The organism is Paenibacillus sp. Y951, from assembly GCF_056786395.1.
On sequence record NZ_JBXCIY010000006.1, the window covers coordinates 65032 to 122702 of the forward strand.

61 protein-coding genes, 1 pseudogene and 1 riboswitch (1 of these 63 running past the window's edge) are annotated in these 57671 nt (G+C 39.9%); of the genes and pseudogenes, 15 read left to right on the forward strand and 47 right to left on the reverse strand.

Annotated features, from left to right (window positions below):
* Positions 1-567 precede the first annotated feature (567 nt).
* Entirely contained in the window at positions 568-762 is a 195-nt protein-coding gene (locus AC1TPB_RS10430) for a hypothetical protein (RefSeq protein ID WP_482076421.1), read from the forward strand.
* On the opposite strand, the gene AC1TPB_RS10435 is transcribed toward AC1TPB_RS10430, so the two are convergent.
* Together AC1TPB_RS10435 and AC1TPB_RS10440 are read right to left on the reverse strand one after the other, a co-directional pair.
* On the reverse strand, positions 736-3702 hold the full coding sequence (locus AC1TPB_RS10435) for an MFS transporter (RefSeq protein ID WP_482076422.1): 2967 nt from the start codon (positions 3700-3702) through the stop codon (positions 736-738). The two genes, AC1TPB_RS10430 and AC1TPB_RS10435, sit on opposite strands and share 27 nt — an antisense overlap.
* A 28-nt stretch (positions 3703-3730) precedes the next feature.
* Positions 3731-5056, reverse strand: a complete 1326-nt coding sequence (locus AC1TPB_RS10440) for a hypothetical protein (RefSeq protein ID WP_482076423.1) — start codon at positions 5054-5056, stop codon at positions 3731-3733.
* Positions 5057-5268: 212 nt separating this feature from the next.
* On the opposite strand from AC1TPB_RS10440, the gene AC1TPB_RS10445 reads away from it, so the two are divergent.
* Positions 5269-7350: a hypothetical protein gene (locus tag AC1TPB_RS10445; protein ID WP_482076424.1), complete on the forward strand. Its 2082-nt coding sequence runs from the start codon at positions 5269-5271 to the stop codon at positions 7348-7350.
* Between the two features lie 25 nt (positions 7351-7375).
* Complete coding sequence (locus tag AC1TPB_RS10450; protein WP_482076425.1) at positions 7376-8338, forward strand: YbjN domain-containing protein; 963 nt, start codon at positions 7376-7378, stop codon at positions 8336-8338.
* A 116-nt stretch (positions 8339-8454) separates the two neighbouring features.
* On the opposite strand, the gene AC1TPB_RS10455 is transcribed toward AC1TPB_RS10450, so the two are convergent.
* The gene (locus AC1TPB_RS10455) at positions 8455-9285 is read right to left on the reverse strand and encodes a DegV family protein (RefSeq protein WP_482076426.1); all 831 of its coding nucleotides are present in this window, start codon (positions 9283-9285) and stop codon (positions 8455-8457) included.
* Positions 9286-9425: 140 nt separating this feature from the next.
* Entirely contained in the window at positions 9426-10019 is a 594-nt protein-coding gene (locus AC1TPB_RS10460; protein WP_482076427.1) for a hypothetical protein, read from the reverse strand.
* Between the two features lie 175 nt (positions 10020-10194).
* On the opposite strand from AC1TPB_RS10460, the gene AC1TPB_RS10465 reads away from it, so the two are divergent.
* Entirely contained in the window at positions 10195-10530 is a 336-nt protein-coding gene (locus AC1TPB_RS10465) for a helix-turn-helix domain-containing protein (RefSeq protein WP_482076428.1), read from the forward strand.
* Positions 10531-10689: 159 nt separating this feature from the next.
* Here the strand turns inward: AC1TPB_RS10465 and AC1TPB_RS10470 are convergent, their stop codons facing one another.
* A complete protein-coding gene (locus AC1TPB_RS10470; RefSeq protein ID WP_482076429.1) occupies positions 10690-11319 on the reverse strand; it encodes a nitroreductase family protein in 630 nt (209 codons plus the stop codon).
* Positions 11320-11489: 170 nt separating this feature from the next.
* Here AC1TPB_RS10470 and AC1TPB_RS10475 point away from each other — a divergent pair, with 170 nt between their 5' ends.
* The gene (locus AC1TPB_RS10475) at positions 11490-11837 is read left to right on the forward strand and encodes a winged helix-turn-helix transcriptional regulator (protein ID WP_482062956.1); all 348 of its coding nucleotides are present in this window, start codon (positions 11490-11492) and stop codon (positions 11835-11837) included.
* Positions 11838-12046: 209 nt separating this feature from the next.
* On the opposite strand, the gene AC1TPB_RS10480 is transcribed toward AC1TPB_RS10475, so the two are convergent.
* Positions 12047-12595 (reverse strand): chromate transporter, encoded by a 549-nt coding sequence (locus AC1TPB_RS10480; RefSeq protein WP_482062957.1) that lies wholly within the window; start codon positions 12593-12595, stop codon positions 12047-12049.
* A 10-nt stretch (positions 12596-12605) separates the two neighbouring features.
* Positions 12606-13262 (reverse strand): chromate transporter, encoded by a 657-nt coding sequence (locus tag AC1TPB_RS10485; protein WP_482076430.1) that lies wholly within the window; start codon positions 13260-13262, stop codon positions 12606-12608.
* A gap of 175 nt (positions 13263-13437) precedes the next feature.
* Here AC1TPB_RS10485 and AC1TPB_RS10490 point away from each other — a divergent pair, with 175 nt between their 5' ends.
* Positions 13438-14646 (forward strand): ROK family protein, encoded by a 1209-nt coding sequence (locus AC1TPB_RS10490; RefSeq protein WP_482076431.1) that lies wholly within the window; start codon positions 13438-13440, stop codon positions 14644-14646.
* A 68-nt stretch (positions 14647-14714) separates the two neighbouring features.
* Here AC1TPB_RS10490 and fsa read toward each other — a convergent pair whose 3' ends face one another.
* The 3 genes from fsa to zwf are packed head-to-tail and all read right to left on the reverse strand — an operon-like array spanning position 14715 to position 18924.
* On the reverse strand, positions 14715-15380 hold the full coding sequence (gene fsa / locus AC1TPB_RS10495; RefSeq protein ID WP_482076432.1) for a fructose-6-phosphate aldolase: 666 nt from the start codon (positions 15378-15380) through the stop codon (positions 14715-14717).
* 27 nt (positions 15381-15407) lie between these two features.
* Positions 15408-17402: a transketolase gene (gene tkt, locus AC1TPB_RS10500; protein ID WP_482076433.1), complete on the reverse strand. Its 1995-nt coding sequence runs from the start codon at positions 17400-17402 to the stop codon at positions 15408-15410.
* On the reverse strand, positions 17383-18924 hold the full coding sequence (gene zwf / locus AC1TPB_RS10505; protein ID WP_482062962.1) for a glucose-6-phosphate dehydrogenase: 1542 nt from the start codon (positions 18922-18924) through the stop codon (positions 17383-17385). Before zwf ends, tkt begins: the two co-directional genes overlap by 20 nt.
* Positions 18925-19049: 125 nt before the next feature.
* On the opposite strand from zwf, the gene AC1TPB_RS10510 reads away from it, so the two are divergent.
* Positions 19050-19931 (forward strand): LysR family transcriptional regulator, encoded by an 882-nt coding sequence (locus tag AC1TPB_RS10510; RefSeq protein ID WP_482076434.1) that lies wholly within the window; start codon positions 19050-19052, stop codon positions 19929-19931.
* Positions 19932-20218: 287 nt separating this feature from the next.
* Here AC1TPB_RS10510 and AC1TPB_RS10515 read toward each other — a convergent pair whose 3' ends face one another.
* A complete protein-coding gene (locus AC1TPB_RS10515; RefSeq protein ID WP_482076435.1) occupies positions 20219-21253 on the reverse strand; it encodes a hypothetical protein in 1035 nt (344 codons plus the stop codon).
* A gap of 226 nt (positions 21254-21479) precedes the next feature.
* Between AC1TPB_RS10515 and AC1TPB_RS10520 the strand changes: the two genes are divergently transcribed.
* The 3 genes from AC1TPB_RS10520 (at position 21480) to AC1TPB_RS10530 (ending at position 24914) form a co-directional block, all read left to right on the forward strand.
* The gene (locus AC1TPB_RS10520) at positions 21480-22367 is read left to right on the forward strand and encodes an SMP-30/gluconolactonase/LRE family protein (protein ID WP_482076436.1); all 888 of its coding nucleotides are present in this window, start codon (positions 21480-21482) and stop codon (positions 22365-22367) included.
* Between the two features lie 120 nt (positions 22368-22487).
* Positions 22488-23222, forward strand: coding sequence for an SDR family oxidoreductase (locus AC1TPB_RS10525; protein ID WP_482062967.1), 735 nt, complete (start codon positions 22488-22490; stop codon positions 23220-23222).
* Between the two features lie 231 nt (positions 23223-23453).
* Positions 23454-24914 (forward strand): MFS transporter, encoded by a 1461-nt coding sequence (locus AC1TPB_RS10530; RefSeq protein WP_482076437.1) that lies wholly within the window; start codon positions 23454-23456, stop codon positions 24912-24914.
* A 63-nt stretch (positions 24915-24977) separates the two neighbouring features.
* Here AC1TPB_RS10530 and AC1TPB_RS10535 read toward each other — a convergent pair whose 3' ends face one another.
* Positions 24978-25853, reverse strand: coding sequence for a DMT family transporter (locus tag AC1TPB_RS10535; protein WP_482076438.1), 876 nt, complete (start codon positions 25851-25853; stop codon positions 24978-24980).
* 245 nt (positions 25854-26098) lie between these two features.
* A complete protein-coding gene (locus AC1TPB_RS10540; RefSeq protein WP_482076597.1) occupies positions 26099-26224 on the reverse strand; it encodes a GyrI-like domain-containing protein in 126 nt (41 codons plus the stop codon).
* Between the two features lie 89 nt (positions 26225-26313).
* On the opposite strand from AC1TPB_RS10540, the gene AC1TPB_RS10545 reads away from it, so the two are divergent.
* Entirely contained in the window at positions 26314-27123 is an 810-nt protein-coding gene (locus AC1TPB_RS10545) for a MerR family transcriptional regulator (protein WP_482076439.1), read from the forward strand.
* A 111-nt stretch (positions 27124-27234) separates the two neighbouring features.
* Positions 27235-28011, forward strand: coding sequence for a CPBP family intramembrane glutamic endopeptidase (locus AC1TPB_RS10550; protein WP_482076440.1), 777 nt, complete (start codon positions 27235-27237; stop codon positions 28009-28011).
* 19 nt (positions 28012-28030) lie between these two features.
* Here the strand turns inward: AC1TPB_RS10550 and AC1TPB_RS10555 are convergent, their stop codons facing one another.
* The 13 genes from AC1TPB_RS10555 to AC1TPB_RS10615 all read right to left on the reverse strand — a co-directional run bounded on the left by AC1TPB_RS10555 (position 28031) and on the right by AC1TPB_RS10615 (position 37098).
* Positions 28031-28339, reverse strand: coding sequence for a hypothetical protein (locus AC1TPB_RS10555; RefSeq protein WP_482076441.1), 309 nt, complete (start codon positions 28337-28339; stop codon positions 28031-28033).
* Between the two features lie 350 nt (positions 28340-28689).
* Positions 28690-28881, reverse strand: coding sequence for a cysteine-rich CWC family protein (locus AC1TPB_RS10560; protein ID WP_482062986.1), 192 nt, complete (start codon positions 28879-28881; stop codon positions 28690-28692).
* A 246-nt stretch (positions 28882-29127) separates the two neighbouring features.
* The gene (locus AC1TPB_RS10565; RefSeq protein WP_482062987.1) at positions 29128-30144 is read right to left on the reverse strand and encodes an NADP-dependent oxidoreductase; all 1017 of its coding nucleotides are present in this window, start codon (positions 30142-30144) and stop codon (positions 29128-29130) included.
* 117 nt (positions 30145-30261) lie between these two features.
* Entirely contained in the window at positions 30262-30555 is a 294-nt protein-coding gene (locus AC1TPB_RS10570) for an ArsR/SmtB family transcription factor (RefSeq protein WP_482076442.1), read from the reverse strand.
* A gap of 32 nt (positions 30556-30587) precedes the next feature.
* Complete coding sequence (locus AC1TPB_RS10575) at positions 30588-31211, reverse strand: type 1 glutamine amidotransferase family protein (protein ID WP_482076598.1); 624 nt, start codon at positions 31209-31211, stop codon at positions 30588-30590.
* Positions 31212-31324: 113 nt separating this feature from the next.
* Positions 31325-32287, reverse strand: coding sequence for a helix-turn-helix transcriptional regulator (locus tag AC1TPB_RS10580; RefSeq protein ID WP_482076443.1), 963 nt, complete (start codon positions 32285-32287; stop codon positions 31325-31327).
* Between the two features lie 110 nt (positions 32288-32397).
* The gene (locus AC1TPB_RS10585; protein WP_482076444.1) at positions 32398-33105 is read right to left on the reverse strand and encodes a DNA alkylation repair protein; all 708 of its coding nucleotides are present in this window, start codon (positions 33103-33105) and stop codon (positions 32398-32400) included.
* Between the two features lie 391 nt (positions 33106-33496).
* On the reverse strand, positions 33497-34351 hold the full coding sequence (locus tag AC1TPB_RS10590) for an alpha/beta fold hydrolase (protein WP_482076445.1): 855 nt from the start codon (positions 34349-34351) through the stop codon (positions 33497-33499).
* A gap of 158 nt (positions 34352-34509) precedes the next feature.
* Positions 34510-35319 (reverse strand): DUF4097 family beta strand repeat-containing protein, encoded by an 810-nt coding sequence (locus tag AC1TPB_RS10595; RefSeq protein ID WP_482076446.1) that lies wholly within the window; start codon positions 35317-35319, stop codon positions 34510-34512.
* Positions 35320-35621: 302 nt separating this feature from the next.
* Complete coding sequence (locus AC1TPB_RS10600; protein WP_482076447.1) at positions 35622-35822, reverse strand: hypothetical protein; 201 nt, start codon at positions 35820-35822, stop codon at positions 35622-35624.
* An 81-nt stretch (positions 35823-35903) separates the two neighbouring features.
* Positions 35904-36101, reverse strand: a complete 198-nt coding sequence (locus AC1TPB_RS10605; protein WP_482076448.1) for a hypothetical protein — start codon at positions 36099-36101, stop codon at positions 35904-35906.
* Positions 36102-36468: 367 nt separating this feature from the next.
* On the reverse strand, positions 36469-36897 hold the full coding sequence (locus AC1TPB_RS10610) for a hypothetical protein (protein ID WP_482076449.1): 429 nt from the start codon (positions 36895-36897) through the stop codon (positions 36469-36471).
* Between the two features lie 42 nt (positions 36898-36939).
* Positions 36940-37098 carry a hypothetical protein gene (locus AC1TPB_RS10615; RefSeq protein WP_482076450.1) on the reverse strand — a complete coding sequence of 53 codons (159 nt, stop codon included), beginning with the start codon at positions 37096-37098 and terminating at the stop codon, positions 36940-36942.
* A gap of 245 nt (positions 37099-37343) precedes the next feature.
* On the opposite strand from AC1TPB_RS10615, the pseudogene AC1TPB_RS10620 reads away from it, so the two are divergent.
* Positions 37344-37847, forward strand: a pseudogene (locus AC1TPB_RS10620) (DUF2179 domain-containing protein); the annotation flags it as partial.
* Between the two features lie 129 nt (positions 37848-37976).
* Here the strand turns inward: AC1TPB_RS10620 and AC1TPB_RS10625 are convergent.
* The 15 genes from AC1TPB_RS10625 to pepV all read right to left on the reverse strand — a co-directional run bounded on the left by AC1TPB_RS10625 (position 37977) and on the right by pepV (position 51130).
* Complete coding sequence (locus tag AC1TPB_RS10625) at positions 37977-38885, reverse strand: nicotianamine synthase family protein (protein WP_482076451.1); 909 nt, start codon at positions 38883-38885, stop codon at positions 37977-37979.
* A gap of 174 nt (positions 38886-39059) precedes the next feature.
* On the reverse strand, positions 39060-39893 hold the full coding sequence (gene thiD, locus AC1TPB_RS10630) for a bifunctional hydroxymethylpyrimidine kinase/phosphomethylpyrimidine kinase (protein WP_482076452.1): 834 nt from the start codon (positions 39891-39893) through the stop codon (positions 39060-39062).
* Between the two features lie 69 nt (positions 39894-39962).
* Positions 39963-41072 (reverse strand): glycine oxidase ThiO, encoded by a 1110-nt coding sequence (gene thiO, locus AC1TPB_RS10635; protein ID WP_482076453.1) that lies wholly within the window; start codon positions 41070-41072, stop codon positions 39963-39965.
* Between the two features lie 30 nt (positions 41073-41102).
* The gene (locus AC1TPB_RS10640; RefSeq protein ID WP_482076454.1) at positions 41103-41882 is read right to left on the reverse strand and encodes a thiazole synthase; all 780 of its coding nucleotides are present in this window, start codon (positions 41880-41882) and stop codon (positions 41103-41105) included.
* 2 nt (positions 41883-41884) lie between these two features.
* Positions 41885-42082, reverse strand: coding sequence for a sulfur carrier protein ThiS (gene thiS / locus AC1TPB_RS10645; RefSeq protein WP_482076455.1), 198 nt, complete (start codon positions 42080-42082; stop codon positions 41885-41887).
* Between the two features lie 4 nt (positions 42083-42086).
* Positions 42087-42710 carry a thiamine phosphate synthase gene (gene thiE, locus AC1TPB_RS10650; RefSeq protein WP_482076456.1) on the reverse strand — a complete coding sequence of 208 codons (624 nt, stop codon included), beginning with the start codon at positions 42708-42710 and terminating at the stop codon, positions 42087-42089.
* An 18-nt stretch (positions 42711-42728) separates the two neighbouring features.
* On the reverse strand, positions 42729-43742 hold the full coding sequence (locus tag AC1TPB_RS10655) for a ThiF family adenylyltransferase (RefSeq protein ID WP_482076457.1): 1014 nt from the start codon (positions 43740-43742) through the stop codon (positions 42729-42731).
* Positions 43743-43762: 20 nt separating this feature from the next.
* The gene (locus tag AC1TPB_RS10660; protein WP_482076458.1) at positions 43763-44773 is read right to left on the reverse strand and encodes an ABC transporter substrate-binding protein; all 1011 of its coding nucleotides are present in this window, start codon (positions 44771-44773) and stop codon (positions 43763-43765) included.
* Between the two features lie 18 nt (positions 44774-44791).
* Entirely contained in the window at positions 44792-45556 is a 765-nt protein-coding gene (locus AC1TPB_RS10665; protein ID WP_482076459.1) for an ABC transporter permease, read from the reverse strand.
* On the reverse strand, positions 45553-46368 hold the full coding sequence (locus tag AC1TPB_RS10670) for an ABC transporter ATP-binding protein (RefSeq protein ID WP_482076460.1): 816 nt from the start codon (positions 46366-46368) through the stop codon (positions 45553-45555). Before AC1TPB_RS10670 ends, AC1TPB_RS10665 begins: the two co-directional genes overlap by 4 nt.
* Positions 46365-47036 (reverse strand): thiaminase II, encoded by a 672-nt coding sequence (gene tenA / locus AC1TPB_RS10675; protein WP_482076461.1) that lies wholly within the window; start codon positions 47034-47036, stop codon positions 46365-46367. The genes AC1TPB_RS10670 and tenA overlap by 4 nt, the downstream gene beginning before the upstream one ends.
* A gap of 175 nt (positions 47037-47211) precedes the next feature.
* Positions 47212-47322, reverse strand: a riboswitch (TPP riboswitch).
* A gap of 282 nt (positions 47323-47604) precedes the next feature.
* Entirely contained in the window at positions 47605-48912 is a 1308-nt protein-coding gene (locus tag AC1TPB_RS10680; RefSeq protein ID WP_482076462.1) for an MFS transporter, read from the reverse strand.
* A 38-nt stretch (positions 48913-48950) separates the two neighbouring features.
* Entirely contained in the window at positions 48951-49406 is a 456-nt protein-coding gene (locus AC1TPB_RS10685) for a MarR family winged helix-turn-helix transcriptional regulator (RefSeq protein WP_482076463.1), read from the reverse strand.
* 20 nt (positions 49407-49426) lie between these two features.
* The gene (locus tag AC1TPB_RS10690) at positions 49427-49672 is read right to left on the reverse strand and encodes a hypothetical protein (RefSeq protein ID WP_482076464.1); all 246 of its coding nucleotides are present in this window, start codon (positions 49670-49672) and stop codon (positions 49427-49429) included.
* A 36-nt stretch (positions 49673-49708) separates the two neighbouring features.
* Entirely contained in the window at positions 49709-51130 is a 1422-nt protein-coding gene (pepV, locus tag AC1TPB_RS10695; protein WP_482076465.1) for a dipeptidase PepV, read from the reverse strand.
* Between the two features lie 130 nt (positions 51131-51260).
* On the opposite strand from pepV, the gene AC1TPB_RS10700 reads away from it, so the two are divergent.
* On the forward strand, positions 51261-51557 hold the full coding sequence (locus AC1TPB_RS10700) for a hypothetical protein (RefSeq protein WP_482076466.1): 297 nt from the start codon (positions 51261-51263) through the stop codon (positions 51555-51557).
* Between the two features lie 38 nt (positions 51558-51595).
* Here the strand turns inward: AC1TPB_RS10700 and AC1TPB_RS10705 are convergent, their stop codons facing one another.
* The 4 genes from AC1TPB_RS10705 to AC1TPB_RS10720 all read right to left on the reverse strand — a co-directional run bounded on the left by AC1TPB_RS10705 (position 51596) and on the right by AC1TPB_RS10720 (position 55522).
* The gene (locus AC1TPB_RS10705; RefSeq protein WP_482076467.1) at positions 51596-51739 is read right to left on the reverse strand and encodes a hypothetical protein; all 144 of its coding nucleotides are present in this window, start codon (positions 51737-51739) and stop codon (positions 51596-51598) included.
* A gap of 178 nt (positions 51740-51917) precedes the next feature.
* A complete protein-coding gene (locus AC1TPB_RS10710) occupies positions 51918-52142 on the reverse strand; it encodes a hypothetical protein (protein WP_482076468.1) in 225 nt (74 codons plus the stop codon).
* 39 nt (positions 52143-52181) lie between these two features.
* Positions 52182-54842 (reverse strand): ABC transporter permease, encoded by a 2661-nt coding sequence (locus AC1TPB_RS10715; protein WP_482076469.1) that lies wholly within the window; start codon positions 54840-54842, stop codon positions 52182-52184.
* Positions 54839-55522: an ABC transporter ATP-binding protein gene (locus AC1TPB_RS10720; RefSeq protein ID WP_482076470.1), complete on the reverse strand. Its 684-nt coding sequence runs from the start codon at positions 55520-55522 to the stop codon at positions 54839-54841. Before AC1TPB_RS10720 ends, AC1TPB_RS10715 begins: the two co-directional genes overlap by 4 nt.
* A gap of 440 nt (positions 55523-55962) precedes the next feature.
* Between AC1TPB_RS10720 and AC1TPB_RS10725 the strand changes: the two genes are divergently transcribed.
* Positions 55963-56088 carry a hypothetical protein gene (locus tag AC1TPB_RS10725; RefSeq protein ID WP_482076471.1) on the forward strand — a complete coding sequence of 42 codons (126 nt, stop codon included), beginning with the start codon at positions 55963-55965 and terminating at the stop codon, positions 56086-56088.
* An 11-nt stretch (positions 56089-56099) separates the two neighbouring features.
* Here AC1TPB_RS10725 and AC1TPB_RS10730 read toward each other — a convergent pair whose 3' ends face one another.
* Positions 56100-57128, reverse strand: a complete 1029-nt coding sequence (locus AC1TPB_RS10730; protein WP_482076472.1) for a sensor histidine kinase — start codon at positions 57126-57128, stop codon at positions 56100-56102.
* 67 nt (positions 57129-57195) lie between these two features.
* Positions 57196-57671 carry the 3' portion of a response regulator transcription factor gene (locus AC1TPB_RS10735; RefSeq protein WP_482076473.1) on the reverse strand. 220 nt of this gene lie beyond the right edge of the window, so the window shows 476 of its 696 coding nt (coding positions 221-696); its start codon lies beyond the right edge, outside the window — the gene reads right to left on this strand; its stop codon occupies positions 57196-57198.

The window sequence follows — 57671 nt, forward strand, 5'->3', positions numbered from 1 at the left end:
CTAGACACATTAGAGTAACTTCTTGCTTTGTTTCGCAACACTAGCTCCATATCGCACGTATTAACGAAACTTTTTGCTTTGTTTACTCCATGAACCAGCCTGCTAGACACATTAGAGTAACTTCTTGCTTTGTTTCGCAACACTAGCTCCATATCGCACGTATTAACGAAACTTTTTGCTTTGTTTACTCCATGAACCAGCCTACTAGACACATTAAAGCAACTTTTTGTCTTGTTTCGCCACACTAGCTCCGTATGGCATGTATTAACGAAACTTTGCAGCTTTGTTTGCCTCATCGACCAACCTACTAGACACATTAGAGTAACTTCTTGCTTTGTTTCGCAACACTAGCTCCATATCGCACGTATTAACGAAACTTTTTGCTTTGTTTACTCCATGAACCAGCCTACTAGACACATTAAAGCAACTTTTTGTCTTGTTCATCCCCATGCTCTAGCGGAGAGAACTAATCGCTCGTGGAGAAGCGATAGCGTTCGTTTTTGAACTTCCCCTTTCAATAAAGGTTCAAAAAGTGGGCTTTCGAAAGCCGAGAAGATGGAGCGCTACTTGAGAAAGACGGAAGCGCAAATGTACGTGTTTGGTACATGTGAACCTACAATGTTTCTGCAAGAAACATACATCGGAAGCTTATGCCGTACTTTCCAAGTTCGTTTCATATTCGATGCGGACAACGCTACGTCAGCCAATCATCGTTATCAAAGTCCACTTTTTGAACTACATCTTCAAGAGCATTTGCTCTAATGCATGTAGGCGGTGACTTATGGAGCGTAATAAGCCAACTCCGATCTCAGGGTATAAGCGAACTAATTTCACAACTTCATCTCCACTTATCTCTAATACATGTACTTGCCCGAACAGTACTTGCGCAGATATTCGAGACGGAGACAGATCAAATAATGACGCTTCGCCGATACTCATCTTCTCACTAATAATCGCTAACGTTCCTTCTACCCCTTCCTCATTCATCCCACTAATTTCCACATGTCCCTCTAACACTATAAACAATTTGGTGCTTTGCTCACCCTGCTGAAGCAAGTAATCATCTTCTTCGTATTTACGCTCATGTGCAATACTCGCTATTCTTCCTAGCTCATCTAATGAAATGTCTTGGAATAACGGGGCTTGCTTCAAAAACATAATTTTATCAAGTGCACCAAGATACTCCCAATTATTCATAAGCAATAGTTCACCTTTCTCTGCTCCTGCCTTAATAGCAATAGCTTGAAGCCAAGGATCAGTTACTTCCTTCCTCTCTTCTTGCTCCACCTCACGGCCTCGATAATAGTTCAGCAATTGTGAACTTAATTTGTTATGACCAAAGCCCTCAGACAATATCTCAATGCCATGATCTCTAATCTCTTCCAGGTCACTTTCAACAGCTTCGCGCAGTAACGTTACCGCTCGTTCATCACTATAGCGAATCATTACCTTCCAAATGGTATCAAGTTGCTGCTTCACAATATCAGTTGTCCGTTCCCTAGCAAGCTTAATCCATTGTTCCTGATTCGTCGCTGCAATCTGCTCATACATACGATGACTAGCAGAAAGTTCCTGCAGCTTGCTCATACATGTAGGAATAACAGTTGATTCAACGTCATGCTCTTTACCAATCATAGAAAGCACAGATACCGCTTTGCTCCATTGTTCTTGGTTAGGCGAAGCTACAAAACGTAGCAATTCCTCATTAGCAGATTCTCCAAGTGAAAGTAATGCCTCTTCAATTGCTTTATTCAATTCAATATCTGCACCAACAAGTAATTCCATCAAACTAGTAACCATATCTTTATCTGCTATTTGCCCGATAACTCGAACAGCAGTAAGCTTCACCGCTTGCGACTCCGAAAGCATACACATCATGACATCCATAATCATACTATCCAAATGCCGCTCTCCAATAAGCTGACAAGCAAGCTCTGCTGCTTCATTGCCCTTTTGCAGCTGCTGTTGTAGCTCTAGCTGAAGCTCATTAACATCATTACTAACTTTCCAAGCCTCATAATTCACTAGTAGAGAAACGTCACGACGTGCATGTTCAATATGTTCATTACGCATTTGTCCTGAAATAACTTGCGGTGACAGAAACAACTGACGGTAACCAATAGCGCGAACCTCGGCATCTTCATCCCGTAATAATAGCTTATACTGTGCCAGCTTTACCTGCTGCCAGCTTTGTGGATGAATGGCCGATAATGCCAAAGCTTTCAGCTTGCCGCGCCCATGTTCTGCATATTGCCAGAGCACTTGATAGAGTGCTGGATCAGGCTGACGAATAAGCAACTCCAATGTAAATTGCTGTAGCAGCATATCTCCTTGCTGAAGCTGCTTCACGATTGCTTTTCGCACGCGTTCATGTCGCATAGATTCTAGTAATTCAGCAATATAATCTTTCGTAGATTGCTGCAAATTAGCAATTAACTCCTTAATATAAAGTGACTTGGCTACCCATGCGATCACAACTAATATAGCGGCAAGCACCAGACCAATAATGGCTTGCAGCGTTAAACTCGCTTGCCATTGTGAATGCAATAATGATATGCCGGATCCAAGCAATATACCTGCCGAGGAAGCAATTCCTTGCGCCGTATAACGGTATCCATCCCGATGCTGCAAGGGCACCATCTTGAAGAAAAATTGATAGCTTGGCTCAGCAAAATAATAGAGTAGCAAATAGGTAAAGCTATATCCGATCGCTACCATAACAAGCGCCATCGATTGATCAATAAATAACGAGGTAAGTCCAAAACATGCTACAAAGATAATAGAGATTAATAGAATAGTATTCGTCGCACCAAGTTTGTCCATCAACTTAGTCGATATGAGCTGTAAAATAAATGCAGCTATAAAGAGTAGCACAACCATCATTCCATAAAATGATGTTAGCTCACTTTCGTTCGGAAATGCTTGTTGAGCTTTTGTGAAGTATTGATACTCCATCACGAAATATAAGGCTGGCATGACCGTCATAATTCCGACGACTAATAGGAGGAAGGGAGATCGGAAGAGACGTGACCAATAATACGAGCTTCGCTCACCTTGTGGAGCTTGCTCTTCTTGGAACGTTAATGGTACTAAATATTTGCGAATCGCATGAATAAAGCTCGGAAATGCTGCCAGTAATAAGAAGGCAGCTATAAGGTACAATAATTCTGAACCAAGTAAAGTAGCTAGCGTCGTTGAGGTTAGACCTGCAATAATACCACCTATAATAGCTAACAAGACGAATACTGGCATTAATCGCTTCGCTTGTTGTGTTGGGCATAAGTCAAACGCCGTCGCCCACATAAGCAGCGTTTGCTGACGAATAACAAAATTTGACGTAATAAACAATATAAAGTAAAACGCTATCCACTCCACCTCAAATAAGCGGAAGACGAGCAGAATAATACCATTGATGATACCTATAGCTACAAAAAGCAAATACAGTCTACTCATAAAGCGAGCCTTCGCTAGCCGCTGTGAAAAAAACGATAGTAGCCATCCTTCTATAGGAAGTAGACAGGCTTCAACAACATACATAATAGGTAACATCATGATGCCGACCCGCGTATTGAAAATCGCCATGAATGAGGTATAGTTCATCATCTCAGAAATGCCGGCAAGTAAAAACACGACACCCATTAGCATTAATTTTCGATTATCTTCGGGTTTTAATTGAAAATATCTTTGCATAGCTGTTATCACTAGACATATCCACCTTGTCATCTGTAAATTAAATTGAATGTATTCGGGCAGCGATGTGATCTTTAGTAGTGGTCTTCTTACCCTGTAATAGTCCAAGCTTCTGCAAAATGATAATGTATTTCTCATCCTTACGTGTAGTACCTAAACGATACAGTATTTCAATTATAGTAATTTTCAAAAGCATATATAACTGATTAACGGAAGCATAACCTTGCGCCTTCAGCTTTTTCATTCTTTGCGCTTCTTGTTGCTTAGGTAGCAGCTTATGATCAATTTCCAAAAAGCGATCGATAAGCTCAGCTCTATTGCCAATAGTTATCGGCTGCCTTCCATTATCGAACGGAATGCCAAACAACAATTGAAACATTTTATCAGCATTTTGCAGCATTTGCTCCATTGATTGCGGCTGATTATTCACTTTAGCTTCCTCTTCGGCTTCATCCTCGAGACCAAAAATGCCAAGCGCAGCGAGCCATGAACCAGCCCCATCTGCTTCTTCCTCTTGCTCATCTTGCTCCGGTTCATAGTGTAGCACACTAGTACTTTGCTCTTGCTGAACCGTTTCAAGCTGTCTTTCAACTTGTCGATCATTCAAATTCATAATAACATGAAGTGCTTCGTTAATGCGCTTCCAATCTACCCATTGCTTCAAATGCTCTTCAATCGTTACGTTATTACTTAATTGATAAAGTGTTAATTGTCCTGCACCATTCAATTTATGCAATAATAACTGTTTTTTCGGGATCGATAGGCTATCTAATGTTCGCAATAGATATACCTGTCCTTGCTTATTACCTTTATAATTGAGCCATAACCATGCCTCACGATATGGAACTAATAAGCCGGAGCTATTCATCGTATATTGCGGCTCACTTGCCCCTAATGCGGTGACATCAGCCTCTTTTCGAGGTTCCTCGGGCTGCAATGTAATTTGCTTCGTCGTTCTAATCATCGTTTGCCACTGCTGCCAATCTGGCGATGTATGCAGCGCTGCTGTAAAATCACTATTTTCTCCATACCACTGAATAAGCAATGATTGTCGTTGTCCAACAGACAACGCTTCGAATTGACTCCACATCAGGCCTTCTCCAGCTTGCTCGGCTTGAAGTGCTAGCACAAGTACTAACTGCTTAAGCTGTACATTCAATCCCTCTGTCGCTGTCGTCATCGGTGCTGTATGAGTAATATGCTGTAGCAATTGGCTTGATGCAATATTGCCGATACTTTGCTGTAGCTTCCATACGGGAGGTAGCTCCCTCTGACTAGGCGCTGTAACAGAATTAGGTTGTTCGCGTTCCTTGCTGTTCATCTGCTGCTTAGAAGCACGGGCTAACCGCTGTCGTCCAGATACCATAATGTCCTCCTACGATACCTTTTTGAAATATTTTCTTACATTATATCAATATTTCTACCTTATTGTATCTATTCCTGCTAAAATACTTTGTAGTACTACCATTCGAGTATGCTACATCCATAGCCATCCTCCCCACCTCCCTTTTATTACTTGTGGCTATGAATCATATCTGATCTACCTTCTCTACTACATTCCCTATAGGAGGCCTTGGAATGTCATCAAAAACTAGCGAATCTACAAGTAAAGATATCGAAAAAACTAATTCTAACAAAACTCTCCCGCCTACCAGTCAGACAAACACAGCTAGCCCTACTAATATGCAGAATATTGTCGGCAATCAAGAGCTTGCTCGACTTGCTGAGGAAGAGCAATTTGGTTTAACAGAACCCGAACTTTTTTCAATATATGAAACTAATCTATACAAACCACTGAAAGCTAAAGTTTTAGATAAATTTGGTGTGGGCAGAAAATCTTTTCGCCGTTCAAAGGAATTGAATAATTTTCGCCAAAGTATGAAGGATGCGGCACGAGCGCAGGCTAACGACGATATTGCTGCCCATCTTGATTCTAACAGCTCACTTGCTGGTAATAGTAATATTGCTAAACAGTACAATGGCATGCTTGCTAATAAGGAAGCACGTTCCGAAGCAAAGATATCCGTGAATAGCATTATGGCGAAGGAATCCGATCGAATTATCAATAAACTAGTGCCTGAAGATACTGCAGTAGATCAATTGAAGCAAGCTGCGCTAGCAACGATGTCATCGAGTAAAAATGCTAAACTTAAAGAGAAAGATAAGAAAAAGAGAGCGGCAAGTAGCGCCCAAGATAAAGCAAAGGATCTACTCAAACGCTTTGAAGAACCTGCGATTAATGAAGCTCGCTTAATTATTAAAGGTGATCAGAGCTCCGGTGCCGCTCAGCCGAATCAAGCAAAAATTGATAATATGACCAAGGATGTAAAAGGTCAAGTTACAATGGATCAAATCGGCGAGAAAGCAATAAAAAAAGTTGTTGAGGCAGATTCCGTCAACAGTGGTCTAGCAAAAATAGCACCTATTATTAACCTTGCCGTTCCGTATGATGGTGATTCCGCATCGCTTGCTTTCGAATTGAAAATCCCTGTTAGCACAGCTGTATTTCTCACGATTGGTCTAGGGGCAGAAGCCGAAAAAGATGACGGTCATTTGACAATTGGAGCTAATATTGCTGTTGGTGCAGGTGTTTCTGCCGGAATAACTGAAGTTGCGGTGAAATTAGGGATGTTCATTGAAGCGAATGGCTCTAGTACACAATCTGCTTTGAATCTAATCTCATATGGTATGTACCGTAATATGAATGTTGGCTTCCCTTCACTTGCTCAAACACTATGGGGCAAAGGTGGTATGAGTGGAAAAAGTAAATTAGAAGAAGCCGAAATATGGGCTGCTGCTATCGAAGCTCAAGAAATGGAAGATACTGAGAATTATGTTGATGTTGGACAAAGCATTTCCGCTGCAGTAGAAATTGAGACTGGGATATATAAAGGTGAATTTGAAGCATTAGGTCAACGTTATACGAAATATAGCAAAGAGAGCTTTGAGACAATCCCTGAACTGCTCTTCGGAGATAATTCAGAAACGACATTAGATGCGTTGACACAAAAATCTACTCGAATGAATCAACTCAAAACGCATAAGAAAATATCAGCATCTGCCTCAACCGAATTAACTTTACCTCGAGCGAAACTTTCCTTCAGCGGTGAAGGTGCAATGACATTCTACAATAAAGCGCTTCAACAATTAGAAGCAAGTATCTCTGTTGATCTTCCAGGTGAAATAACTGGCTTCTCTGCTTGGAAAACAATCGTTGAGGAAATTATACCGAAAGTTATTAGTTCTACAGCAAAAATTCATAGTCTAATTGATGCTAAGCAGAATATACCAGCAGATCAATCAAAGAGCGTCCAAGACGCACGTATGAGAGCATTACAGGGGGAACTAGAGAAGAAAGTTGATAAACTAACAACAAAGCTAAGCAAATCAACTGAGTATATTGATCCAGAGACTGGAAAAGTAAAGAAAACTGTCGAAAATGATTCATGCTTAAGCTTGAATTTTGGATTTGAATTAGGTTTCGAAAACGGTCAATCAGGAGACTGGAAAATCGAATTTGATATTTCGAAAAAAAGCAGCGTTAAAATCAAAACTCCTATTATCACCTTAGAGCTCGAAAAATCAAGGAAACTAATGAGCGCCTCTCGAGGGAAAAATGAGGGAGAACTTGAGAATGAACTTAATTTCTATCAGCGCTAATAAATATTGAAAGGAAAATCAACCTATGAAAGTAATTTCATCCGTAACCACTTCCACGCCTGCTACATTTCAATCCTGGACTGGCGGGAGTCTACCTGTATTAATTACGTCTGTTGTTCACCAGCAACAAGACGAACAACAATATATTACGATGACAATAATTGTGGAACCAGAGCAAATGGCTCAAATTTTTCAAGAGCAATGGTTTCACGTAACTTCTCATGCAATGTTAAATGATGTAAGCTTTGGCGCGGAGGATAATATCGAACTAAAACTTATTGTAGCACCATCCGTTGCACAGCAAATCGTGAAGCAAGAAGCAGATGCCGAAGCCATTCTTCTGTCTGTTATTCCCGATACCTTTATCGTACGTACATTACCACTGCTTACACAAGCGGAGTTATGGTATGTCGCTGAAGCGATGCAAACCATTTCGCTACCGCCTGAACTCGTTCATGAAGGTCGGCTGCGTCATGGCTTTCATACGATATGGAGACAAGAGCTGCTTCATACTCCTCCTACTACCAATATGACTGAACAGCAGGAGCAAGCTGATGCGGATATCATTGACAATCGTGATAGCAATAACGGTCTTGCAGCCCAATTAGAGAAATATCTAGCCGATCATCAAATTAAGTATGATTTTCACAATGAGCAGTTAATCCGTCTTAAGCTGCATGGGGACAATGAAGTGAGCTGGACAGAGCTGATTCGCATTGAAGAGGATGCCGAGCTCATTGTACTATACGCGATTTTCCCTAGGCTTGTTGAGGAGCAGCATCGCGAGCAGCTGGCGCTGCAACTTATTAATGAAAACTATGATCTTATTAATGGCGCATTCGAAATGGATATTGCAGATGGAGAACTTCGTTTCCGTTCAGCGTTGCTTTGTCCAAACGGAATAGACGATCATCATATGATGCGGCTATTGAATGAACATATACAGATTATGGAGCAATATGTCCCAGAGCTAATTGCTATATTGTAGCGTCATTGTATACTGCTAGACATCAAAGGGGCTGTTCCCCGGCGTCATTGTTTCTTAGTTGACGCCGAGGAACAGCCCCGCTTTATATCGATATCGTTTACTAACCAGCATGACGATTAATAGGCCAAAATAATACCTTTATCGTTAGCATATAATGAGCTTACTCCACCCGTAGGCACGATGACGATATCTTTGAATTGGAATTGTTCAACTAGCTGCTGCTGTAGACGAAGCGCAAGCGGCTCATTATTACAATGTGAAATAACTGCACGAAGCTCCGCTGTGTTTTTCCCACTATCTGTGACCGTTTCAGCCATTTTCTTGACGATTTTCGTCTGACCTTTACAGGTTGAATATTGCGTAATATTACCATCGCCATCTGAGCCTAGTAACGGCTTAATATTTAAGATGCTTATAATTTTACCCTTAACCTTACTTAATCGACCATTTTTCATCAGATTATCAACATTATCAAGTACAAAGTACGTTTTCATTTCATTAATGAACTGCTCAACTTGTGTAATAAGCTCCTCGCCTTGTACACCACTTTCGATAAGATCGCGAATCTGAAATGCGATTAACATTTCTCCTGCCGCAGCACTTTTGGAATCAAATACATGGACGTTATGATCACTTTTCTCTAGCATATCTGCTCCTAATACTGCACTCGAATAAGAGCTAGATAATTTACTTGATAATGTCACGACGAACGTTTGCGGTGATTGCTCGTACAGCTCATGATAGAGCGAAGGTGATGGTGCTGCTGAACCAACCTTGCCCGTACAAGCCTTCATTTCCTCAATAAAGCTGGGAATATCTAAAGTTTCATCATCTATAATTTCTTTATCGCCAAGATACAGATTCAATGGTACTACTTTCATATTAAGCGTTTGCTTAATGTCATCAGTTAGATCGCAACAAGAGTCTACAACGATTTGATAAGTCATATGAAACCTCCATCTGTCCTTTATTGCCTTATACTAGCACGTTGATCGCTTGCTATACTATTGACAACTATCATATCTTTGCAAATAAAGGCGATGTTTTTCAACTAGATTAACGATATCGACACATTTGACAGTATGTTTTAGCTTGCTAATTTTTTGATCGCTGTGATCTCTTCTTCCTCAAGCGTATCATTGTTCATAAAAGGCAAAAGCTCTATAAGTAATTCCGATACATTTGTAGGGTAAATAATCGACGATAATCTACTAAGCCACTTTGCCTTTTCATGTCTAAATTCATCGGCACTATAAATACCCCCCTCAAATAATTTCGCCATTTTTTTCAAATCATTCACTAATATATATACGATTATCGTTGTTCTATCTGCTTCCAAAAACTCTATTTTTTTCATCGAATTAATCGCTTCATACGCGGCATCAAAGGGTATTTCAATTTTATTGAAGGCTATAAATGTAACCACTCCTAATAAAATAAAGACTGTACCAAAGGCTAACATCATTCCTCCTTCACTCGTCAATTCACTTGTACCAAATCCAGGTAATATTAAAAGTAGGCCAGTGATAATAAATAGCCAGCCTAGCATGATCTTTACCTTTTCAAGACGAACTGCAGTGAAGTAGCCAACGACGGGATCAAACGATACGTATAAGTAGACAACAAACTCGCTTCCAATAAATAACAAGCACATTGCAATCATAAATATGTTATTATCCATTACGACGCCCTCCTATTTAACAGAAAAATAGAATCTAATTCCAAATATGCTAACACTAATTTACTTTCTCCATAGATTATACGTGCACAGAAACTAATAGTAAACATTTTGAAACATGTAGTTCGTTTTTAATTTCATTCTTTTTCATTATTGTAAATATGAAGGGGATGATATAGTGGATTATCATAAATTAGGATCTCGTCTCCGACAAGAGAGACAACGATTAAACCTAACACAAGAAAAACTAGCTGAAAAAGTCGATATGTCCCATGCTTATATTGGGCAGATTGAACGGGGCGAACGCAGCTTAACGTTAGAAACTCTTGTAAATATAGCAGAGGAACTAGATGTCACTGTTGATTACTTATTAGAAAGTGCCATTGACATTAGCAATGCATATTACCTTCAGAAAATTAGACTTCTGTTGTCTACACGTACTCAAGGGGAACAGAAAATGGCGTACGAGATGCTAGAGCTACTATTTAAACATCAGGATCAATTACCCGAGTAGTCGAATAAGACGTTATTTTTGAAATCCTACTGTTTGTACATGCACTATAAATGCTCCGTTGTATATGTATTTATGTGTTGAAAAAGAGGCTGGACAGTTTAAGTAACTAAACTGCCTAGCCTCTTTTTGTGGAACTACAAATGTAGCTAATTAGATTATTTAGATGAATTTCAAAATTTCATCCATTGGCAAACGAGATGATCCGTATGCTGGTCCAGCAGCTTTTCCGATCGCAATTAACACGATAGGAACTATGTTGCTAGGTAGCTCGAATCTTTCAGCGAACTTCACTTTGTCAAATCCGCCCATTGTAACAGTGTCGAAGCCCTTTTCCTTAGCAATCAACATGAATTGCATAGAGATTAGTCCTGCATCAAAGCTAGCAATATTTGTTCTTACTTCATCTGGTGCATTAGGGTATAAACGATTTGTGCTGGCAATCATAGCATCTTTGCTCGCCTCTGGCATATGCCCTTCTGCTACATTTTGCGTATAAATTTGCTCGACCTTCTTATACATTTCAATATCGCCTAATACCGCGATCACTGCAGAAGCTGTTTCTACTTGTTCTTGGTTGTTAGCGATTGTCCGTAATTCTTTTTTCACAGCTGTATCTTGAATAACTAGAAATCTCCAAGGCTGAAGATTGCTTGATGATGGAGCTGATGTAGCTTCTTTAATCATTTCTGACAATTCGTCTTTCGAAATAGTAGCAGCAGGGTCATATACTCTTACCGATTTTCTATCATGCATTAATGAATATAAATCCGCTTGTGTTCCTGTAGTCATGTTATTTCCACCTTTATACTTACTATTAGTAAGTTGATAATAACAACTTACCATAAGTAAGTTAATCGGTCAATAAAAAAGTAATTCCTAAGCTTAATTTGGCGATTATAAATGTTCCATAGACGGATATGTGTTAAACTTAATGAAAGTAATGTTCGGGGAGGTCTCAAATGAAACAGTCTGATTGTCAACATACATGTAGTGATTTTCATACTACTATCGAATTTCTTGGTAGAAGATGGATGGGGATGATTCTATATACCTTAATGTCAGGTCCCAAACGTTATAATGAAATTTTCACCAGCATTCCTGGGATTTCAGATCGACTATTAACAGAGAGACTTAATGAATTAATAAAAGCAGCATTGATAAATAAAAATTTAATTGATTCATCTTGTAAAAAGGTTGAATACGAGTTAACTACCAGTGGGCACGCCCTAAAAGATGTTATTGTATCCATTCATAAATGGATTGATGTTTGTGAACTGGAGCAAAAATTAAAGAAGACATCCTCATAAGCATTTATTTTTGGATCACTTTAATAGTATCTCTTTCTCAACTTCATCTATTCACAGATATTTTTTTCAATAAATAGGAAAAGGGGAATTGCCAACTTCAGCAATTCCCCTTTTCCTTATGTTTTCGATGCTACCTTATCCTTTCAAGCTCATCTACTTATTGCACTTCATTGGGATGATGTTCTCGATTCTCCCAGGTCAACCCTTCATTAGCTGTAAAGTGCCACACCAATAAGACCCGAAATACAAATAACATAGACAGGATGCTTCTTAAAATAAACAATTGCTGCAAAGGAGCCGGCAAATATAACGATTTGACTTATTGTATACCACCAATCTGTCGAAATCATCGAGTTATTTCTAATAAATATAATAGCAGAAAATACAATAAAGCCAGTAACGATCGCACGAATACCGTATAAAGCATTGTTCCAATACTTATTATTTTTCATAACCCTATAGAAGATGGCGAGCAATACAACACTAATCAGTGAAGGTAATACGATGCCTATCGTGGCAATAATAGCACCTGGAAGCTCCATATGCATATAACCAATGGAGACCGCCATATTAACAGCAATTGGGCCAGGACTCATACCAGATATTGCAACAACATCTGTAAATTGATCTAGCGTAAGCCATTGATGCCGGGTAACAATCTCTGCCTGCATTAATGGAATCATGGAATATCCGCCACCGAAGGAAACGAGGCCGACAATAAAGAAAGTAATAAATAATTGAATGATATCGTCCATCATGCACCTCAGGTTAGATCATATAGTCACTATAATTGTCTTGTGAAGGCGAGTTAGCTTGTTGATATGGCTTGTGTTCACCTTTCAATGCTCGTAGTAAATAGATGATTATGCCGACCACACCACCAACAGCAATAAGTACAATGGGATGAACCATATGGTTGAAAAAGTACATGGTGATTACGGTCGTAGCCGCTAAAACTATTGTCGGAATATCAACTAGTGCCTCTTTCCCCATCTTCATAGCTGCGTAGACAATTAATGCCAATACTGTAGTTCTAATCGACATGAAGGCAGCCTGCACCTTAGGGATATCCTTCATATATATAAATACTATAGAAAATAAAATCATAATAAAAAACGTTGGGATAAGAATACCTAGTAAAGCAATAATCGCACCCAGCCCACCTTTTAAACGGTAACCAATAAAAATAGCCGAGTTAAGAGCGATTGCTCCGGGAGCAGATTGAGCTAAAGAAAAAACATCTGAAATCTCCTTAGCGCTCAACCATTTTTTTTCATCTACTATTTCCTTTTCAATAACAGGAATTAATGCAAAGCCTCCACCGAAGGAAACGGGACTAATTTTTAGAAATGTTATGAAAATTTGAAACAACGTACTTTCCGCTTCTTTTTCCCAAAAAGAATTAATTCTCTTAGAAATCCGCATTTTAACTACCCCTTCTTGTTTCGTTCACGATGTTGTTACATACATTATATCACCTTTATCCTATATTGGGATTAAGATAAGAAGGACATTTGTATATTCTTTTTATTTTATAAATTCGTTATAATGACAATAGGATATAATTCCTATATTAATACTAGTGAATTGAGGTTAGTTTATGGATGCGAATCACCCTACTTTAACTAGTGTAAAAAGTAGTATTTTTCATTATATATCACAACGAGTAGATAGCTCCAAAGAAGATATTCAACAATCGTTAAAGCTTTCTAGCTCTACTACAGCTAGATTAATACAGGAAATGATTGAACATGGCGTTATTATTCAATCAGGCTTCGGACCTTCTAAAGGCGGTCGCAGACCGCTACTATATAATGTTAATAGTGACTATTGTTATATCGTTGGTATAGAGATCTCTCGCTTTTATGCAACGGTCGGTTTATTTGATTTGACGTTGAATGCCAAATCATTAACAAGATGGAGAATGGATAGCTCCATGAAGCCCAATGTATTTATTGATACTGTTTATCAAACCATTCTTACGTACTGCAAGGATCATCAAATTACGAAAGATCATATTATTGGGATTGGGATTGGCTCGATCGGTCCGCTTGATCGCAGTAGTGGAGTTATTATCGATCCCGTTCATTTTCCAGCAGAGGGTTGGAACCAACTGGAGATTACAAATTTAATAGAAGACCTTACAGGATTACCTACCTTTTTAGATAATGGTACAGATTGTGCCGCGATCGGAGAGCAATTTTCCTTTCGCAAGCAAAATATTGAAGCAGATCACCTGCTCTATATTAGCGCAGGAGTTGGATTACGTTCGGCGATGATCTCAGGGGGAAGGCTTGTTCAAGGTATATATGATCGTGAAGGTGCTTTTGGTGAAATGATCATTAAAGCTGGGGATCAACCGATCTTAAAGCAGGCTCGCGCTGGAGCGCTTGAGAACTATGTATCGATTCCCGCATTAGTTGAACAGTATAAAGTACAATATCGATTGGGTAGAACAGGATTTAAACAAGAAGATCGAAACACTATAGCGGAATCGAATATTGATTTTGATTTCTTAATTAGAGAGCTGAGAAATAACAATGAACTCGTAACCGAATTATTCAATCAATCTGCAGTATATTTGGGTATAGGTATAGCTAATCTCATTAATACTTTTCAGCCAAATAAAGTAATTATTGGTGGAGCGCTTATCTCCGCTTTCAAGCCTTATTCTGATATTGTAGCAAGCATAGCAGACAAATATACGTATAATTCATCCGCCTACAAGGTACAGTTTATTGAAGGGATATTGTTAGAAGACGCTGTTGCCACTGGAGCAGCCTTATTAGTTAGAAATAAACTATTTTAATGACAAGAAAGGGCTGTTCCAGCGTCATTTCTCAATGACTTTTGGAACAGCCCCTCCGTTTTACCTTATTACTTCACTGTGTTTTTCCAGTCAGCAGCGAACTTTTCCATCCCTTGATCCGTAAGCGGATGTTTGGAGATTTGCTCGATCACGCTGAATGGAACAGTCGCAATATGAGCACCAGCCATCGCTACGCGAGTAACATGGTCTGGGTGACGTACAGATGCCGCAATGATTTGAGCATCTAAGTTATGAATGCGGAATAATTCTGCAACTTTGACAATCAATTGCACGCCATCTTCTGATATATCATCCAATCGGCCTAAAAACGGTGATACATACGTAGCGCCAGCACGAGCAGCCAATAATGCTTGGTTCACTGTGAAGACTAGAGTAATGTTTGTTTTCACGCCTTTTTGCGTCAAGTAACGGCAAGCCTCAAGACCTGCAAGCGTCATTGGCAACTTGATTGTTACATTTGGATCATTGTTATTAATTTTGATTAATTCATTTGCTTGGGCAATCATTTCTTCAGCTGTAACAGCATCAGGAGTAACTTCAGCAGAGACAGATTCAACATCAGGTACTGCTTGTAAAATCTCTTCGATACGAGCTTCGAATTTGACGCCTTCCTTTGCAACTAGCGATGGATTCGTAGTTACTCCAGAAATAATACCGATTTTATGCGCTTTTTTGATGTCTACCACGTTTGCTGTGTCGATGAAAAATTTCATAATAAATTACCCCCAATGAATGTGTTATTATTTATTCAATAATTGCTGAGCTACAGAAACAACATTGCTCGTTGAGAATCCGAAATATTCCATAACTTCTGTACTAGGACCTGAAGCACCGAAAGTATCAATGGAGATGATACGACCATTAGCTCCTGTATAACGCTCCCAGCCTAGAGAAATACCGGCTTCAATAGCTACACGATTTGTTACTGCAGCAGGCAGAATTGATTCTTTATAGGCATCAGATTGCGCATTGAATAGCTCTCTGCTTGGCATTGCAACGACACGAACAGATACGTTAGCAGCTTCTAGTTCATCTTTAGCACTTACAGCCAGAGATACTTCAGAGCCTGTAGCAATAAGAATAACATCAGGCGTTGCATTCGTTTCAGCTAGCACATAAGCACCTTTAGCTACATCAGCAATATTTGCTTTAGTTGCTTCATATACAGGTAGATTTTGACGACTAAGAATTAGCGCAACTGGACCATCTTGTTGTTGCAATGCATACGCCCATGCGCTCGCTGTTTCGTTTGCATCTGAAGGACGAATGACCGTTAGTCCTGGAATAGTACGAAGTGCAGCTAATTGCTCAATCGGCTCATGCGTAGGACCGTCTTCACCAACTGCAATGGAGTCATGTGTAAATACATACGTTACAGGCAATTTTTGTAGTGCTGCCAAGCGAATAGCTGGACGTAGATAATCGCTAAATACGAAGAACGTACTTACGAAAGGCTTCACTCCACCATGTAGTGCCATACCATTACCTGCTGCACCCATCGCATGCTCACGAACACCGAAGTACACATTACGACCAGCATAAGAATCAACTGCAAAGATTGGCTCACCATTAATATCAGTCATTGTCGAACCTGATAGATCGGCACTACCACCAAATATTGACGGTACCGATTGGATAAAGTGATTAATTGCTTTACCACTTGCAATACGAGTTGAAACCGCTTGGGATGAGTCAAACGTAATAATATCAGACGGATCGATAACTACTTTACCATCAATAACTTTAGAAAGCTGTTGGCCTAACTCAGCATATTGCGCTGTGTAAGCTGCTACTAGCTCATTCCATTGTTGTTCTTTGACAGCGCCTTGTTGCTTCAGTGCTTCATAATGTGCTTTCACTTCTGCTGGTACTGTGAATTCATCATGATCCCAGCCATATACAGCTTTCGTTGCAATAGCTTCATCTTTACCTAGTGGATTACCGTGAGCTTTGTTCGTACCTTGAACTTTTTTACTACCATAACCGATAATCGTACGAACCTCGATCAATGTCGGTTGTGTTGTATTAGCTTTCGCTTCTTCAATAGCTTTTGTAATAGCTGCAACATCATTACCATCTTCTACTCGCAAATATTGCCATTGTGCTGATTCCGTACGCTTTTGCATATTTTCGCCGAAGGAAAGATTTAGATCTCCATCTAATGAAATATCGTTAGAATCGTATAGCACGATTAATTTATCAAGCTTCATATGACCTGCCATGGACATTGCTTCGTAAGAAATCCCTTCCATCAAGCAACCATCACCAACTAGTGCATAAGTGTAATGATCAACGATTGGGAATTGTTCCTTGTTGAATTTCGCAGCGAGATGAGCTTCAGCCATTGCCATACCAACTGCCATCGCAATACCTTGACCTAGTGGTCCAGTTGTAGCATCTACCCCATCTGTATGACCGAATTCAGGGTGACCTGGAGTTTTACTGTTCATTTTACGGAATTGCTTCAAATCATCGATAGAAACTTCGTAGCCAGATACATGTAATAAGCTGTAAAGTAGCGCTGATCCATGACCTGCTGAAAGTACGAAACGATCGCGGTTGAACCATTTCGAATGACCAGGATTGTGATTCATTTGCTTGGCCCAAAGCGCGTACGCCATTGGTGCAGCTCCCATCGGAAGACCTGGGTGACCTGAGTTTGCAGCGTTAATCGCGTCGATAGATAAAGTACGAATAGTGTCGATAGATAATTGATCAATGGTTTGTGTAGACATATTGTTCTCCTTTTGTTTCTTCTATTTTTGGTTCAGTACTAATTATAGGTTCAGCTTCGGAATCTAACCACCAGTGATTGCCGTCTCTAGCTAGTAGCTCGTCGGACTCGACTGGACCGTTAGAACCCGCTGAATAAAACGTGAGTGGTACAAGATTTTCTTGGAATGCATTCAAAATAGGTTGAACCCATTTCCAAGACAATTCAACTTCATCCCAATGAGCAAAAAATGTAGCGTCGCCGTGGAAAGCATCGTGAATCAAATTCTCATAAGCTTCCGGGACATCGTCACTGCTCGAATGGAAATCAATATGAATCGGTGTGAATTGCTCTTTGTTTTGCGGATCTCTGGAATTCAACTGGAATGTAATTCCTTCATTCGGGCTAATTTCAAAAATTAACAAATTGGCAACTTGTTTCTCTTTTGTGGCTGTTGTACTTTGTTGCAATGCTTCCTTAAATTCAATGACGATCCGAGTGATTTTTTCATTCATCCGTTTGCCTGTTCTAATATAGAAAGGAACGCCACGCCAGAATGAATCATCAATTTCAAGTCTTGCAGCAATAAACGTATCATTCATTGATGTCGCAGCAATACCCGGTTCAGCAGTATAACCAACGACTGGTGCGCCCGCAATCGAGCCTTCCGTATATTGACCACGAATCACATGAGATTTGACATTCTCTTTGTACAAAGGCTCTAGCGACTCCATAATCGTCTTCTTCTTAAAGCGCACGACTTCTGAAGTACTGTTCTGCGGAAGATGTAATGTTAACATCATTAATATTTGCAGCATATGGTTTTGGAACATATCTCTTATGGCACCGACATGATCGTAGTAGCCTGCCCGTTCTTCCACACCAACCGTTTCACTGGCTGTAATCTGTACGTTAGAAATATAGCGATTGGACCATAGCGCTTGCAGCACTGGATTCGTCTGCTGCAAAACTTCAAGCTTCTGAATCATTGGCTTACCTAGATAGTGGTCAATTCGATAAATTTCATTCTCGGCAAATGAAGCGCTTAGCTGCTTGTTCAAATGCTGAGCAGATTGCAAATCATGACCAAAAGGCTTTTCAATCAATAGACGTTTCCAACCTTTTGTTGCTCCAAGTCCACTCTCTTTAATGTTAGACGCAATGGTCTCGAAAAACTCAGGCCCAACAGAAAGATAGAACATTCGGTTAGGCGAGCTGCCCATGCTAATTTCCTGCTGCTCGATAAGCTGCAATAGCTTTGTATAGTCTTCTGTATGACCGATATCTAACGCAGAATAGCGGAATGCTTGCAAGAAGCTATTCATCACTGCATCGTCATTCACTTCACGCCGCGAAAAGTCACGTACTGATTTCTCTACACTTGCTTGAAATACTTCATCTGAAAATTCTCTTCGCCCAAGTCCTACAACCGCGAACGATTGTGGTAACTTCTGATCGATATATAAATTATATAAGGCAGGGTAGATTTTTCTTTTCGCTAAATCGCCTGTTGCTCCAAACAATACAAACGTTGTTGCTTCCATAATTATCTTTCCTTCCAAACGTTATCTATGAAATGCAGTGTCTACTAGCTTCTCTCTATTTGTTCAATTATAATACAAATAACACCTATACAAGTAATCAATATATCGGACAGGAGCTATAGACCATGTCTATGACCAATTATGAGCTGTATAAAGTTTTCTACTGGGCTGCGAAAACAGGTAGCTTTACTAAAGCTGGTAAGCTGCTATATATTACACAACCTAGCGTTAGTCATGCCATCAAACAGCTTGAAGATAGCTTTGGGATGACTTTGTTTTATCGAACTTCTAAAGGGGTTACGCTGACTTCAGAAGGCAGCGTCCTTTATTCTTATATTGAACAATCTCAAATTCTAATTACTTTAGCAGAAGAGAAATTAGCTGCACTGAAAAATTTGGAGAGTGGAGAATTACGGATTGGCGGAAGTGATTCTTTGTTCAAACATTATTTACTCGCTTATTTAGAACAATTCCACCGTGATCACCCTGCCATTAAGCTTCATTTGATTCATGGAACGACACCAGAAATTATTGCGTTTTTGAAAGAAGGGAAAATCGACTTAGGCGTTGTCCGCATGCCAATCGTCGATCCACAGTTGGAACTTAAGGAAGGGATTCAGCTACAGGATTGCTTTGTGGCGGGTGCTAGTTATGCTGAGCTTAAGGATGTCGTACTTTCGCTAGATAAACTTATTCAATACCCGCTTATTCTATTTTCACGTAATAGTCGGGCACGAATGGCGATTACCGAATTAATGCAAGGGTACGGCTATGAGCTCAAACCAGCGATCGAAGTTGGAAGTGTCGATCTCTTAATCGAGTTTGCCCGTAAAGGAATTGGCATATCTTATGTAACGAGGGAATTCGTTTCAAAGGAGCTAGAAGATGGATCATTATTTGAGATACAATTAGATGTGCACCTCCCTCCATCTCAAGTAGGCTTAATGATTATGCGTAATCTGCCACTTTCGAGTGCAGCAAGTAATTTTATTGACTATATTAAATAGGGCGCTACGAGAACTAATCACCGTTCCGATCGATAGCGGACTCCAGAGGCCTTATTTGCTGTATATGCCTCTATTTTCGATCTTAACGGACACAGTTGCGCTTATTCCACTGCAATGAATGCATTCGGGCTCCATTTAGGACAAATAACGACTTCTGTGTCCGTTAGATTTCCATTTGACCTGAAAATTTATAAATAAGGGCTTCTGTGTCCGATTCAGTGAAGCTTTGGTCTCGTTGAGCACTGATTCTGCGTTGAACCAAAAATAAAGGATAAGAACAAGTCAAGCTATAGCGGCAATGTAAGACTCATCATTATTACTTTATTATTTTCAAAATAAAGATGGAATTTCAAATAGTCGCCGATCTGATAGCTCCATTGAGATTCGCGTTCCAAATTCGGTTTGCCGAGTGTTGTCAGCACTTCTTCTCTCGTTAGTCCAATCTTAATGCCATCCTTTGTTGATACGCTATCTGATATGAACAAAACTTCACGCTGTGATACAATAGCAAGATCTTCGTAATGTCGAATGCCGGAAACTGTATACGTTCCATCATCATAATAGTTAGCGATAGTAACATAATTAGAATCATTCGATAAGTGCTGCTTCCAACCATGGAAATCCATGTCATCGATCTTTAATTGATCATAATCATATTGAAAGCTTTCATCGACTCTAGCTTCACTTTCTCTAGACTCTTCCCAGGCAACAGCGTAAATTCGATCTATCATTGCTAGTTGTGAATCTTGTTTGAACTGTCCATACATCAGCATTGCAACTCCATCACTAGCATAGTACAGTTTGTTACCTAGCTGAAACGTATTTTGGGTAATGTTGTACGGGACTGCAACCACTTTGTCGACGCTATTAATATTGATCATAATATTATCATCTGTTATTGTTTGATCCTTTGCTTCAGCTACCAATAAATCTATCCAATATAAACTTTGGAGGATGACATACTCTCTATTCTTTGGTATTGTGTAAGGTTCGTTACTTCCGTACTGTATTGTGATTGATTCAATCTCCTCTTCATCATACGATGGATCATCCTGGAGTGAGCCTGTTAAATATTGCGGTGCAAGCTCATCTGCTGGCGTTAGTGTAGTAATGTCCGCTACCTCCGTTGGCCCGTTAGTAGCCTCTTCTTCCACCTGCTCATTATTATCGGTAAGAACAACTGTCGATGTTGCTTCGGGTTCAGCTTCACCGCTCAATAATTTACTCTGAACGTTTTGCGTGACGATCCACACCATGAAGCCACTGAAGATAATAACAATCGCAAGCACTAACCAAAACTTATTACTTCTAAATAATTGCACAACTATCCCTCCTATATTTTCATTCATCTTCCAAATGATTACCCAACAAGCAAAGTTGCTTCGGAAGCCAAACCTATTGCAGATTACATACATTAGACGATGTAGTATTTATTTTTGTTCCAATAATTTGAAATAAACATAAAACGTGGTTGGTATTGTATGTTCATTCAATCTATTGCACAATTGGATGTACATATCACTTTATAATTGAAATGAGGGGTTATTGATGAGCACGTCGACAAATGTTACTTTAGTATGCAATGCGAAGGCATCACTTGGAGAAGGACCTGTTTGGAATGCAGCAACGAACCAGCTATATTGGCTTGATATTTTAGGACATCGCTTACATATCCATCATCCCGATCAGCCGCAGGATGATGAAATGATTACGATTGAGCCCTATATCAGCTCTCTTGCTCCAAGACAATCAGGCGGTATCGTATTAACGCTACAGGATGGTTTCTATAGCTATGATCTAGCAACAAAAGAATTAACGCTTCTAGCTGAAGTGGAAGCTAATGTAACAGATAATCGATTCAATGATGGTAAATGTGACCCTAGAGGTCGTTATCTAGCAGGTACGATGTCTTTGTCTAATCAACAAGCGAAAGGTTCACTTTATAGTATGAATAGCGCACACCATATTGAGACGCTGCTAACAGATGTCAGCATATCCAATGGACTAGCCTGGTCTGCCGAAGGCAATACAATGTACTTTATCGATACACCAACGAGAAAAGTAGTTGCGTTTGACTACAATCTAGATACTGGGCATATAAGTAATCGCCGAGTTGTCGTAGATATCGGAGATCAGCCTGGCTCTCCCGACGGTATGACTATCGATGCCGAAGGAATGCTATGGGTTGCACATTGGGGTGGCTGGTGCGTGACAAGATGGAATCCTCTGAACGGACAATTGCTGCAATCTGTTGCTGTTCCCGCTTCCCAAGTTACTTCTTGCACATTTGGCGGAACTGAACTAGACACCTTGTATATTACTACCGCTCGTGTTGGGCTTAGTGAGGAAGAGTTGTTGAAACAGCCTGAAGCTGGTGGGCTATTCAGTATAAAGCTCGGTATTAAAGGTACACCGTCTACTATGTTTATAGGTTAAAGCGCATCCTATCTCGGAATTACTCCTGTCGCGTTAAGTAGAATCCGTGGGAAATTAACATAGGTTAATGAAAAAACCTCCTCTATCCTCTACATTTGAGTAGAGAAAGGGGAGATTTTTTTGAAGCTTACAGGTCATACTATTTTAATAACAGGTGGTGCCTCTGGCATTGGGCGGGCGTTAACAGAACAATTTATTCAATATAATAACGAGCTTATCGTAGTCGGCAGAGATGAACATAAGTTGATTCAATTACAATTACAATATCCGAGCATCACGACTTATGTTTGTAATGTTGGAATAGAGGCAGATTTGCAGTTGCTCATCGACCAACTGCAACACAACCATCCTAAGCTCAATATTATTATTAACAATGCAGGTATCCAATATAATTATGCTGCTATAGATGGTACTCATACTTCCCAGCAAGTGGACGAAGAAATAGCTATTAATTTGAATGCTCCCATTAAACTAACCTCGCAGCTACTTCCGCTACTTGCTTCGCAGAGTGAAGCCGCAGTCGTTAATATAACCTCCGGATTAGCGCTCGTCCCGAAAAAATCCGCCCCCATATACTGCGCAACGAAGGCAGGACTGCATATTTTCACTAAAGCATTGCGTTATCAGCTAGAACATACGAATATAAAAGTATTTGAGATTATTCCACCTGTTGTCGATACCAATATGACAAAAGGCAGAGAATCCAACAAAATTTCACCAGATCAGCTTGCAGCTCAATTCCTTACATTTTTCAAGAAAGATCGATTGGAAATTCCGATTGGCAAAGTGAAATGGCTAATAATAATTAATCGCATTTCCCCTGCACTTGCAGAACGTATCTTGAAGCACAGTTAGTTATTGTTACAGTAAAAAATCTAAAAACATTCCTATGATTAATTAGACGAATAGAGTCTACGCTCCCATATTCCTTCATTGCACCAATACGTTACAGATTGATATCGTTCATCATAAATTCAAATTATGTTCAGAGTATGTTCTTAAAGATCTGCAATCTTCTCTATTCTACTGCCATCATCCAATGTTAGAATAGAAGTTGTAGTTTAATATATATTAGGAGCATATCAAGTGAAAGTACATCCGATTTACTTTTTACGTATAACTGGTCTGCTAGACGGTATTTCATTACTTATATTATTAGGTATCGCTATGCCCTTGAAATACATTTGGGGAATAGACCAAGCTGTGACGATTATGGGCAGTATTCACGGTGGGATTTTTGTAATATATTTACTAGCTATTTTACTGACTGTCATTCGAGTGCAGTGGAGCTTGCTTTGGCCTGCTGCTGCAATGGTGGCAGCCTTTATACCATTCGCTAACTTTATACTGGAATGGAAGCTTAAACAAGCACAAGTAAAATATAGTGTAAAGCCATTCAACTATGCGTTAATCGTCTATAGTATTGTATTCTTTTCTTTTATTGATTTGTTCGCCCAGCTTCCCGTCATGAGTACCTTTGCTGCCTCGGTTGGCGCTAGTACGTTTCTTGTCGGATTTATCGTAGGGCTATACTCTTTGACCAATACATTCGGCAATATTTTATCTGGAGTTTTGACCGATAGAGTTGGTCCCTTTAAAATAATGATGATTGGCTTGCTCTTAACAAGCATTGCTTTACTGCTTTATCAATTCGTTGATTCGCCTGCATTATTAATTATTGTACGAATTATTCATGGCTTTGTCGCTGGTCTCATTGTTCCTGCTGCGTTCACTTTCTCGGCCAATACTGCGATCAATGGACAACAAGGAAAAAAAGTAGCCTTTACCGGTACATTTGTCGGACTAGCTGCCATCATCGGTCCAGCTTTCAGTGGTATAGTAGCAAGCAAACAATCCGTTCCGTTCGTGTTTACATGCGTAGCTCTACTAGGCCTTGTACTTGCGATACTATCAATTATTTTTCTTCGCAATTATAAACTAACGAAAAAAGATCAAGCTGAGACTAGCGTGCAGGTATCTGGCTCAATGTTCAATGCAGGAGTATTAAAAGCTTATTTAGGAGCTTTTTTCTTAATGTTCTCACAAGGCGTGATCGCTTATTTACTACCATTACATGTACAAACACTCGGATATGATTCAAGATTAAGTGGTACATTGCTGAGTACATTCGGAGTTATTGCTGTACTAATCTTTGTACTACCGACTAATCGAATTTTCGATCGGATCGCCCCATCTATTACGATGGCAATTGGTATTTTCCTTATGGGGGTAAGTCAGCTACTTATTAGCCAATCAACGACGACGCTAGCACTTCATGGCGTATTAGCTCTATATGGCATAGGCTTTGCGCTATTGTTCCCATCTATTAATACGATGCTCATTAAAGCTACCCCAGCGGAGCTTCGCGGAAAAGCTTACGGCTATTTCTATGCCGCTTTCTCACTAGGTGTTGTTGCTGGCTCTTCCATATTAGGCTGGCTGCCTTTATCTATAATCGAAGGTTTTATATTTACCGGAATTTTACTACTACTATTTGCTGCATATATCATCGTTAATAAGAAAAAGGATGTTGCGTTGAATTATTAAGTTTTCACAAAAATAAAGGGATATGTACAAAGTTGCTACTGGAAAACGTAAAGCACTTCGATATTAGCCGAAGTGCTTTTTTCGCTGATACGTAGATAACACAACTCCGCTAATAATGAACAAGGAGCCTAATATTTCTACTCCAGCGATTGGTTTATACAATAAGATCAATCCCATAATCATTGCTACAAAAGGTTCTAAATTAGATAGCATCGAAGCTTTCGAGGCATCAACATGCCGTATATTGTTATTCCAAATAAGTGCTGCTATACCGTGTACAACTATGGCTGTTCCGATTAGCAGAGCCCAATTATAACTATCAGTACTCATTCGTATAGGAGTATCCAGTACAAACACAAATGGTATAGAGACAATAAATCCTACTACATTCGAATATAAAGTAATCGTTAATGGATCCATTCTTTGCGATAGCACTCTTGTCATAACAATCATAATTGAAAATGTTACCATCGTTACAACAATCCACAGTAACCCTTTATCCAAATGCACAGAAGATAAGCTACCTTTTGCTACAACAAAATAAATACCTAGAATAGCAACAATGGAGCCTAGCAGCATTCGTATCGTAAGTTTTTCTTTCAAGAAAACGGCTGCCAAAAAGCCTGTTAAAATAGGTGTCGTTGCTAATATTAACGCCGATGTTGTCGGATCAGCAGTTTGTAAACCAGCAAAAAAGGACCATTGATTGATAAACACACCTATAACGCCTAATAATAAAATTGAAAGTAAGTCTTTTTTATTGACTCGTCGGAAACCTTTCTTATAAAACGATAAACCAACTAAAAATATGACAATAAATAATAGTCTTAACGATGTTAACAAAGATGGAGAGAAATCTTCTACTAAAATCTTTCCAAACACGAAATTGCTTCCCCATATGATTACGCATAACGTTAGCCATAAATAAGCTCTAAACATCAACATTTCCCTCCTTAAAATATAGTTGTATTTCTCTATCTGCTGCAAAACTACAAAAAAGACCGCCCCTTGCTCCAAGGTACGCGGTCTGTATTCGATCATATTACGAAAGCTCTTTACTTCGAAATATTTGAACGCTAGTGCTAAGCTGAGGTTCAGCAACTATCTACTTTTCCTTGTATCTCATTATAACTTCATGTCATCATACATGCAAAGGATCCGTCCCTTGATATAAGATTGATCATTTATTTCTTCATAACAGGAATCCACACTTCACAAAACTCATTTCCACTCTCAGCTGTACCGTATAGTTCGAACTGAGGACCTTGAACTTGCTTATAATTGGCTATTGGGAACCACTCACTATATATGCACTTCCAATCGTTTTAGTATATATTGATAATAAATAAAACATTTTTTGCTTAATTCATATAGCATACCTTTAGGAGGTCAATATGAAATGGAAAAGAATACATATAGAACAAGTCAATTGTTAGAATTTCTAGGTGTATCAAGAGATGCACTGAGATATTACGAAGCACAAGGTATTGTAAAACCAAACCATGATGAAACAAATAATTATCGGCAGTATAATGAATATGATATTTATACCTTATTAGTTGCAGATTTTTATAAAAAGAGAAACTTATCGATGAAAGAAGTTAGAAAACTCCAAGAAGGAAGAGCAATAGAAGAACTGGAAACCTTATTAGACATTAAAGCCGAACAATTAGAAGAAACGATACGAAATAACATATACATGCTTCAAAAAATAAAGGAAACAAAAGCATTCTGCGAGCAATTGAATGAACATTTAAACCACTACTCGATAAGGGAATTGCCAACCTATGAAGTAATCGGTGAGTTTTCCGACTTTTTTTCCTTTCTAGAGTATCCTTCCGTTTTGGAAAATATAGATATGATGAAGGACGATATTCTTAGTAAAATCATGAGAACATTTACTTTTGATGAAAATGGGTTGCTAGATTCCAAGATGTATATTGTAGAAAAGCATGAAACAATACATAACGAAACAAGCGAATGTTATTTACAATATTCTAAATGTATCTATACGATCGTTGAGGATGGCCGGTATCAGAATGGAAATAATGATATTAAAGATAAAGTATTTGCAGCTACTTTAGAATGGGGAAGCAAGCAAGGACTTCAGCCCAAAGGGGTTGCTTTTGTTAATACTCGACTTATAACATATCTAGATGACAAAGAACGTGCCTTCTTAGAAATATATATTCCAGTTGAAGACGAGTAAATATTTTTTATTGATATTGACCTGGGGGTAACACCATAGTTTATTTTTAATACCAATGGAACAAGTGCAAACTGTTCTATTGGTTTTTTATATTTTAGGAGGGTGTTTAGTTTGAGCAAAGTAGTAAAAAAGTATATTTTATGGACCTATGTCATGTTCTTTGGTTTTCTTCTTGTTATTGGGCTGACGATGACTCTATTAAAGTCTCAACCTGTAGCAAGCATATTAATCGTACTATCATCATGGACGGCTACATTTGTTTTCGTAATAATGTTCCGTAGAATCTATCCTCAAAGGAAGCTGTGGGACTTTGTAAAAAGCCAATTTAGAGAAAAAATTAGAATATCAACGGTGTTATGTGTCGTTCTTATTCAATTTTTGATTTTAATTGGTAGTCTAATCATTACTAATAAAATATGGAATGTACCCATAAATGAACAATTAACTGCTTCGTGGACTTCACTTATTATCATATTTGGATACAATTTAATTTTAGGACCACTCGGTGAAGAATTAGGGTGGAGGGGATTCGTATTAACTGAATTTCAAAAAAGATTCAGTCCATTAAAATCAGCCATTATCGTTGGATTTGCTTGGGGTTTCTGGCATACACCATTATGGCTTATGTCAGGGTTCACAGGATTACAATTGGTGCAATATATCATTTGTTTCTTAGGTGGTATTGTCGCTATCTCAATCATCATAACTGCATCTTACAACTTGAATCATAATCTCATTATTCCTATTATGATTCACCAACTTTTCAATTATTTTATGGCCATTCAAGTTGGAAACGTACTTAATACCCTTACAGTTACCTCTGGATTATATTTAATAGTGGCTGTAATTTTAGTACTAGTTAATTATAAAAAGTGCTTATATAACTAATTGAATATAAGGGATCTCATTATGCTCCTGCCCCATTTGAACACTTTAACTTGTCTACTTGCACCCATTCTTTTAATAATTCTTTTGTATTCGGATATTCGTCCTCCAGCTGAGAATGTTCAATTAAAAAATGTTTACCTTTTTCAGTTAACCGGGCTGGCTTTAACGAAAAGTTATCTCCAGCTCTTAACACGCGCTCAATATAGCCTTGTTTTTCGAGCAGCTTAATCATTCGTTCAAACTCAATATCCTTTAATCCATAGTTAGTGGCGACAACATCATCAGAATTAATATTTATTTCCTTTAAAATGCTATACCCTACTCTCATTGCTACCACTCCATTGTTAATAATAGTCTATTAGATCTAATTTAACATCTATTAATTTACATGTAAAAAATGGTCCAATAGACAATACGACCAAGTTGGAGCCACCTTTTAGTATGGTTTCGGTGTAATCTCTAATCGCTTGAGGTGAGGCCGCTCAGGATTCCTTCCCATTGCGCCAACGAGCTCATATTGTGGCAGATAATTGTTTTTCAATGCATTGGCAACAATCTCATTTAAATGCCCCAACACTTTAGAGTAGTATGGAAAATTTTATATAATTTAATATATTGATAGTAACAATTTTTATAACAACAATCAAGAAGTTACCTCTTTTGGATGATTGTATCACCTCAACTCTTCTTGATAAGGCAGTCTTTACAAACACATGATTTACCCAATTGATCTGCTGGTATCATTGCTAATAACTCTTTGGAGAAGCTCTCTGCACTACACCAGCATTTGTCATTCGATTCACTTGTAAGATTGCCGCATTTATTATCATTACTGCAAATTGGACATTTATTAGCAGTTACTTCTGTCATACCATCACCCCATTATTGCACTATATCGCTTCGCATATTATTCTTTTTATATGAGTCCTATTAAGATTATACCAGGTGTCCAATATTTTTGTGAAAACACATCTACCCATGCGTGGCGCACTACAACAAATAAACCACATTTTTGTGATGTGGTCCATTTGTTTCTGATTTTTAATGATGCCTCCGCCATAATCCCGCATAAAAGTTACTTTCTTATCGACGTTATTCTAGTTAGTTTTTTAGAAGTTAACCTTCATCAGCTGTTACTTTGACAAGCATTTTCCCTACATTCGTTCCTTTGAATAACTCTAAGAATGCTTCTGGAATTCGGTCAAATCCTTCAATAATCGTTTCCTCGTATTTCAACTTACCTTCCATCATCCATTTTCCAAGATGTTGAGCTCCCTCGCCTAGACGGTCTGAATAGTCGCTAAGCACGAAACCTTTAATCATCGAACGAGTTTTAATTAGCTGCGTTAATATGCTAGGTCGTAAATCAGTACCCGGCTCCTTATTGTAAGAGGAGATTGAACCACAGAGCGGAATTCTAGCATAGTCGTTCAGCAAGCTCATAACTGCATCAGTTACATCACCGCCAACATTATCAAAGTAGACATCAACGCCATCTGGACAAGCTTGTGCGATTGCTGCTTGGAGGTCAGAAGAAGTTTTGTAATTAACTGCCGCATCAAAGCCAAACTTATTAGTAAGTAGCTTAGTCTTCTCATCTGAACCTGCAATACCTACAACGCGAGCTCCCTGAATTTTAGCAATCTGGCCTACAATAGATCCTACTGCCCCTGCAGCACCTGAAACAACAACAGTCTCTCCAGCCTTTGGCTTACCAATATCCATTAATCCAAAATAAGCTGTTAAACCAGTCATCCCAATTACACCCAAGTAAGCAGACAACGGTGCTATATTCTCATCGATTAGGCGAACTTCCGTCGGATCAACAACGTTATATAGCCTCCATCCTAAATATCCCATTACTTTATCACCAGGACTAAACTTTTCAGTTCGTGATTCAATAACCTCTCCAACTACACCGCCAACGATGGCCTCACCTAATTTATAAGGCGGTATATAAGATTTTCCATCGTTCATTCTACCTCGCATATATGGGTCAACGGAAAAGTACAGCGAACGAACGACAATTTGTCCATCTTCAGGTTGGTTTACAGGCATTTCCTTAAATTCGAACGTTTCGTTTGTTGGCCATCCTTGCGGACGAGTACGTAACGTAATCATTTTGTTCATCATATACAATCACTCTTTTCTTAATAAATTTAACAATTCTATAATAGTAGTAGTCGAATTACTGTTAAATAGTTATAATACTTTCAAACTATTTAATGAAAAATAAGGTTTCTTGACATCTTATAGACTGTCCAAGAAACCTGGTAAATATACTTGAAATACATCATCTCGCAAATAAATCATTTTTTTCTGCCCTTCACGAACGACTCTAATGAGTCCAGCATCATTCATAATTTTAAGATGATAAGTGATGTTGGATTTATCCGTATTCATTATTGTTCCAATCTCGCCACAGCTGTTACGGCTAGATTCGGTAAGTAAGTGACGTATAATCTCAATTCGCTTTTTCTCTGCAAGAGCTTTAAAAATGAGTACTCGCTTCTCATCTTCTTCTAATAATTGTTGAATAGTCATAAAACTATCCTACTCTTATTGAGCTTTAATTGTCAAACTTTCATCATCAACTTATAGAAATATTGGGACTCATGTGTCTTATTAAGACTGTACCAGGCATCTAATGTTTCTGAAGTGAACACACCGAGAGCTTTCAAGACATGAACAGAAAACTCTAGCGGAGCTATTCCAGATGCAGTGATCAGTTTTCCATCCGTTACAACAGACTCCACGTTGTAATACTTTTCGCCAGTGTACATAGGACAGCTCATTTTAAGGTATTCCAAATCATTGCTTGTATGCGGGCGTGAATTCAACAATCCTGTCTGGGCAAGACCCATTGTAGCACCACAAATCGCTGCAACCAATATCCCTTCCTGTAAACACCTCTGGGCGGTTTTTAAGATGGGTTGGTGAATTTCTTCTAACCATGTATCTCCACCGGGTAAAATCAATATATCTATGCTTTCAATGCTGCACTCATTCAGCTTAACGTCAGGTAGTATTTTCAATCCGCCCATTGTAGTTACCGGAGTCTTTTCAATTCCCACGGTAACTATTTTTGATGGGGCCAGCCCCTTTTTATAGTATCTTCCCGAGTTCAATTCGGCAGTTAAGTAACCTATTTCCCAATCTGCCATTGTGTCAAATACATAGAGATATACCGTACTATTCATTTGCATGCTCTCCTTATTTTCTAATTCATCAAATGATACGAACCATTCATCGGTAATCATTGATTATCTTCATTATAAAATAGCTTCACTGACATCTACTGTCAGTGAAGCTATTAAAGTCGATAATATTCCAGTAAATCCGACGCAATAGTAACATGTTTCCCCTTTAAACTTTGCGGTTCGATTACTTGAATGGATTTCCCGTACGTTAAGAAAAGATAAGGAACAAAGGCATGAATTGCTTCATCTTCGAGTAAAAAGATCGCCTGATTTGACGTCCGTTCTTGCAGATAATGCCCTAAATACCAATGTAGGCATAAATCATCAAGTGCCTCAGACCCGCCTCTAATAATTAAAGTAATTAAGCTATCCTTACCCATCGAATCAGGTAATAGATTTTGCATAAAAAATTCACGGGCCGAAAATTTTTCGGGACGCTTAAACATAATATGAGCACGCTTGATTTGAAGAATTCTATCTGCCCGAAAGCTGCGAATCTCATTCCTTAAGTGGCAATATGCAACCGTATACCATTTATTGTTCCAATAAACTATTCCATAAGGATCTATCACCCTATTCTTGGGTTGTTCTTCACGGCTTGTACGATAATCAATTTCTACAGAGATTTCATTTGCTACAGCATACTCCAATTCCGCCAATATCAGCTGAACAGAAGGATCTCCCTTGTGGTTTATAACTTCAAATCCGGATAATTGATGATTAAGTAAACTTTCCTGCTTCTCATTAGAATACATTTTTAATTTTGAAGTCGCATTGCCTAATGCCTCACTCAAAGGGTATCCGGCTTCTTTTGCAAAAACTGAAGCATGAAGGAGTGCCTTTTTCTCTTCAAAGTCAAATAATAGAGGTGCTCTAATAAAATTATTCAGTAAGCTATACCCCCCATTATGACCTGCGTCGGATATTATAGGCACTCCACTTGCACATAATGCATCAATATACCGATAAACTGTTCTTATATTTATTTCTAACTTTTCTGATATTTGTTTTGCCGTCATTTTCACGCCCGAATTCAGCATCCAAAGAATTGCCAGCATATTATCGTTTTTTGGCATAACATAAACCCTCATCTTTTATTAAAACTTAATATTAGATACTTCGTATGCTTTAAGTGTTGATCATTGAACTCAAGCTTCATGCTTCAATACAATCCTCGAAGAAATCCTCAACATCTAACATGTTTACGTTTGAAACCAGGCTTCCTTTTATCTACGAACTTTTGAATACGTTCTGAAGCGATCAAATTTTTGTCTTTTTTCTTATCTTGTTTGATCGCAACAGGACCTACTGTCTGCGCGGTCTCGATCGCCATTTCATGTAGAGGTAAATAGGACACTGCTACAGTGTAAATAAACTCATTCATGGCGTACTTTGCTCGTTCGGGAGCATCGTGAATCGCACTTTCCACCATTTTAAGCATATTAGCTATTTTGCTTTCGGAAAATTCATAATCTGGGCGATTGCCCAAAAGCCAGCAGTAACAACTCCAGCCCGCTGACATTTTCAGTTCTTTGCCGCTTGCAATCCACTTATCAGCTACTTCTTGGGCAATATCTGCTTCTGCTAAAGTTACGGCAACTACAAAATCGGACAGCATATAAAAATAAGCTCCATCGATCCAACGGTCAAAATCCGCTTCAGTCATCGCTTGGGGATCTGCAATAATTCCGGCAAAATACATGGCGTCGTAGTTTCCTGTAGCGTAAAGTTGCTCAGCCAACGGTTGATTTATTTTTATTTTTTTGAAAATAGGCTTCATTTGACCTGTAGCTACGCCAAAAAGCGGTTCAAGCGCTCCATTGGATTGGTAGATTTTCTTCGTTCTTTCCTTGCCGAGAGCTTCAAGTTCCTGCATAACCGTTTTTAAATCCATAGTTAACACTCCTTCGTCTCAGAGATTTCATCCTTAGGGTAAAGGCCATCATTTCAGTAGCAGAGCTACTGGATGCCTATTTTTTTATTGCTTTGGATCTACAAGCGTAAATTGCTCTAGCATGGAGTAAAACCTTGCTCCATGACCTGAATAGGTGCTTCAACTTTAGCATATTTCTCTGCCAAAAGCTGCTGTTCACAATATTAAGTAATCATATATATTACCCTGATTATTTCGATTTCGTTTTCAAGCGGCAAGTGGAAATTTATACTTATTTTGCTCAAAATCATTTATTTTATCGGGATTATCGAAACAAAAGCAAATAAAAATAACCTTATGCAGTGAGCATCAGCTCATTGTATAAGGTTGCTTAACTATTATCATTAATAGACTAGTAACTCATTATTTCACTTTCACTATGATCGATATGCGTCTCCACGCTATCTGCACCTTCATTACGTAAAAATTCAAGAGTTATTTTGTTTACGATTTCAGCATGCTCCATCGTTAGCGAATGACTAGCTCCAGTAATTAAATGCGTCTCAAGATTTGGAATACATTCTTTTGCTATTGCTATCACCTTCTTCGCGGGGTATATTACCTCTTTGTCTCCAATAAGGAGCAAAGTAGGAATCTGGTAGCCATGAAATTCCTCTTTGGAAAATAGGGATGGCATCACTTGCATAAGCGGTTTCGCATGACGATAACCTGCGATAACTTGAGCGCGAAAAACTGGTGGGAGGATCTCCCCCATGCCTGAGAACCATTTAAAGGCATTGTCAATCGACCTCTCTGAATGAAACAATAGTGCCGGATAAATCTTCATGAAAAATTTTGGGCTTATTCTATGAAAAGATCCTGCAGGAGCATAAAGCATCAGCTTGGATATGCGTTCCGGATAGACTAGAGCAAAATTTAAAGATAAGAATCCGCCCATCGAGTGTCCTGCCAAATCTACTTTTTCGAACGATAGACCACTTAATACTTCAAGAAGCCACAGTTGTGCGTCCTTCCTACTTTTTATGGCAGCCTCTGGCTTACTTTTCCCAAAATCACCAATAACATCAATAGCATACACGGAACGCTCTTGAACCAATTGCTTCATATTGGGATACCACATTATACTGCTCATAGTCATTCCATGAAGAAGCAACAACGGTTTCTTATTCGTATCTCCAAAGCAAAGTATATGCGTTTCTCCGAATGATGTTGGGATATTAAGTGAGGTGAAATCCATTTCAAACATTGCTAAACTTCTCTCGTAACAATGATAGTACTCACTTTCAGCTGCTTCATTCCTAAAGATCGATCCCACTAAACAGCCACACTCCCCATTTTTTCTACTGTCGCTGCAAAATTAAAAGACCTGAGTCAGATAGAATACCGAATACAGGTCTTTGATCCTTATTTTGAATTGACTTGAATATTCCCTACCGATGTAGATGCTTTTATAGAATAACCATTTGTTCCAATCGACCCTACCTTTTTATTGGACGAATTAACACTATAGTCGACACCTTCCAAATTCGCATTCACTGCACCAATTTCGCTAGCTAGATTAATTTCAGCCGACTCTGGAGATTCTTTCAATTCAATTGTTATTGCTCCTGCATCCGTTTTTGCAGTCAAATTGTTTTCCAGGCTAAACTCTTCTACTACAATCTGACCAGCATCTACTTCAAGATTCATTTCTCCAATTACACCCTTCAACTGAATGGAACCCGCATCAACTGTTATATCCACACTCTCCGCATTCAAATCAACAACTTCTATTGGACCAAAATTATTGTTGATCGCCAATTGATCAAATACTTTATTAGGCAACGAGATATTCAGCTTCCTTTCACCTTTTGAGTTATTGATCATACTACCTCTATTTCCTTTTTCCTTTACATTAATATTTAATTTACTAGATTGAATCGAAGCCTCTAAAGTAAATCGACTTTCAATCGTGTCATCTACAAGCAATTCCACTTCCGCATTATCCGTTGTACTTCTTATAATGAATATTGCCATCGCATCCGCTTTAATATGAATCTTATCAAAATCCTCACTCTTGAATGACTCTTTTCCTAAGCTAATAAGTTCGCCTGATCCAGAACCTTCACCAATGACAGAATTTCCAACTTTTTCAGTGAATGAACCGCAACCTGTCATGCTGACTGCCAGTAGTACAACCACTAATAACCTACTTATTATTTGATATGACCTCATGCTCTCTTCTCCTATTTACAACCATATTTTTCTACATTATAACATGAATTAGAGAAAGCAAAACAGACCCTCGGCTAGATTATAGCCAGACCTTAGGCGGGTACCCTACCTTTACTGGACATTCGTTTATTTCCACTCATCGCCGTGAGCAAAGTATGTTTCAATTCATAATATTAATTCATAGCAAATAGGAGGTAATATAATTGGATCAATTAAATAAAATATAACTGAAACGAAATGTTTATGCCAATGGGCCGGAACTACACTCATATATGTGCAGAAAAAAGAAAAAAAAAGCATTCTCACAGTTGTACACCAATATCCTCTAATACGACATCAGAGTGTTGTGAAAACGGAAAAAGATGTAATTGATGTAAGAAATGTAATGATTGTAAGAGAGGACCTAGAGGATTTAGAGGATCTAACGGTATTGATGGCTTAGACGGTGCTGATGGAGCTACTGGATCGACAGGTGCTACGGGTCCAACACCGACTAATTTCACGAAAGTTATTAACTATGGTGGTAATAATGTAGGATTTCAACGTATAGCAGGATCTCCTGGGGCACTTTCCAATGCAATACCTTATGTGGATGCTGCAGATGGCAGCGTAGTTGCTTTTTCAGGAGCAATATCTGTAAACAACTTACCTGTTGGAACGTACCTATTCCAAGTATGTTTCGATGTTATTAATAATGCAGCTGCACCAGTAGTAGGCAACATCATATCTACAATTACTCTAACAACTACAGCTGAACTTTCCGGAACCATAGTCTTCTCCATTAGACCTACCGATGTAGGAGCACAACCTGTACGTGTTTCTGATAGTACTGCTTATGCTGTAACACCTAGCGCAACTGTCAGATGGACCAGCAATATAGTTGGAAACCCTGTCACAAGAAACGATGCAATTTCAATATATCTAGATATGAACGTGACACAAAATGCCGTTTACTCACTATATATCTCTACTGCTGTTTAATAAAATAATTCTGAAGAACATCTGTAAGAAGTAAAACAATATTTTAAAGTAGTATCATTAAACTCTGCATCCCAATTGTTATATTCAACTAACAATTGGGATGTATTTTTATGTTCACTATTCGCATTACATATTTATCATAATCTCCACGGAAATTAATAATACAGGCTAAGGAGTCATCCATATCAACCATATAAGCATCATTGTTTCCTCTTGAGGTCTCTTCCACCACATTCGTGATAAAAAATGGAGCAGCCGTTTTTTCGAAGAGCCTTCAAGCGAATCTTCATCACTTCCGTATTTCCCGTGATCTTCAATGTAAAATAAAATTACCGCGTACAATGGACCCCTGAAATCTATCGCATGAGCTGAAAGCGAATCATGGAGCGACACGCTAGTTTCCACTCGCCCCTTGAGCAGACCGGATAGAAAATGTGAGCGTACCATATCGTTATGACGCTTCAAGCGCTTGCTGATTTCTTCCTTTTCATGAAAAGCACTTTTAATCGTCTCTTCTAGAAATGAATATTCATTAGAGCCGCCGACAACAAGACATAAAATTACGCTCAAATAAATTAAACGCTTTATATCCTCCATCTTCTGATTGAATACCTTGGCAGGCGTCAGTGTTATATACTTCTAGCCTGTCACGGATGAGGCCGTATAGGAGACCGCCAGCTCATTATTTCCTTCATTGCTATACAGCATGCCTCTGTCCGTATTTAAACGATCATACATAAGATTTTCCGTTAACTCGCTACTCGCACTTGAAGCGATAATCCGATTGTTCTCATCCAATATAACGACAGAAGAGCCCTAAGCAGGCGCGGAATTTATCAATAGTAGAAGTTCGAATTATTGGAAACACTATTAATTATACAAGTAGCACATAGGTTGAAACTAACTTTTCTTATCCAATTGAGTGTAAAGCTGTTGAACCATAGAACGCATCGTCAATATTATCCTTAACTATGTTAAACTTGAAGACATCAGTAGTTATTAAACTACTGATTATTCTTTATTTGGAGGTGGGCATTATTTTAATGGTCTTAATTATTCTTGCTATTAATATAGTATATGTTTCGTTCTTTACCATTCGAATGATTCTTACGTTAAAGGGCCAAAAGTATTTAGCAGCGGCATTAAGTACAATAGAGGTCGTCATATATATTGTTGGGCTAGGATTAGTACTTGATAATCTGAATAAAATTCAAAATCTCATTGCTTATGCGGTTGGCTATGCTTTGGGTGTTTTGGTAGGTACAAAGATTGAAGAGTGGTTAGCACTAGGATATGTAACGGTGCAAGTCATTACTAATCGATATGATGAGTCTTTGCCGAATAAATTAAGGGACGAGGGCTTTGGTGTCACTTCTTGGATGGGCGAAGGTAGAGATGGCCCTCGACTTATGATGGATATTTTAACTAGAAGGAAAACCCAGCAGGAACTATATAATTATATACTAGCTTTCGATTCTAAAGCATTTATTATTTCCCATGAGCCTAAACATTTCCACGGCGGGTTCTGGGTGAAAGGCCTTAAGAAACAAGCTCATCTACAAGGTGAAAAGATTACTGTAGTAAATGAAGATCATCTACCTGGAATAAATGAAAAATCTGTTCAAGATGCCATAAATTATACGGATAAAATAAAATGAAACTAAACTATTAGTTTTTCATAACTTGCAGTGAGCAACACTCGACATGTGCGGAGTTACCCGTTCCAGAAACAAAGTCGAATTGATGACCAGATTTTCTTCAGGAGATGTTCGTCCTAGAATCCGCCACCCCTGCTTGTTCAACTGCGATTCATCAATTGCTTCATATATTATTTGCCTTGTTCCCTCTGCTGTACGAACGGCTACTAGTGGATCTGAAGATGTTAGAGTTATTTGTTCAAGCACTTCCAACTTATTGCGAACGAGGCTAGCCACAAAAATTTGGCTATAAGAGCTATAGTCGTATTCTGATCCATTTCCCATTACAACAGTAACCTTATCCGCTAAGCCCAAGCTTTCAAGTAAAAAGCATGATGCATCATAAGCCACAGAATCCATTTCCAGACAGACAACTTTCATATCACCTAATAAGTGTAGAATAATAGCACTTAGCGGCATCGGCCCACTGCCAACAAATACAATTGGCAACTGCTCTGTAAAATCATCCTGCCCTATGAACTGCCGAAGTATGGATAGTTCCTGACTAACGAGCGCCTTATAAATGTTCCAGTAAGGCAAACTCTTTAATGTATCCAAGACGAAACTGTCAGATTTGGAAATATTACGAGAATGACTTAACTCTGCTAGAAATTCAGCTTCTGATAACTTATCCTGCAATTTTCGTTGGTTCGTTCGAATATACTCGTTGCTTAGAACGGATTGTATCTCCTCAGGTAAATAGCGGGAACGTAACTGAAGTGAAAGTTGACTAATGATGTTCGTCACTAATTGATTAGCAGGGGATAGATCTAATTCCTTCTGAAGAAATTCATTTGCATCACGGATAAACGCAATAAGATTGTCAACCATTTGTATTCTTGGCGCATTAACTGTATGTATAGTCTGGCCAGTTGAATAAGCCTTCATTGCCAATTTCCTCCCTCACTCTACCACCTAATTTCTTACTACCAACTATATTCATAAGGACAAAGTTTTAGAAGGTTAATGGACATGCTAAGTAGTCGCAACTAATCTGAACTATAACAATAACCGCCGACCAAAATGCATGTCGCATCTCAATCGGCGGTTGTATTAATAATATTAAGTATTAGACATGTGCAACTGCTTCCGCTGATATGCCCAGTGGTTGGTCGGACCAAGACCGTTGCCAATATAGATTCCATCTTCGATTGCCGCTTGAATAAAAGCCTTGGCCTGCTGCATAGAACTCTCTACATTAAAACCCTGAGCAAGTCCAGCTGCCAAAGCAGCCGAGAATGTACACCCCGTGCCATGCGTGTGTCCCGTAACTATTCGCCTTCCTGCCAATTCAGTGAAATAACTGCCATCGAATAGCAAATCAACGGCTTTCTCCCCCACATCATGACCACCTTTAATAATGACATATTGAGCACCGAAGCCAGCCAGACGCCTTGCAGCTTCCTCTTTATCTGTTCTACTAATAATAGCCATGCCAGTTAGTTTCTCCGCTTCCGGTATGTTAGGCGTTACAACCTTAGTCAGCGGTAATAGTTGCCTTGTTAGGGCGCGAATTGCTTCTTCTTGTAGCAGTACGGCACCACCCTTGGCTATCATCACGGGATCTACAACAACATTCGTCCATCTGAAGGACTGGATAACTTCCGCCACAGCAAGGATGATTTCACTGCTAAACAACATCCCGGTCTTAAGTGCATCTACTCCAATATCGCTACCTACCGCATGGATTTGTTGCACAACTGCTTCAGTGTTCAGCGGATAAACTGCCTGTACCCCAAGAGTATTCTGTGCAGTCACCGCAGTGATCGCGGTCATACCATAGACACCAAGCTCCTGAAAGGTCTTTAAATCCGCTTGAATGCCCGCACCCCCGCTACTATCAGAACCTGCAATCGTCAATGCTCGGAAAACCTTTTGCCCTGATTGTTTCTCCATAGTTACGTTCAACACCTCACCTAATCTAAGATACTCTCTAAAACTCAAATAGATGGATTAACAATAATATTACGAGAATCGTTCTGGTGAGAAAGCCTGATTATCGTCAGATATCCTCTTCCCTTCTACACAGTCAGCAACAAACATCGCGGTTGCCGGACTGAGCAGAATACCGTTACGATAATGACCAACTGCAAGTACAACTTTGTTTGAGCTACTCAAAGATCCGATCAGAGGCAGTCCATCTTGGGTAGAAGGACGTAATCCAGCCCAACGATAGAACGGACTCCTGTTGTCTAGAAAAGGAAACACTTGTTTATTCCATTTCCGAAGCCGCTCGATCCCCTTATCCGTTACTGAAGTATCGAAGCCGGCAACATCCTCCGAAGCTCCGCATACTAGAGTCGAATTTTCTTTTGACACCAAATAGCCCTGATTACTGAAAACCATATGTTGAACCGGGTTCTCGTCTACTTCATAAGCACAAATTTGTCCGCGTATCGGGTATACCGGAATTTGGATACCGAACGTGTCAGAAAGCTCTTGCGCCCATGCTCCCGAACAAACAACCAATTGATCTCCGCTGAACATCCGTTGATCCGTTGATTGTATAAGAATTCCGCTTTGCCACTCGACAACAGATAGCTTATCGAGATTCTCGTAGATAATTACTCCCATTAATCGACAGGCATGCTCAAGCGCACTTACATAATGCGGTGCATATAGATGACTCTCTTCTGGTGTATGCAGCGCTGCCCGTACATTTCGCGATAGCTTAGGCTCCAGACGGAATAATGCATCTCCCTCCAGTATGCTACCTGAAGAACCGGATTGACCCTGCCACAGAAGTCTTCCCTCCAGCGCCAGTAAATCTGCCTCATGGTAGGCTATATAGAGACTTCCCGAGTTCGTGTATTCAAATGTCTGACCGGAAACCTGCTTTACGTTATGTTGCCAATCGGGATACAGCCGCAAACTATCTAGACACAATCGAAAAAAGGCATCGGATCCTTCTAAATTCTCAGAGTATGGTGCAAGCATACCGGCAGCAGCACCGGAAGCCTGTCCTCCGCAACGATTAATTTCCAGAACCGTCACTTGATATCCCCGTCTCTGCAATTCAAACGCACAAGATAAACCGATGACTCCTCCTCCCATGATCACTATGCTTTTTCTCATCCTAAGATCATCCCTCTTAAGTAATAAACTTTACTTCAATTTATACGCTTCAAAACCACTGCTTGCCGATGCATATTTTTTCTTCTCGATCCGACCCGATAGATAAGCAAGCCGACCCGCTTCAATGCCCATTCTCATCGCTTGTGCCATACCGACAGGATCCCTTGCTTTGGCAACAGGGGTATTCATTAATACGCCGGATACTCCTAGCTCCATCGCCTGAGTGACATCACTCACAGAACCAAGACCGGCATCCACGATGATAGGCACATTCGCTTCTTCAACGATCAAACCTAAGTTATAGGGATTGAGGATTCCCAACCCGGTACCGATCGGTGCTGCTCCCGGCATGACTGCCGAAGCTCCAGCTTCTTCAAGTCGTTTGCACATCACAGGGTCATCTGAGATATAGGGAAGAACCGTAAAGCCTTCTTTAACAAGAATTTCTGTTGCTTTTAAGGTTTCAATCGGGTCCGGCAGCAGTGTACGTTCATTCGCGCTAATCTCTACCTTGATCCAATCGCTCAATCCGGAAGCACGCGCCAAACGGGCGATACGTACAGCTTCATCGGCCGTACTCGCACCCGATGTATTTGGAAGATAGATATATGGTTCATTCTGCAAATGCTGCAAGATGGAGTCATCTTCCGTGGATTCGAGGTTGATTCGCCGAATAGCGAATGTGAGCACCTCTGCACCTGAGGCTTTGATAGCTTCCATCTGAACGTATGGATTAGGAAAAAGTCCAGTGCCAATAAAAAAACGTGAAGCTAGTTGTTGGCTACCAATACGAAAAACATCTTGTTTCATCGTTACCCTCCTCCTACAAAGTGAACGAGCTCAATTTGCATATGAGAACGAACAACTGTGTTCACCCATCGTTCAGCTGTTATGACAGCACCGTCCACCTCTACAACAATCGGCTTTCCTACCAATCCATAATTTTCAATAACATCTTGGATCGTATGAACTTCCAAATCCAGCTTTAATCCATTAATTACAAGTTCCATACGCTCACCCCATTTTATTCAGCTTGCTGAGGAACGCTTCACAAGTCCCTCTTACATCGCTACTCCCGACAATTTCGCTAACCGCACATATCCTGGTCGCTCCTGCGTGGATGACTTCATCCACATTGCTCAGCTTGATTCCACCGATAGCAACGAAAGGAATTTTAATGATCTCCGCAACTTCACGTACATACAATACGCTCACTGGATCAACGACATCCACTTTGGTTTTCGTCTGAAAAACAGGACCAACTCCGATATAATCCGCACCTTGACGCTCCGCCAGTAATGCTTCTTGAAGCGCATGCGTGGAAATCCCGATAATTTTGTTGCCCACGATTTTTCTTGCTTCCAGCAAAGGAAGATCACCCTGACCCAGATGAATCCCGTCCGCATCGACTTCCATCGCGATATCAATATGGTCGTTAACAATAAAGGTCACAGCATGCTTGCGAGTCAGCTCCCGAAGCGCTTTGGCTTTTTGCAACAACTCTTGTTTTCCACTTGTTTTGTCTCGCAATTGAATGATATCCACGCCGCCGACAATTGCTTCCTCCATTACCTCGATCAAATCACGATTCGGGTGAAATTGCTCTCCCGTTATTGCATATAAACGAAAGTCCTTCATAATTTCATAACCTCCCACTTAAGATCCGATATAACGGGCATATAATGTTTTGGCGCGAACCAAATCATCCGTTCCCTGAACGAATACGCGTCCATCGGAAAACAACACAAGCCGTTCGCCATCTTGCAACTCTGCCCGAAGTAAATAAGCATTCACAGTCACCTTCACAGTCGCAGGTTCTAGTCTTTGACGCCATTGCTCCAGATCGAGTGGACCATTGCCAGCGATTTGTATCGTGTCTCGTCCGCATAAAGAGACCGCCAAGTCTAGCTCAGTCATATCCAGAGCGGGATATTGCTTTAGCTGACAGCAGGGACAATCATTCCTTGGCTCCCCAAGCTTCATTTCATAATAGTGGTTGTTCCACAAATCAAATGTGACTAGGTTGTTCCTTCTATTTTCACTAGCATCTACTAAGTACTTCATAGCTTCAACCGCCTGATAGGAAGCGACTATATCGACGACAGGCGAGATAACTCCGATTGTGTCGCAGGTTTGCCCACTGGCATCGGCAGATTGAATGAGACAGCGTAAACAAGGGGTACTCCCCGGAACTAGAATTGCACTCATACCTCGCGAGCTGACAGCACCACCATAGGTAAAAGGAATACCCATACGAAAGCATGCGTCATTCAATAAAAACCTCGTTTGAAAATTATCGGTACCATCCAGAACCAAATCTATGCCTTGAAGAAGAGACTCAATATTATGAACGGTTACATCAGCCACAATTGCCTCGAGCCGGACATCCGAATTGATTTTATGGAGCTTCTTCTCTGCTGCAATAGCCTTTGGATAACCATGTAGCACATCTTCTTCATCGTATAACATTTGCCGTTGTAAATTACTTTGCTCTACATAATCTCGATCGACCAAACGAACCATGCCTACACCGGCTCTTACCATATGATTAGCTAATACGGTGCCTAATGCTCCCATTCCTACAATACACACCGCACTGCTCTTAAGCTTCTGCTGTCCAGCTTCACCAATTGGCACAAACAGCATCTGCCTTGAATATCGACCGTCCACGCGATAGACTCCCTTCTCCCTTATAAATTGCGAAATGCTTGCTCAGCCTTGACGTCCTTCTTCATTTGACCATGCTCCGTAAGCCAATCTATGATTGAGCTCCATGATTTCTCAGACTGGCTGCCGAAAGACTCCATCCCTGCATCCATCAGAGGAAGCAAAATATCCAAGCTTTTTTTCTCGATATCAGCATCCAGTGGAAACTCCTCGCTTTGCTTATCCAATAAAATTTGCAGAGCTTGGTCCGGGTGGCTTACAGTATAGGCTTGCCCTTTGGTGGATGCCTCCAAAAATTTCTTAATCGCATCTCCGTTTCTTTCAAGTCCATCCTCACTAGCTGTCAGAACCAACTCGTAGTAATCCGGAACACCATATTGTGAAAGGTCGAAAGCAATTAGCTTCTTGCCTTCCTTCTCCAATAACAGTTTCTCATGGTTCACATAACCACCGATAATAGCGTCCACCCTCTTCGTTGTCATTGACGGGATCAAATCCCATCCGACATCCACATAATTCAGCTTGGAAGGATCTCCGCCGTCCGACTTCACCATCGTATTGACGATAGCTTCATCGAGAGGAATAGAGGGATAACCAATTTTTTTACCAATTAGATCCTTAGGACTATGAATCTCTTTCGAATCAAGCACAAGTAATTGTTTAAGCGGGTGGCGAACAATCGCGCCAACGGATACGATTGGAAGGTCTTCGGATCGTGCTATCACCACCTGCATTTGATAGCTAAGTGCCAAATCTGCTTTGCCAGTCGCCACCAGCTTAAGCGCATCATTCGTGTCCGCTGGCGTTTGCAGCTTCACCTTCAAACCCGCTTCCTCAAAATATCCCTGCTCCTCGGCAGCATACAAGAATGTATGCACGGCATTCGGATACCAGTCTAGCAACACCGTAAGCTCTGTTTCCCCGGCGGAATCGGCTTGTTTATTGGAAGCACAACCCGTGATCGCTACTAATACCAACGTAAGGGATAATGTCATACATACCCTTTTTTTCCATTCAATAAATTTCACTGTCATTCCCCTTTACTTCCTTTTTTAGATTGTTTTTTTGCTTCTACGACGAGCGAGACTTACTCTTTCCAACCATTGAACCGTGAGGAACAACAAAATTCCCATAGCTGACAGTAGCAGGACGCCTGAAAAAACCGCCTCGCCACTCAGCATATTAGATGCACGCTTCGTATACATACCCAAACCGTTTTCCCCTCCAAGCCATTCCCCCAGCGTAGCGCCTCCCACGCTTATAGCTGCAGCCATCTTCAATCCAGTAAAGAAACCCGGTAGAGCAGATGGGAACTTCCACTTGAGGAAAAGATCTCGTTTACTGGCCCCCATCGTCTGCATCAGCTCTCCGATATCGGGATCGGCAGAGCGGAATCCAGCCGCTGTATTCACGGCAATAGGAAAGAAAGTGAATAAGATTACAACGGCGACCTTACTCCATATCTCGTAGCCAAACCACATCACCATAATAGGTGATAATGCGATAATGGGAATCGTTTGGGAGGCGACAATCAACGGATAAATCGTCTTATTAGCCAAGCTTGAACTTTCAATCCAAACCGCAGCTAATGATCCGAACAAAGCTGAAATTCCGAGTCCAAGTAAAGCCTCTCCTAGGGTGACGATAAAATGCTTCTTAAGCAGCTGTCCGTTATCCCACATGGATACGAACACATCTGATAACTTAGGAATGATGTAATGTGGAATGTGAAAAACTCTCGTCCCAGCCTCCCACATAATGAACAGTAATAGAACGAATGAAAGGGCGGGCACATAAGCTATAACATTACGTCTCATGTCCTCCCTCCTTCAGAATCGACCGGACCACGACCGATGCCTCCAAGCAGCTGACGCTTTAAGCCTATGAATGCCTCGTCCATCGTCACTTCATAGCTACGGGGGCGAGACAAATTTATAGTCAGCTCTGTTAATGTTGAAATGGGTGAGTTCTCCGCCACAAGCACCCTATCGGATAAGAGCAGTGCTTCATCGACGTCATGTGTGATGAACAAAATAGTTTTACGATGTTGCTCCCATACCTGCAGCAGCCATTCTTGCATACTCATGCGCGTCATCGCATCCAAGGCGCTGAAAGGTTCGTCTAGAAGAAGCAGCTCCCCTCTTCCGAGAAGGGATCGCAGGAACGATACTCTTTGACGCATTCCGCCAGATAGCTCGTGCGGATACTTGTTTTCAGTTCCCTCCAGCCCTAAGTCCGGAAGCAGTTCCAGTACCTGACGACGAGCTTCCCGCTTCGTCGCCCCTCCTATTTCCAAGCCTAGCGTCGCATTCTCCAGCACAGTTCTCCAGGACATAAGGCAATCCTTTTGGGGCATATAACCGATTTTGCCAAGTTTGCTTGCCGCTGCTGCCGTGTCTCCCTCTGCTCCAATCGCAATTTTTCCCGCTTGAGGGGCTAGTAATCCAGCCAGCAACCGAAAGAGGGTTGTCTTTCCTATACCACTGGCTGCAAGAATACTAACGAACTCTCCTTGTCTAATGTCGAAGTCGAGCCTTTCGAACAATGGAGTCTCTTCGGGATAAGAAAAGCTAAGTCCGCGTACCGATAACGCGATCAGCTGCCCCTCTATTCTTCCGTCTACACTCAAACCGGCCACTCTTCCATCCGATAGGCCATATCCCAGAACATGTATTCAAGCTTGGACGCGACGACAAAGTGTTTCTCTAGTTGCACAAGCTCCTGCTCGGGCAAACCTTCCGCCAACTGATCCATCAGACCGATACTCCAATCGGTAAGTGCTCCGAATTCATCGGAACCATACATTAAGATCCATTCCCGGTACAGTGAATGATCCAAAGCGCCTGGGTACTTCAAGTAAGTAGTTCCGATTTCCCTGTAACTCCACATACAGGGGAGCAGAACTGCCACTACCTCTGCTAGCGAGCCTTGTGTAGCGGCATCCAGCAAATATTTGGTATAAGTTACTGTGGTCGGAGAAGGTTGCGTCTGTTCTAACTGTTCACGCGCCACTCCGAGACGTTCCGCATATTTTCGATGCAACTCCATTTCCACGTTCAGCGTAGAGTGGAGCAGCTCTGCGAATTTGACCATTGTATCTAGATCCCGAGCCTTCATACTTCCTATAGCGAACATCTTGGCATAATCGATAAGATACACATAATCCTGCTTGAGATAATAAATAAACCGATCAGTATCCAGCGTGCCTGCTCTTAATTCCGTCAGAAACGGATGCTGGTGACTTTTTGTCCATATCTCTTGAGCTGCACGATACAATCTTTCACTAAATCTACTCATTGGGAACCCCCGCTCACTTTATAGTTTTCTATCAACGTCAATCACTGTTGCTCTTTGGCTTTGTCCGGTTGGTATTACACATTATTAATTAAGGAATCTATCATGGCTTCTACGCTCCTTCATGTAGAGAGCGGGCTAGAAAAACAGAAAAAAACCATTCGAGAATACACGAATGGTTACGATTCGATAAGTTCTCTACGCCAGCATTATCTGGTTCAGATTAACGGTCAGGGAAATAACGTTCCCAATCTCAGCCAGACTATATCTAGCACCCGCACTCTATTTAATTTATTCCACTATATCCCATAAAATCATAATTTACAACAATAGTTAAAATATTGCACAAATCCCGAAAATACATTACGTAATGTATTTACTTCCATTTCTATTCCACGCTCTACCCTTCCGCTAGTCGCACAAGAAGAGCCCAAGCATTTTTATGCTTGAGCTTTGTCAGCTTAATTTGTAGGAAAGTGCGGCTCTTTATAAGCTGATTTCTTACGAGCGACATAAGCGCTTCACATGTGTCATATGTGAAATATATCGACTCAATACATCTGCCTACACCCTATTTCTTCGTACGCTTCATTGCATAGATAACTACACCAATCGCAAATAGAATCATACAAATAGATGACAATCTATACATCATCTCATAAGAGGTAAACGTAACGATTACTCCTAAAATAATTGCTCCAAGTGAAACTCCGACATCAGTGGAGTTGTAAAACAAGCCATTCACTGTGCCGTAATCCTCTTTGCTTGCAGATCGAAGCATCCACGCCTGTAAAGTAGGTTGGATGGAGCCAAATCCTGCTCCATATAATAACGCCGACACAATAAGCATGCTCATTGATGTCGTGTAAGATAGTACAATCATACTTACAATAACAAAAATCGCTGCAGGAATAAGTACTATAATCGGACCTTTACGGTCGAATATTTTACCCGCAATCGGACGAACCATCAGTATCGTTAACGCATTGAACAAGAAAAATAGTCCTACTTGAGATAAATTCAGCTGTTCGCCATATACTGCAATAAAACTTAATATACCGCTGTAAGTAACGGATAATAGTACATTAAGTATCGCAGGAAAATAAATAGGGAAGATCATAATATCTCGCATACCGCTTTTCTTCACTTGCTGCTGTCCATGAGTATGAACGACTTGTTGTGAAGTAGCTTTAACAGTTGCGATATTGTCTGATTCCTTGTTTTTCTGACGCTCAGCTAACTCTGTTGTCGGATTTTTTTTATTGGATCGCAGCTTATACACCCCTGCGATAAAGAGCATCGGGAACATACAAACGACTGCTCCAGCACCAATACTCGCTAATGTTGTAAATCCCGAAGCATTCATAATACTCATCCCAGTCAATGGACCAATTGACATCGCAAGACTGGTCGAAAGTCCAAAATAGCCTATACCTTCACCCATTCGTTTGGGCGGTATAATTTGCGTAACTAATGTGGGGATAATTGTACTACCAACACCAAAGCCAAAACCATATACCGCGCGCATCAATAATAATGGGGCCACTGATTCAGGCAATGCACATAATATTGTTGATACCGCCGCAACAATTAATCCTGCAGTTAATACGATCTCTTTCGACCAACGCTTTATCCAGCGGCCGGTCAAAAGCCTCGCAATAATCGCTGTAATCGCAAATGCACTAGTCGCAAGACTAACATGCATATCTCCACCATTCAAATTCCCTTTAATATGGATTGAAAATGATGATAATAACATCTGTAAATTAAGAAATAATAAAAACGAAGCTAATGATAAAGTAATAAATTGCTTCGTCCATAGGCGTGGCTTTTCAATTGCCTTCGCTCCGTTATTCAAAGTCATCCGTTGTCCGTTCATGTTGCTTCATCTCCATCTTATCGCTCTAGCTTCTTTATCTATACTTTAGTTTCTAACACTTGGTTGAAATAACTATTTAGCTCCATTAAATACTGCTTTAGCTGATCGTGTGATTCCATACCAATACAAGCCTTTACTTCTTCAGAAATGCTTTCTTCAATCGGAATGGTTTCTGCAATTAATTGTCTTCCTTGATCGGTGGCATAAATTCGAAGCGATCGACGATCTACTTCATCCTCTTTCCGAACAATGAACCCCTTATGCTCAAGCTGATGTAAAATGCGCGTCACCGTCGGCTTATCCTTGAACGTACGAGCCGCAATGTCCTTCTGTATCATCCCTTCATCATCTACCACATGGTACAACACTGACCATTGCTCAGGAGTAATATCATATGCCTTCAACCGATGCATAAGTAATGCAGCAAGTTTATTGTACGTTGCTCCGAGAAGGAAACCAACTGACATGAGCGGTTTATTCACTTGTTTTTCCATATTAATACTCCGTTTCGAAATTAGTTGTCTAGACAATCATATACTTCTGAAATGATTATTTCAACCTTATAATGATTATTAATAATCTCAACAGCTTTAATTAACATAACAAATAATGTATATGGATAACTTATTTTATCGTCAAACACGAAAAAATATGCAGCAGCTTTACACAAGATGTGCATAGCTACTGCATAAGTTTCATTCATTCCCACTTTCATCTCTATATATTGTAATAATTCACTAACTTTACGACCTTTATGCACATCATGTTGATAATTTGTGTATAAGATTTAATTTCACTAGAACTTACTCTGCTCGCCACAGATTTCTACGATGACCTGTGCATAGATTTGCGCTGCCAATAATAAATCATCCACAACAATAAATTCATCATTACTGTGCATACGTGTGTCGATACCCGGCATTGTTGGACCGAAAGCTACTCCACCTTCGATATCATGCACATAGGTACCACCACCAATCGCAATACATTCACCCGGAAGCCCTGTATATTGCTCGTATACATGAAGCAATGTTTTCACGAACGGTGAATCTGCAGGCGTATGATGAGGCGGTTCAAAATTATCGCGTTCTAACACAAGCTTATACGGAGCCAATTTTTGCTCTAATACGTCAAATGTGTTTTCCTCTGTTGCACATAGCGGTACGCGACTATCGAAATACCCTTCGAACGACTGTCCATCATAAGCAATAATCGAGAAGTTCATAGTCAGTGAACCAGATTCCGCATCACTCATTGCAAGTCCTGCTGCTTCTGCTCCGTGATCGCCATGTGGGAAAATCGAATTTACACCTTTCAGCATATGATGTCCTTCACTTTCACTAAGTGGTAATGCAGCGATTAAAGTCAGTAAAGCAGTAATCGCATTGTTCGCACTTTCTGGTGTAGACGCATGACCACCTTCGCCAATTGCATGGATAGCAACTACGCCTTCGCCTTGTTCACTGCATTCAAATTGGACCGCTGTTGCTGCCGTCACTCCCTGAACATAAGGCGCTAACTCATCCACAGTTAAGCCTTCAATAATGGCATCTGCCTCTGGCGGTACAACATTGACTTTGTAGCCACCATTGATCGAACGTACTCGTGGTAATTGTTCAGTTGGTTGAACTTGTGCTCGGAATGCGGTACGAATAGCACCCTTTTCAATATTAATGACCGGGAATTCCGCATCAGGGGTAAATACATACGGTGGAGCTTGCTCCTTCTTAAAGTAATACTCAATATCTTCACAGCCAGATTCTTCATCTGTGCCAACGATTAATTTTGTATTGTATGCTAATGGAATGCCCAAATCTTTAATTGCCGCTAGTGCATACATCGCTGCAATGACAGGTCCTTTATCATCTGATGTGCCACGACCGTACATTTTGCCATCCTTCACGATCGCCTCATAAGGATCAAAACTCCAATTCGACCCTTCGCCTACAACATCGACATGTCCAAGAATACCAAGCTTCGTTTCCTGCTCGTTAATACTTATCGTTCCCACATAGTTATCAACATTGTTCGTGAGTAAACCTAGTTGTTGTGCGATGACTAAAGTTTCATCTAATGCTTGAGCTGGCCCTTCACCAAAGGGCATATGAGGTTTTGCCTCACCCTTTACACTGCGAATTTGTACTAGTCTACGAATATGTTCAATAAACGCATCTTTGTGATCTTGAAAATATTGCTCAATCAACTGCTTTTCTTTCATGTGTCACACCTCGGCTTTTCTTTATTTTTGTTAATCGTAACATATTGCAATAAAGGAATGAAATCTTGTTGGTAAATGATGTATAATTGCTATATATTCGCTAAACCGTGAAGGGAGTGTACGAGCTATCATGGAGCAATGGCAAACGATACTGATCGTTAAAGGAGCCGCTGGTAAAATCAATCTCTTTGCTCGTAAAGTGGAGAATGGGAGTTGGCAGTTTTATCGATCCAACGATACCGCAGCGCAAAATATTGATCCTACCATTGTTAACAGCTTCAAAGATGCTTTATCACTTCTTGGTCAGTCATGGACATATCTAACACCCGAATTTATTCATCCAGAATTCAAAAACCAATTTTGGACAAGCATATCCGTTGAAAAAGGGATGTTCAATCGTGCGAATTGGCGTAAAGCTTGCATGTAAGGTAGTTCAAAAAGTGGACTTTGATAGCGATGTGGATGCTAACGTAGCATATTCGACGTCGCATCTGAAACGAACTTGGAAAGTACGGTTCGCATGTACCAAACACGTACATTTGCGCTTCCGCCTTTCTCAAGTAGCGTTTCACCTGCTCGACTCTGATAGTCCACTTTTTGAACCTTCATTTTAATAGGTAGTTCGAAAAGTGAACTTTGATAGCGATGTGGATGCTAACGTAGCATATTCGACGTCGCATCTGAAACAACTGTCTTGAACCCTATTGTAAATGGTAGATATAACATAAAAGTGCTAGCGTGATCACGCTAGCACTTTTACGTATAGTATAACGCTTTGAAAGTTGATTTATGCAATCTGATTTGTAGTAGTCGTAGCAGCATTACTCACAAGCCAAATCATCACATTATGCTGCTTACGTTCGTCCAGGCAGGAAAAACCTTCGTCGTGCCAAAGCTGACAAAGCACATCCTTCGTTACTTCGATCGCCTGTGTCTCATCTTGTAATAGAATGATAGCCATACGATATATCGTATGCTCATATCGCCTTAAAAACTCAGATTTCGTAGACATGGTTTTCTCCTCATCATGACACTTCTCTCTTTGTCGTTACTAAATATTTTCTTGTTTGAGCGCCTCAACGATGCTACCTTTCTTCACCTTTGAGCCAGAATATATCATCGATACACTCACAATAATAAATACAGCGACAATAGCGATCACAATACTTGCCCATGGAAGCTGGAAGCTATATTCTATAACGTTACCCATACTTCTATAAATGAGAATCATTACGAGCAAGCTAAGCGGTAAGCCATATAGCAATGCTTTCATGCCGTAAAAGATACTCTCATAATTAATCATCCGGTAGAAGCCCTTCTTCGTCATCCCCATCGAGCGAAGCATCGCAAATTCACGCTTACGCAATTGTATCCCCGTCGATATTGTATTCAATATATTAGCAATGGAAATCAACGTTATTAATGCGATAAATCCATAAGTGAATACACCGATTAGGACAAGCATTTGCTGTTCTGACTGTCTACTTTCATAAGCATTGCTAATATAAAGACCTTCTATATTATCCATTTCCGATATCTGCTTCTCTGTTTCTTTTGGATTGGAGCTACTTAAATACAGATCTTGACGAATATGAATTTCTTCTTGATCTCCGACTAATTGCTCCAAAACCTTCTGTGACACTAATAAAATCATCGATGAAGATCCACCCTGACCCTTCGAAATACCCATCGGATACTCGGTAGTCACATCTGAAATATGAAGTGATGGTAATGCTACTTCTTCTGTGTGATATTCATAGTCGCCGTTATCAAGCTCCTCTGGGATACTTAATTGCACAATCGGATCTAAAGTTGTTCCTTTACCGTTCAAAATAGGCAATTCACTTACCTTTTTCTCTAAATACTCAGAATAGAAGTTATTCACATTCAGCAATATCACATTGCGCTCAGATTCATGGAATAGTGCATCTACATCGATACCATTATCCTGTGCATACTTCGTCAATGCTTCATCTGACATCGTATATAGATAGACGGAGTATCGCATTTTTCCATCTTCGAGGTACTCAGGACTTTCTTCTACCATCTTGGATGCAGAAGGTGGAAGCTGTGATAACGGGATATTCGCTTCAACAAACAACGATTGTAAATAATTAAATGCTGTAACATCCTCTAACTGCGTCACTTTATCTATCGTATTAGTTAATTCGCCGTTATGACTTCCTAGTACAATATCATAATTAATGCCGTCATTCGTCATATCTAGTGATTGCTTCATCGTATTCGTAAAGAAAGAAACGGTTAGAAACAGCAATATACTTATGACTAGCGAAAATACAGTAATCTGGTATCTACGCTTATTACGCTTCAAATTTTTAAGTGCAATTTCTGCTTCAATACCGAATAGTTTACGAACAAGCTTTGAAGTTTTCACTTTTTTCTTCGATAGCTTAATATCCTGTGTCTGGCGAATGGCATCAATCGCAGATACTTTCGATGCACGCTTCGCTGGCCACCATGTAGATAGGAAGATTGTTAGTAATGATATCGCCACCGAAACAATAATCGTAAGTGGTGTAACCTTTACTAACAATGTTTCGGATACGCCGAATAAATCTTGAATCATTGTATTAATCGACCAGAAGGTAATTGTAAGACCTAACAATCCACCTAAGAAGCCAAGCGGAATACTAATAATACTTATGACAATTCCTTCGAAAAATACCGAGTTCCGCTTCTGTCTCCGTGTTGCGCCAACACTCGCTAACATTCCAAGATACCGTGAGCGATCCGCTACAGAAATCCCGAACGCGTTATAAATTAGCGATACAGAACCAACGATAACAATTGCCATAATGATTGCGGTTAGCGTGTACATCGTTTCTGCATATCCATAAACATTACTAATAAAATCATATCTTAACAGCTCATAATTGATGTAGTGTTTCAAACCCAATTTCTCTGCCAATACCTGAGTGTTCATTGTAATACTATTTTCAACTTTATTAGTAATAACACTTACATTGACCTTCTCATCTGCTGCTAATAGACTTTGGTCAAGATAAGTAATGAATGTATAACCTGGCTGCCATGAACTTTCCCATACCGGCTTCTCTATTATACCTACCACCGTGTAAGTATTGGTCTCATCTATTTCGAGATACTCATCTAGCGTATTACTGTCTGTCATAAAAGTAGGCGAGTATTCATCGAAGTTAGATCGTTGTTCCATAAAAGGTTGAGTACCTTCAATTAGATATCTTGTTCCCATCGATAGCTCGATTTCATCACCAGGAACAATCTTAGAACCTGTGACATCCTTCAAATAATGCTGCGGTACCACAATTTCATGTTCATTTTTCGGAAGTCTGCCCTCCGCTACAGTAATCGGAAATTTGCTTAATCCATTACTATCATAGGACTTAACCGTAATGTAAGGCTTATTATACATTCCCTTAAGCCCCATATCCGCTAGGGAAGCAAAGCCCTTCATATCAGATAGCATTAACATCTTCGTTGATTCATCATTAGCAATAACATCTATTTGCTCGGGAGTTGCACCCAAATACTGAGTATGCCATTCTCCCGATTCAGCTATTACTTGGCGCTTCAATAAATCTTGAAAGGAAATACCTAGTGTCATAACTGCAGTAATCATCGCTACAGAAATAATAACGCCAATAATCGTAATAAGTGTACGACGTTTATTCTGCTTCATATGTCTTAATGTTAGCTTATTGACGATATTCACGGACGAATCACCTCGTCCTTAGCAAGCAAGCCATCTTCAATTGTAATGATCCGATCTGCTTGCAAGGCAATACGCTCATCATGTGTAATAACAATCAATGTTTGCTTATATAGCTTATTGAATAGAATAAGCATATCCATAATTTCCTTGCTATTCTTACTATCTAGGTTACCAGTTGGCTCATCGGCAAGAATAATCGATGGATGGTTAATTAATGCTCTACCAATCGATACACGTTGCTGCTGACCGCCAGATAACTGATTGGGCAAATGATCAAGACGACCTTCAAGACTCAATGTGTTCACAATATCTTGCAGCTCTTTTTTATTCACTTTATGACCATCTAGTAATAACGGCAATGTTATATTTTCTTCAACGGTTAGTACAGGGATCAAGTTATAAAACTGATAGATTAGGCCGATCTGACGACGTCGGAAGACCGCAAGCTGTGTTTCATTCAGAGTGTACATATCCGTATTGTCTACGAATACTTTCCCTTTAGATGGATTATCGACGCCACCAAGCATATGCAATAACGTTGATTTGCCCGAGCCTGATGGTCCAATAATGGCAACAAACTCCCCTTTGTTAACCGAAAAGCTTACATTATTCAATGCGTGTACGGCTTGCTCGCCCTTACCGTATATTTTCGCTAAATTCTCAACTCTTAATATTTCCATTAATAATACCTCCGTAATATGGTTGTTAATTGTAGTATAGCTACGCCATATGACGGGTTAGTGACTCTTAAGTGACAATTCAGTCACTTAACTATTTATGATGACTATTATTCGGTGTATTAATAATATCGAATCGTTATTATTAACGATGCTAATAGCTTACTTGCGTAATTAAAGTCTGATTATTAAACTTCCACCTTCCAATAAAGGTTAAAAATCAGGCTTTCAGAATCGAGCAGCTGAAGCGTTACTTGAGAAAGGCGGAAGCGCAAGTGTACGTGGTTGGTACACGCGAACCGTACTTTCCAAGTTCGCTTCAGATGCGATGTCGAATAAGCTACGTTAGCCTATTCATCATTATCAAAGTCTGATTTTTTAACTTCTACTTCCAATAAAGGTTATAAAATCGGGCTTTCAGAATCGAGCAGGTGGAGCGTTACTTGAGAAAGATGGAAGCGCAAGTGTACGTAGTTGGTACACGCGAACCTACAATGTTTCTACAAGAAACATACATCGGAAGCTTATACCGTACTTTCCAAGTTCGCTTCAGATGCGATGTCGAATAAGCTACGTTAGCCTATTCATCATTATCAAAGCCCGATTTTTTAACTTCTACCTTATACCATTTCAACGTAAATACTGTTCCTCCTTGACGACCATTACACACTTCGATGATCCCATTTTGAGCTTGCAAAATGCTATAAGATAGTGCTAACCCGATGCCAATACTAGATTCTCCAGAATGCTTTCCTTTATAAAAACGTTTGAAAAGATGAGGTAGATCTTCCTTCGCAACCCCGACACCGCTATCTGCTATACTCACTTCTGTATACAGACTTGTATCGTTAATCGTTATATCAATGCGACCATGTGGTGGCGTATGCTCTACAGCATTTTTCAGTACATTAATGAGTGCCTCAGTTGTCCATTTGCGGTCCACATGAAAGATAGCCTCGAGATCACCTTGTAACTCTACTTGAAGTTCCTTCACCTCGAGCGGAATCGCAATAGGTTGCATCGCCTGCTCGATCAATGAGCTTACCTTTACCTGCTCTCTGCTGAATGATATCGTCCCAGCATCAAGCTTAGATAGCTTCAGCAATGAAGTAATAAGCCAATCCATCCGTTCAAGCTGAAGTTGCAAACTCCTTAGAAACTCTTCGTGCTTTTCCCAAGGCAAAGTAGGCTGTTCCAGTAGATCAAGCATTACCTGCATCGAAGTTAGCGGTGTTTTCAACTGATGGGATATATCAGCAATCGCATCCGCCATTCTCATCTTATCCCGCTTAAGATATTCACTATTTTGCGAGAGTCGCTCTGTAACTTTGAATATTTCATTACGTAAAATACTTAGTTCACCTTCGCGATTATCTCGAACATCAAGTCCATAGTTGCCATTACTAATATTACGTAAGTAGCAAGACAGCTTTTCAATTTCTTGGTATCTCCAACGTGTATAAACAACAAAAATAACTCCAACAATAATGACCGTCAGCGCCACCATTATGAAAGCTGCCCATGAAATTACGTAGGCAATAGCTAACAATATACAAGTTGCTACAAAGGACGCTATAATAAACAACGAAAATTCCTTATTTCTAAACATAAACTCTCCTAAAACTTTTGATGTTCGATGATTTTACAAAGATCAAAAGTTACTTCATAAGCATATTCTATAACTTTTCATTTACGATGCATTTATACCCAAGCCCTCGAACAGTCATAATAAGCTGAGGATCTGCCGCATCCTCCTCTAACTTCTCTCGCAAACGTTTAATATATACGGTTAATGTATTATCATTCACAAAGTCGCCCGCTACATCCCATATTTTTTCAAGTAGCTGCGTCCGTGACAATATTTGATTCGGGTGATTAGCAAAGATTAGCAGTAAGCGATATTCAAGTGCCGTAAGAATAAGCTCTTGATCTTTTTTATATACTTTTGCTTCTGCTGTATTGATCGTAATATGCTGTAGCGTAATAATATTGCGAGCTGGCGCCTGTACTTGATATCTGCGCATAACAGATTTCATCCGAGATATTAGTTCACGCACGCGAAAGGGCTTCGTAATATAATCATCTGCTCCCATATCTAAGCCCATCACAATATTGACCTCTTCATCTATCGCAGATAGGAAAATAACAGGCG

Bases quoted from the DNA above. Each gene is read 5' to 3' on its own strand.
- AC1TPB_RS10440 (WP_482076423.1), bottom strand. From the start codon at position 5,056: ATGGTATCTGGACGACAGCGGTTAGCCCGTGCTTCTAAGCAGCAGATG.
- AC1TPB_RS10445 (WP_482076424.1), top strand. From the start codon at position 5,269: ATGTCATCAAAAACTAGCGAATCTACAAGTAAAGATATCGAAAAAACT.
- AC1TPB_RS10450 (WP_482076425.1), top strand. From the start codon at position 7,376: ATGAAAGTAATTTCATCCGTAACCACTTCCACGCCTGCTACATTTCAA.
- AC1TPB_RS10455 (WP_482076426.1), bottom strand. From the start codon at position 9,285: ATGACTTATCAAATCGTTGTAGACTCTTGTTGCGATCTAACTGATGAC.
- AC1TPB_RS10460 (WP_482076427.1), bottom strand. From the start codon at position 10,019: ATGGATAATAACATATTTATGATTGCAATGTGCTTGTTATTTATTGGA.
- AC1TPB_RS10470 (WP_482076429.1), bottom strand. From the start codon at position 11,319: ATGACTACAGGAACACAAGCGGATTTATATTCATTAATGCATGATAGA.
- AC1TPB_RS10475 (WP_482062956.1), top strand. From the start codon at position 11,490: ATGAAACAGTCTGATTGTCAACATACATGTAGTGATTTTCATACTACT.
- AC1TPB_RS10480 (WP_482062957.1), bottom strand. From the start codon at position 12,595: ATGATGGACGATATCATTCAATTATTTATTACTTTCTTTATTGTCGGC.
- AC1TPB_RS10485 (WP_482076430.1), bottom strand. From the start codon at position 13,262: ATGCGGATTTCTAAGAGAATTAATTCTTTTTGGGAAAAAGAAGCGGAA.
- AC1TPB_RS10490 (WP_482076431.1), top strand. From the start codon at position 13,438: ATGGATGCGAATCACCCTACTTTAACTAGTGTAAAAAGTAGTATTTTT.
- fsa (WP_482076432.1), bottom strand. From the start codon at position 15,380: ATGAAATTTTTCATCGACACAGCAAACGTGGTAGACATCAAAAAAGCG.
- tkt (WP_482076433.1), bottom strand. From the start codon at position 17,402: ATGTCTACACAAACCATTGATCAATTATCTATCGACACTATTCGTACT.
- zwf (WP_482062962.1), bottom strand. From the start codon at position 18,924: ATGGAAGCAACAACGTTTGTATTGTTTGGAGCAACAGGCGATTTAGCG.
- AC1TPB_RS10510 (WP_482076434.1), top strand. From the start codon at position 19,050: ATGTCTATGACCAATTATGAGCTGTATAAAGTTTTCTACTGGGCTGCG.
- AC1TPB_RS10520 (WP_482076436.1), top strand. From the start codon at position 21,480: ATGAGCACGTCGACAAATGTTACTTTAGTATGCAATGCGAAGGCATCA.
- AC1TPB_RS10535 (WP_482076438.1), bottom strand. From the start codon at position 25,853: ATGTTTAGAGCTTATTTATGGCTAACGTTATGCGTAATCATATGGGGA.
- AC1TPB_RS10545 (WP_482076439.1), top strand. From the start codon at position 26,314: ATGGAAAAGAATACATATAGAACAAGTCAATTGTTAGAATTTCTAGGT.
- AC1TPB_RS10555 (WP_482076441.1), bottom strand. From the start codon at position 28,339: ATGAGAGTAGGGTATAGCATTTTAAAGGAAATAAATATTAATTCTGAT.
- AC1TPB_RS10560 (WP_482062986.1), bottom strand. From the start codon at position 28,881: ATGACAGAAGTAACTGCTAATAAATGTCCAATTTGCAGTAATGATAAT.
- AC1TPB_RS10565 (WP_482062987.1), bottom strand. From the start codon at position 30,144: ATGATGAACAAAATGATTACGTTACGTACTCGTCCGCAAGGATGGCCA.
- AC1TPB_RS10570 (WP_482076442.1), bottom strand. From the start codon at position 30,555: ATGACTATTCAACAATTATTAGAAGAAGATGAGAAGCGAGTACTCATT.
- AC1TPB_RS10575 (WP_482076598.1), bottom strand. From the start codon at position 31,211: ATGAATAGTACGGTATATCTCTATGTATTTGACACAATGGCAGATTGG.
- AC1TPB_RS10580 (WP_482076443.1), bottom strand. From the start codon at position 32,287: ATGCCAAAAAACGATAATATGCTGGCAATTCTTTGGATGCTGAATTCG.
- AC1TPB_RS10585 (WP_482076444.1), bottom strand. From the start codon at position 33,105: ATGGATTTAAAAACGGTTATGCAGGAACTTGAAGCTCTCGGCAAGGAA.
- AC1TPB_RS10590 (WP_482076445.1), bottom strand. From the start codon at position 34,351: ATGTTTGAAATGGATTTCACCTCACTTAATATCCCAACATCATTCGGA.
- AC1TPB_RS10595 (WP_482076446.1), bottom strand. From the start codon at position 35,319: ATGAGGTCATATCAAATAATAAGTAGGTTATTAGTGGTTGTACTACTG.
- AC1TPB_RS10605 (WP_482076448.1), bottom strand. From the start codon at position 36,101: ATGGAGAAGACTATGGTTCCGGAAAGTTCAGCTGTAGTTGTTAGAGTA.
- AC1TPB_RS10610 (WP_482076449.1), bottom strand. From the start codon at position 36,897: ATGGAGGATATAAAGCGTTTAATTTATTTGAGCGTAATTTTATGTCTT.
- AC1TPB_RS10625 (WP_482076451.1), bottom strand. From the start codon at position 38,885: ATGAAGGCTTATTCAACTGGCCAGACTATACATACAGTTAATGCGCCA.
- thiD (WP_482076452.1), bottom strand. From the start codon at position 39,893: ATGGAGAAACAATCAGGGCAAAAGGTTTTCCGAGCATTGACGATTGCA.
- thiO (WP_482076453.1), bottom strand. From the start codon at position 41,072: ATGAGAAAAAGCATAGTGATCATGGGAGGAGGAGTCATCGGTTTATCT.
- AC1TPB_RS10640 (WP_482076454.1), bottom strand. From the start codon at position 41,882: ATGAAACAAGATGTTTTTCGTATTGGTAGCCAACAACTAGCTTCACGT.
- thiS (WP_482076455.1), bottom strand. From the start codon at position 42,082: ATGGAACTTGTAATTAATGGATTAAAGCTGGATTTGGAAGTTCATACG.
- thiE (WP_482076456.1), bottom strand. From the start codon at position 42,710: ATGAAGGACTTTCGTTTATATGCAATAACGGGAGAGCAATTTCACCCG.
- AC1TPB_RS10660 (WP_482076458.1), bottom strand. From the start codon at position 44,773: ATGACAGTGAAATTTATTGAATGGAAAAAAAGGGTATGTATGACATTA.
- AC1TPB_RS10665 (WP_482076459.1), bottom strand. From the start codon at position 45,556: ATGAGACGTAATGTTATAGCTTATGTGCCCGCCCTTTCATTCGTTCTA.
- tenA (WP_482076461.1), bottom strand. From the start codon at position 47,036: ATGAGTAGATTTAGTGAAAGATTGTATCGTGCAGCTCAAGAGATATGG.
- AC1TPB_RS10680 (WP_482076462.1), bottom strand. From the start codon at position 48,912: ATGAACGGACAACGGATGACTTTGAATAACGGAGCGAAGGCAATTGAA.
- AC1TPB_RS10685 (WP_482076463.1), bottom strand. From the start codon at position 49,406: ATGGAAAAACAAGTGAATAAACCGCTCATGTCAGTTGGTTTCCTTCTC.
- pepV (WP_482076465.1), bottom strand. From the start codon at position 51,130: ATGAAAGAAAAGCAGTTGATTGAGCAATATTTTCAAGATCACAAAGAT.
- AC1TPB_RS10700 (WP_482076466.1), top strand. From the start codon at position 51,261: ATGGAGCAATGGCAAACGATACTGATCGTTAAAGGAGCCGCTGGTAAA.
- AC1TPB_RS10705 (WP_482076467.1), bottom strand. From the start codon at position 51,739: ATGAAGGTTCAAAAAGTGGACTATCAGAGTCGAGCAGGTGAAACGCTA.
- AC1TPB_RS10710 (WP_482076468.1), bottom strand. From the start codon at position 52,142: ATGTCTACGAAATCTGAGTTTTTAAGGCGATATGAGCATACGATATAT.
- AC1TPB_RS10720 (WP_482076470.1), bottom strand. From the start codon at position 55,522: ATGGAAATATTAAGAGTTGAGAATTTAGCGAAAATATACGGTAAGGGC.
- AC1TPB_RS10730 (WP_482076472.1), bottom strand. From the start codon at position 57,128: ATGTTTAGAAATAAGGAATTTTCGTTGTTTATTATAGCGTCCTTTGTA.